Genomic DNA, 55980 nt, shown 5'->3' with positions numbered 1-55980 from the left:
AGTGACGACACGACCGCGGTGTGTGTCGACTGGGACGCGCAGGCCGCCTCCTTCGACGACGAGCCGGACCACGGTCTGCGCGACCCGCAGGTCCGCCACGCCTGGGCCGAGCGGCTGCGCCACTGGCTTCCCGAGCGCCCTTCCGACGTCCTCGACCTCGGCTGCGGTACCGGCAGCCTCTCGCTCCTCGCCGCCGAACAGGGACACCATGTCACCGGTGTCGACCGGTCCCCGGCCATGGTCGACCTCGCGCGCGCCAAGCTCGCCGGCCGTGACGCCGTGTTCCTCGTGGGTGACGCGGCGGAACCGCCCGTGGGCGAGGAGCGCTTCGACGTCGTGCTCGTTCGGCACCTGCTGTGGGCGCTGCCCGACCCCGGCCGCGCCCTGCGGCACTGGCGGGAGCTGCTGCGGCCTGGAGGGCGGCTGGTACTGGTCGAGGGCGTGTGGGGGACGGTGAGCCCGGTGGGAATCCCCGCCGACCGGCTCACCGCCCTCCTCGCCCCGCTCGCCGGGCAGGTGCGCGTCGACCGCCTGTCGGACGACGCGCTGCTGTGGGGGAGGGATGTGGAGGACGAGCGGTATGCGGTGGTGGCGGTGGTCGGCTGAGATCGGTTACGAGGGGTGGTGGCGGTGGTCGGCTGAGGGCGGATACGGGTGGTCGTGGCGGTGGTCGGCTGAGGGCGGTTACGCGAGGAGCGCGTCGAAGCCGCCCGACTGCGCCAGCGCCTCCAGCTCGTCAAGGGCGGCCATGGCGGCGGCCGCCGCCTCCGGATCCCGCTCCGTCAGACCGCTCTCGGCGAACTCGTCCTCGTCCAGGCGGATCACGTCCGTGCCGTCGGCCGAAAGCCACAGGTCCAGGTCGAGATCCTCCACGACGACTTCGGCGCCGGACCGCGTCGCCGGGCGGGTGATGTCGCAGTACCAGCCCTTCAGCGCCCCGGACGCGGCGCGGACCTCCTTCACCGCGTACCAGCGGTCCCGCCAGTAGTACTCGGTGAAGACGTCGCCGGGCTCGAAGCGGACGAAACCGAAGTCGCGCACGCCCTTACCGGCCCAGGGGGCGCGGACGGCGAGCCGCGTACCGTCGTCGCCGAGGAGTCCGGCCTCGTAACGGATCTTCGTGCGGCCGGCCTTGACGAGGACGACCTCCAGGACGGCCGAGGTGTCAGCCGAGTTCGCGGACATACCGCACCTCCGTAGCGCAGATCTCGTACCCGAACCACTTGTTGATCGCGATCATCGGGCTGTTACCGGTGTCGTTGCCCGTGAACGCCTCCGTGAATCCGGCGGCACGGGCGCGGTGCAGGGTGTCGTTCTTGGCGAGCTTGGCCAGGCCACGGCCACGGAAGGCGCGGGCGGTGCCGGTCATGACGGTGCCGTAGCGGGTGCCGCCGTCCGTGCGGGCCATGCTGAAGGCGGCGGGGCGGCCGTCGGCCACGGCGACCGAGGTCAGCTCGGGACTGAAGAGAGGGTGGTACCAGGTCTCCGCCAGCCAGGCCTCGTAGTCGGTGAACTCGTAGGCGATGTCGCTCGGTTCGTCCGACATCGTCTCCGCGTCCAGCTCGAACAGCGGGCGCGGATCGTCCGCGAAGTCGGCACCCGTGCGCAGTTCGACCCCCGGCGGCAGCGGCCGGAGCGGTGGCAGGCTGCCGCCCGCCAGGTCCAGGCGGAGGAAGTGCGCGGATCGGCTTTCGCGGTAGCCGTGCCGCTCGGCGAAGCCGAGGTTGCCCGGCTCGTCCAGGACCCAGGCGAAGAGCTTGGTCGCGCCCCGGTCGGCCAGGTGCTGCTCGGCGGCGCGGACCAGCAGTGAGCCGGCACCGCGGTGCGTCCGCTGAGGGTGCACATAGACGTTGACGTAGCCCAGGCCGGCCTCCGGGCTGTCGTGGACGAGCCCGACCTGCGCCGTGCCGATCACCTCGCCGTCCTCCTCCGCGACCAGCGGCCGGTAGTGGGCCTCGGGCCGGATGTGGGCCAGGTCGTAGGCGAGGGAGTCCGGGGTGACGAGTAAGAACGGAAGCGCGAGGTGGCGGACGCGGGCGAAGCCCTCGATGTCGGCTCGGACCTCGGGCGCGAGGTCGCGCACGATCACAGTCATGTACGCGCACGCTACGGGGGAGATGCACCGCGGTGCCTCTCATTTTCGGGCGGGTGCGGGACAATCACCCCGTGACCTTGAAGATCCACATCGATGAGAGCGCCCCGCCGTACGAGCAGGTGCGGGCCCAGATCTCCGAGCAGGCGCGGTCGGGGGTGCTGCCGGTGGGATACCGGCTGCCGACGGTGCGAGGGCTGACCGAGTCGCTCGGACTCGCCGCGAACACGGTCGCCAAGGCGTACCGGGCGCTGGAGGCGGACGGGGTGATCGAGACCCGGGGGCGCAACGGAACGTACGTCGCCGCCGCGGGCTCGGCGGCGGAACGGGAAGTCGCGCTGGCCGCACAGGCGTACGTCGAGCGTGCCCGACGGCTCGGGTTGGACGAGGAGGCGGCGCTCGTCGCGGTGCGGGATGCCCTGCGGGCGGCTTACGGGTCGGGGTGAGGGGCACCGGGCCGGGGGGTGGGGGGTGAGCTGAGCTGGGCTCGCCTTGCAGGTTGCGCAGGGCTCGGGCAGAGGGCTGAGCGGGTTTCGCGGAAGGCTGAGGGGGGTTCGGCACCGCCGAAATGCGCCGTCGAGGCTGAGTTCCGTCGCGGCGGGGAGGAAGCTGTGTGCTTCGTGGCGGGGAAGAGGTCGAGCGCTGTTCCGGCGAAGAGGAACTGAGCGCCTCCCGGCGGAGGGAAAGCTGAGTGCCGTTCCGGTCGAGGAGACGCGGGGTGCCGTCGGGGCCGAGAACTCGTGAACCTCAGGCCCGCTCCAGGTGCTCCGGTGCGCGAGTGACGTTCCAGCCCTCCGTCCGGGCCGCTTTGGCGAAGGTCATCGCGTCCTCCACCGCCGCGCCCGTCGGGTCGTTGTTGAAGTACGCGAACACGTCCTGGCCCTCGGACCATGTCTCCGTGATCCGCTCGGCCCAGGTCTTCAGGGCCCGTCGGCCGTAGTGCGGCCAGGCGCGGGCGCCGCCGACGTGGAAGCGGACGTAGCCCCAGTCGGTGGTGCGCCACAGCGGGGTCGCCGGGCGGGAGCGGACGTCGGCCCAGCACAGGGCGGCGCCGCGGGATTCCAGCACGTCGCGCACCTCGTCGGTCCACCACGAGTCGTGGCGTGGTTCGACCGCGACCCTCGTCCCGGCCGGGAAGCAGGACAGGCAGGTGTCCAGCAGTCCCGCGTCCGCGCGCAGCGTCGGTGGCAGCTGGAGCAGGACCGGCCCCAGGCGGTCGCCGAGGCCCGCCGCGTGGCTCATCAGGCGGTGCACCGGCTCCTCGGGGTCCCGCAACCGTTTGATGTGGGTCAGATAGCGGCTGGCCTTCACCGCGACGACGAAGTCCGGCGGGGTGCGCTCCCGCCAGGCCTCGAAGGTCTCCCGGGACGGCAGCCGGTAGAAGGCGTTGTTGATCTCGACGGTCGCGAAACGCGCCGCGTACTCCTCCAGCCACAGCCGGGTGGGGCAGCCGGCCGGGTAGAGGACGCCCCTCCAGTCCTTGTACTGCCACCCCGACGTGCCGAGGAACAGGGTCATATCCCCATCAAAGCACGTGCGCTACAGGTACAGCCCCGCGTCCGCCCCCGGCCGGGGCTCCGGCACCGACGTCGGCGAGGTGCCCCGTCGCAGCGCGTACAGCTCCGCCAGCGTCGCGCCCTCGCGGGCCACGCCCTCCTCGGTGCCCAGCCAGCTCACCGCCTCCCGGCGGGTCAGCCGGCCCACCTCGATGCGGGCCAGACAGCGGCCGGGGCGGACCACGGCCGGGTGCAGGCGCTCCAGGTCCTCGTTGGTCGTGACGCCGACCAGGACGTTGCGGCCCTGGCCGAGCAGGCCGTCGGTCAGGTTGAGCAGCCGCGACAGCGCCTGGCCCGCCGTGTGCTTGGCCTCCCCGCGGATCAGCTCGTCGCAGTCCTCCAGGAGGAGCAGCCGCCAGCGGCCCTTCCCCGTGGAGTCGTCCTCGCCGATCGCGATGTCCATCAGGTAGCCGACGTCGGAGAAGAGGCGCTCGGGGTCCAGGACGCAGTCCACCTGGCACCAGTCCCGCCAGGACCGCGCCAGCGTGCGCAGGGCCGACGTCTTGCCGGTGCCCGGCGGGCCGTGCAGGAGCAGCAGACGGCCGGCGATGTCCTCGGGGGTCGTCTTCATCAGGCGGTCCATCGCGTCCGCCACCGGCGCGGTGTAGTTGTCGCGCACCTCGTCCCACGTGCCCGCGGAGATCTGCCGGGTGGTGCGGTGCGGGCCGCGCCGCGGGGAGACGTACCAAAAGCCCATGGTCACGTTCTCCGGCTGCGGTTCGGGCTCGTCCGCCGCGCCGTCGGTGGCCTGGTCGAGGACCTTCTCGGCCAGCTCGGGACTGGTCGCCGTCACCGTGACGTCGGCTCCGCGGTTCCAGCGGGAGATCAGCAGGGTCCAGCCGTCGCCTTCGGCGAGCGTGGCGCTGCGGTCGTCGTCGCGGGCGACGCGCAGCACCCGGGCGCCCGCCGGCAGCAGCGTCGCCGCGGACCGCACGCGGTCGATGTTGGCCGCGTGCGAGTACGGCTGCTCGCCCGTCGCGAAGCGGCCGAGGAACAGCGCGTCGACGACGTCGGACGGCGAGTCGCTGTCGTCGACGTTGAGCCGGATCGGCAGAGCGTCGTGTGGGTTCGCAGACGTGCCGCCCTGATCCGGTGGGTTCGCAGACATGCCGCCATGATCCGGCACGCGGGCGCCGTGTGCACCCGCTTTCCGTAGTGCGCCGCCCGCGCCCCTTCGGCACGGGCGGCGCGAGAGACACGGCGTGTCGCGAGCGTCCCGCGCTCCCGGCGTATCCCCTTCGTCCTGTTACACAGCTGTGCATCCACGACATCTGCCCCACGGGGCGCCGTCCCGGATACCGTTGCCCTCGATGGGACGTCATGGGTGGGATTCGGGGGTGGGGCGGTGGCGGCTCACCGCGCTGCTCGGTGTCGGCGTGGCGGCACTGGCCCTGGTGGTGACCCTCCTCAACACGCTTCCCGGGGGCGGGTCGGGCACCGAGGGCACCTCGCGCGACGGAGACAAGGTGCACGGCACGCCCACCGCCACCCCGGACGCGACGCAGCCGGACGTGGGATGGGGCTTCACCCACACCCAGTTCAGCGCCGACGAGGGCAGTGCGGCCGCGGTCGAGCGTGTCGAGGGGCAGCTGTCGAAGGACGGGGGCCTGCCGCAGATCCAGCACCTGATGGGCTGGGGCGCCGACAACCCCGAGCCGGTGAAGGGGCGTTACGACTTCGAGGCGATGGACCTCCGGGTCGACTTCATGCGCGCGTCCGGCGCCACGCCCGTCATCACGCTGTGCTGCGCGCCGGACTGGATGAAGGGCGGCGAGGCCGGCGTCGACAAGACCGACTGGAGTCAGGGTGCCCTGGAGACCGCCCCCGAGCGTGAGCACTACCAGGACTTCGCCGACCTGGCCGCGACCGTCGCCAAGCGCTATCCGGACGTACGCCACTTCATCGTCTGGAACGAGTTCAAGGGCTTCTGGAACGACGCCGAGGGCCGCTGGGACCACGAGGGATACACCGAGCTGTACAACCTCGTCTACAAGGCCCTGAAGAAGGTCGACAAGGACATCATGGTCGGCGGGCCCTATCTGGTCATGGACAGTCTCGACCCGAGGTCGGACAACGCGTCGGCGACCTTCAAGGGCCCCTGGGGCGCCATGGACCAGCGCACCCTCGACGCCTTCGAGTACTGGAACAAGCACAAGGCGGGCGCCGAGTTCGTGGTCGTGGACGGGTCCAGCTACACCCAGGACGACGAGCTGCTGCCCGACGAGTTCGCGGCCACCGACAAGTTCACCGCGGTGGGCGACTGGGTGCGCGCGCGGACCGGCGATCTGCCCCTGTGGTGGGCCGAGTACTACGTCGAGCCCGCCGACGGCGACGACGAGCGCAAGGGCTGGTCCGAGACCCGCCGGGTCGCCGTCCAGGCCGCCGGGATGATCGCCATGGTCAAGGGCGGGGCATCCTCCGGCTTCTACTGGAACCCGGAGCGGGAGAAGGGCTCGGACTGCCCCGGCTGCCTGTGGACACCGACCCACGGCCGCGGCGGGGGAGAGAAGCTGCCCATGTACGACCTGGTCTCGCGCTTCAGCCGGGCGTTCCCGCCGGGAACCGCCGTGGAGGAGGTGCCGGTCGACGCCGCCGACGGGGCCGAGGTCCGGGTCCTGGCGACCGACAAGGTGGTCCTGGTCGTCAACACCCTCGACCGGTCGATCCGGGCGAAGATCGACGGCAAGGACCTCACGATGCAGGCGTACGAGGTCAGGTGGCTCGAACGCCGAGCCACCTGACCCTCACTTGATCGTCATCATCCGCTGCACCAGCGCGGCCAGCAGTACCGCAAGCAGCGGCAGCGAGAACCAGAAGGTGCTCTGCAGCCAGCGCAGTTGCCGCACGCTCGGCCGCACCGCGACCCGGACGACCTCCCGTGCCGACAGCAGCACGATCAGCGCGAGCGCCGCGAGGGCCCCGACCACCGACCACGGCGTCCAGGTCACCTGGGGCCCGATGGGACCGGGATCCGCGGCCGGGACCTTGCCCTCGGGCTGCTTGCGCAGCGCGTACATCGTCACGTCCTCGTTGACGAAGACCTTCTTCAGTTCCTTCCGGTCGTCAAGGTTCTTGATCAGCCGCGGCTCCCAGCCGGTCGAGTAGCCCACGTCCAGCTGGAGGTAGACGACCTGGCTGCGGTTGACCATCAGATACGAGTTCGGGCCCGCGTCCTTGAGCGCCTTGACCAGGCCGGACACCAGCACCGGGTCGGTCGGGGCCAGCGTGGGCAGGTACTCGACCTTCTCCATGTCCTTCGCGCCCCACGGCAGCGACGGCGTCACCACGTTCACCGGGTCGTTGCTCAGCCACAGCAGCCGTGCCGTCGGATCGTCGTGGGCGTACACGTACTTCATCGCGGCGATCTCACCGGTCCGGGTCCGCTCGAAGGGCTCGTTGCCCCAACGGGCCACCAGGAAGCCGCCGATCAGCAGCAGCCCCGCCATCAGCGCGGCCAGCGGGGCGAGGCTCACCCGGTCCTTGTCGCGTTCCTCGACGGTGACGCCGGTGCGCGGGAACAGGGCGAGCCCGGCGAGCAGGGCGGCGCCCGGCAGGGCGAACATGAAGACCCGCAGGGCCATCTCGCCGCCGTAGGACTGCATGCCGAAGCCCAGGAACGGCACGAAGGTGAGCACCAGCAGTGACCGCTCGCGGTACTTGTGCTCGCGCCTGCGCCACCAGCCGTAGCAGGCGAAGGCCATCACACCGCCGGCGAGCAGCACGCGCGCGTAGAGCACGAGTTTGTGGGTCGAACTGCCGCCCTCGATCCGTCCGGACACGGACGAGGACACATTGCCGCCGACTCCGCCGACCCCGCCGAACATCTCGTCGAAGTGCCCGGACCAGTACGGCTCGGCCATGAAGCCCACCCAGGCGGCCACCAGGACGCCGAACAGTACGGGCAGCCCCCGCAGTTCGCTGCGCCCGGCCAGGACGAGCACCGTCAGCACGCCCAGCATCACGAACGGGGTGAGCTGGTGGGCCGGGACGCTCGCCGCGAACAGGCCGATCACCACCGTCAGCAGCACGGCCCGCTGGCGCCGGTTCGTCGGCTCGACCTCGATCTCGCCGGGGCGCCGCCGGGTCCAGATCACGCCCGGGGCACGGAACCAGACGAGCAGGATCGCCACGAAGACCAGGTAGAGGAGATAGGTGAAGCCCTGCGGGGAGAAGTAGTCCTGGCCGACCCAGCCGCTGAGCACGAAGATCCAGATGCCGGTCCACTTGGCCCGCCAGCCCGCCCGCATCGAGCGCACCAGCAGGAACATCGGCGCGAGGTAGAGCAGTTGGATGGCGAGCGGCCACCAGCGGATGATCTCGGTGAAGTCGTCGACCCCGCACGCCTTCAGGACGAACGCGGCGGCGGCGAAGAAGCCCGGCCAGCTCCAGCGCGCGTCCAGGTCGGGCACCGCGGACCCGGTCCGGTCGATGTAGTCGAGGAAGCCGAGGTGCTGCCAGGCCGTCGCGAACCGGGGCTCGGCCTCGATGACGGCGGGCAGCGCGTGCAGCGAGACCACCGTGGCGAGCAGAGTGACCAGCAGCAGCGCCCGGTGTTCGCGGCCCAGCCACAGCAGCGAGGCGAAGACCACGACCAGGAGCCCGGCTCCGACGAGCGTGGCCGTCGGCAGCACGGAGATCAGCCCGAGCCCGCCCATCCGGTCCAGGTCGGCCTCGCCCAGCCGCAGCGCGGGCACCCAGTACAGCAGGAGCGCGGCCGTCAGCAGACAGCCGAGGACCACACCGAGACGGGTGGGCAGCAGGGACCGTGGCCCGGACAGCACGTCGGGCTCCGGGGCCTCTTCGGGGACGGACGTCTCCCGCGCCTCTTCGCGTACGGGCGTCTCCTCTGCCTCTGCGTCGTGCTCTGCGTCGGTCTCGAACGGCGCGTCCACCTCCGCCTCGGCCGGACCCAGCGACGCCTCCGAGCCCGGTTCCCGGGCCTCGACCGGCAGCCCCAGCTCCGGCTTGCGCGCCCAGGTGGGCCGCCGGTCCTCGGGCACCGCGGGCGTCCCCGTGGGTGGGGTGCCGGGGCCCGGGCGCACGTCGGGCCGGCGTTCCAGGTGGTCGAAGTCGACGTGGATGCCCAGGGCGAGGGTGTCCTGGTCGAGCGCCCAGGCGGTCCCGCGCTTGTGCGGCGCGGCGTGAACCTCGCGGGTACCCAGGTCGGCGAGGTCCCCGTCGGGGGCGGCGCCCTCGGGCAGCTCGGCGTCCGGCGCACGGACGATTCTGTACAGCCTGGGCGCGGCGAGGGTGACGATCACCGCGAGGGCGGCGATCTCCGCGACGCCCGCGCCGGTCAGGCCCATGCGGGGGAGCAGCAGCAGCGTCAGACCGAGCACCAGCAGGCACAGCAGGCCCTGCAGCCAGGCGAGTCCGGCGGTGCGGCTCTGCGCGCGCAGCACGGCGAAGTACGTCTCCATGACGACCCGCAGGAGTCCGCCGACCGCGAACCATCGCAACAGCGGGGTGGCCGCGTCCGCGTAACCCGCGCCGAAGACGCCGAGGATCCACGGCGCCCCGAAGAACAGCACCGCGGCCACCGGCAGCATGATCCGCGCCATCCGCTTCAACGCGGCCCGGGTGTTGGAGGCCAGCCGCCGCGGGTCGTGCGAGCCCTCGACGGTGAGGGAGGCACCCATGTTGATGGCGAGCAGGTTGACCGTGCCGCCGATGGTGGCGGTGATGTAGAAGTACGCGTTGTCCTCGGAGCTGACCTGCGAGGCGATGATCACGGGGACGAGGTAGACCACGGCGAGCGAGAACAGCGAGCCGGTGTAGTCACCGGCCAGGAACCGCCCGACCTCCCGCCACGTCGGCGGATGCGCGTGCTCCTCGGTCGCCCGCACCTGCCGGGGCACCAGACGCCGGAACACCAGCCAGCCCAGCGGCAGCACGGAGAAGGCGATCGCCGCGACCCAGGACACGAACACGCCGGTCGTGGGGATGGCCACCGCGAACGCGACCAGCAGCCCCAGCTTCACCGCGGAGAACACCGTGTTGCCGACCGGCACCCACAGCGCGCTGCGCAGCCCGGTCAGCACCCCGTCCTGGAGCGTGAGCAGGTTCCAGGCGACGACGGCCACGACGAACCCGAGCGCGCTGGCCGGCCCGTTCAGGAAGCGGTACGAGGGCCCCCACACGTCCAGCGTCAGCAGGAAGACCCCCGCGGCCAGCGCCACGACCACCGAACTGCCGGTGTACGTACGGAAGATCAGCCGCCCGGTGGCCCGGCCCGCGACCGGGATGAAGCGGGCCAGTGCCCCGGTCAGGGTCACCGCGGTCAGACCCGCGAGCAGCTTCATCGCGGCGATCGCGGCGGAGCCCTGGCCGACCGCCGCCTCCGAGTAGTAGCGGGCAGCGGCCAGCCAGAACCCGAGGCCGAGCACCGCGGAGATGCCGGTGTTGAGCATCAGGGCGTAGGCGTTGCGGAACAGCTGGCTGCCCCCTGGCGACCGGCCGAGCCCGGGCAGCCGGAGCCTGCGCCCCGACTGCTCGGGCGCCCCGGTCGCGGGCGAGGTGTCCTCGGTCGTGGTCGTGGTCGTGTCAGACACGGGAACGGATGGCCTTTCGGCGGACCTGGCGTGCTCTGCGGACCAGGGCGTACCCCTTGGTGAGGGCACGGTCCCCGGCGAAGTTCCGGGCGATCCCACGGCCCTGAACGAGCCGCGCGAACTCCTCGACGCCCGTGCCGCGGCGCACGGTGACCCGTTGCAGGGCGTACGGCCCCTGGCGGCGCCGCGCGAGGCTGTTGCCGACGGCGAGCGCCTGGCCGTACCCCGTCTCGCGCACCGCCTGCCGCACCCGGCGGCTGGAGTAGCCGTATGGGTAGGCGAAGGAGGCCGGGGCGGTGCCCAGTTCGTCGGTGACGATCTCCCTGCAGTGGATCAGCTCGTGGCGCAGTGCGGCGTCGTCGAGCTGGTCCAGCTGCGGGTGGGTGTGGCTGTGCCCGCCGATCTCGACGTCCGCCGCGGCCAGTTCGCGGACCTGGGCCCAGTCGAGCATGGTGTCGAGGCCGCCGCCGGTGTCGTGCGGACCGCGGATCCAGCCCGTGGAGACGAAGACGGTGGCGGCGAAGCCGTGCCCCGCGAGGACGGGCAGGGCGTGCCGGTGCACGCCCTCGTAGCCGTCGTCGAAGGTGATCAGGACGGGCCGCGCGGGCAGTGGGCGGCCACCGCGCCACCGGGCGGCGAGGTCGGCGGTGGTGACCGGGGTCAGGCCCAGGTCACCGATCAGCGCCATCTGGGCCGCGAAGCCGTCGGGTGTGACCGACAGTTCGCGGGTCGCTTCGTTCGGGTCGGTGCCGATCGCGTGGTACATGAGGATCGGCACGGGTGCCTCAGTCATGTCTTCCCCCCTCGCTGTCCGACAGCCGAGCCACCGTGAAGGTTGCCCCGCCCCGGCGGGCCCGCACACTTCCCACCACGTATCCGCCCGCCGCCGTGAGCACCCCGGCCACGATCGCGCCCGCCCGGCCCGCACCGCCCGGCCGGGCCAGCAGGGCGTCCCGCAGCCCGCGCGCCACCCCGGCCGGCAGGACCCGGGTGGCGTACCGGCGCTCCGACTCCAGCCCCTTGTCGGCGCCGACACTGCGCGCCACCAGGGCCTTGGACAGGCCCTCGGCGTACGCGCGGGTGCGGAAGTACCCGAAGTGCTCGCGCGCTTCGGGCACCCGGTGGTGGATCACCGCCCGGTCGTCGATCAGCAGGACGGCGTCCGGCCGGGCGCGGGTGAGGCGGATGCACAGCTCCGTCTCCTCGCAGCCCAGCGGCCGTTTGTCGCCGTCGCGGCCGATGCCGGTGGCGAAACCGCCCGCCGCGTCGAAGGCGCTGCGCCGGAAGGACGCGTTGCCGCCGAGCACGTTGCGCACCTTCACCAGGCCGGGCGGCAGCCCTTTGTACGTGCAGCCCACCACCCAGTCGAACTCCGCGGGGAACCAGGCCGGCCGGCGGCCCGAGGCCCAGATGGGCTCCGTACGGCCGCCGACGGCCATCACCCGCGGATCCGCGTAGGCCTTGGCGAAGTGCGCGAGCCAGTCCCGCTCGGCGACGGCGTCGTCGTCCAGGAAGGCGACGACCTCACCGCGCGAGGCGGCGATGCCGGTGTTGCGGCCGGCGGACAGCCCGCGCGGGCCCGCGTTGGCGAGCACCCGCACCGGCGTGCCTGCTCCGGACTCCTTGTACTCCTTGGTGAGCCGGTCCAGGAGCGCCGCGTTGTGGTCGACGACCAGCAGGGTCTCCAGGGCCGGCCGTGACTGCGCCCGCACCGAGGAGACCGCCGCGAGGATGTCCTGCCAGCGGTCCTCGGTGTAGACGCAGATCACGACGGAGATGTCGGGACCGCTCAAGACGCCTCTCCCCGGACCGAGTCGAGCATCGGGGAGTGGTGCCTGCGGCTGCGCAGGGCACGCCGGTTGGAGCGCTCCCGCAGGATCACCTTGAGCACCCTGATCCCGTCCCGCACGGCCCGCAGGTTGCTGGTGCCGTGGATGCGGAGGTACTCGTGGCTCGGTATCTCCTGCACCTTGAGCCCTGCCTTCACGACCCGGATGTTCATCAGGGTCTCGACCTCGAAACCGGTGCAGTCGAGGTCGATCTTGTCGAGGCAGTGCCGCCAGAACGCGTTGTAGCCGTAGCAGAGATCCGTGTAGCGGGCGCCGAACTTGCGGTTGACGGTGGTGCACAGCGCCCAGTTGCCGAGCTTGCGGATGAAGGTCATGTCGTCGGTGCCGCCGCCGTTGGCGAAGCGGGACCCCTTGGCGAAGTCCGCGCCCGAGACGAGGGCGGAGACGTAACTGACGATCTCGTTGCCGTCGGCCGAGCCGTCCGCGTCGACCATCACGATGATGTCGCCGGTGCAGGCGTTGAACCCGGTGATCAGGGCGTCGCCCTTGCCCTTGCCGCGCTGTTCGACGACCTTGACGTCGGGCCACAGCTCGCGGGCGACGTCGACGGTGTTGTCGGTGGAGTTGCCGTCCACCAGGACCACTTCGTGGATCCAGTCCGGAAGGGTCTTGAAGACGTAGGGGAGATTCTCCGCCTCGTTCATGGCGGGAATCACCACGCTCACCGGCGGCGCGATGGCCAGGTGAGAGGAGATCGGTCGGTAATGGCTGGTCACGAAGGCGTCCTGGCCCGATGTGGCCGGTCGCAGGTCGAAGCTCATGAGTCTGGTCCCTCTCGTCCGGTGGACCGCCCGCCCCTGGGCGGCCCGGCTATGTGTCCGGTTCGAAAGGGGGGTTTCTCACCCACGGCACCACGGAATGGAACTCCGCACCCACCGGGTGAGCTGGCAAAGCTGGCCGGCCTCCGACAACGGCTGCCGACCGCGCGGCACGACTCGGTCACAAGTACGGTCACCGAGCACGGCACCCCCCTACCGCGCCCCGCGCCGGGCCATCGCGGTCCTTGAGCCCTCCCCTAGAGCCGCTTGATGATGGACCGATGCGGGTGAGATGTACGACGGTATTGACGATTGAACCCGTATGGCAAGACCTGGAACGAGGCCTCACGTTTTTGTTGGTTTGACCGTTACCGACGGGACGAGCGGATCTTTCCCGCCCGCTTGAGCAGTTTGTCGGCCGGTTCGAACAACTCCGGCCGGGACACCACCGCGTTGCGCAGTGCCCGCACCGGAGCGCGGCGGACGCGATGTCCGACCGCCACCGGGTGACGCCTGGTCACCCATCCCTCGGACACCTGCAGCTCACGTGTCTTCAGGGAGTCCTTGTATTCCTTCTGACCCCGCCCCAGGTCGAGATAGGCGATGCCGTCGGCGGCCGCCGCCTCGGCCATCCGCAGATGCAGCACCAGGCCGGGGGAGTACTTGGAGAACGCCGGGTCGTAGGCCGGGAACCAGCACGCGAGCACCCGCTCGGTGCGCAGCCCGAAGTGCGCGGCGATCGGCTTGCCGTCCGCGTACAGCACGGACAGGATCCCCGCGAACGACTCGGAACGCGTGTGGAACAGGTGCTGCACGAGCCGGGTGATCCAGTCGTGCGCGAAGCGGTCGCTGCGCCCCGTCCTGCGGTACTGCGCGGACTTCCAGTTCATCAGGGTGCGCAGGGCCGCCGGATCGCGTTCGTCGTGCACGTACGTCACCTCGCCCGCGTCCCGGCCGAGCCTGCGCTCCTTGGCCAGCGTGGTGCGGGTGAACTTCGGTGACTGTGACCGGAGTTGGGTCAGGTAGGCCTCGTAGCCCTGGTCCACGTCCATCACGGGCGACGGGAAGGTGCCGGTGGCGTCGGCCTCGAACGCCCGCTGGCCCTCCACCAGGTGGTCGAACTCCCACAGGGCGAGCCCGCAGGCCTTCAGCAGCTTCCGGGCGTCCCAGGCGAACCCGGGCCGGTGCACCACGCCCTGGGCGTCGGAGATGCCGAGCCCGATCGCCCGGCCGATGCCGGTGGCGGTCCGCTGGTACGGGAAGAACGCGGCGACCTCGCCGGCCTCCCGCACCACCGCGATCCGTACCCCGCGCCGGTAGCGGCCCACCGCGAGCGCGAACTCCGGGGACAAGAACGGGTTCGCCAGCTCCGGGGAGCCCAGCAGATGGGCCTTGGACTGCATCGCCGTCCACGCCGTCCGGTCGGCCGCGCTCAGCTCGCCGGGGCGGTACACGCTGATGTCCACGTCAGATGCCCTGCCTTGTCGTCGTACGGCCACGCGGCCGGCGGAGCAGAACCAGCAGGAGGAGCACGCAGCTGATCGCGGTCACCGCCACGATCCCGCCGCGCACCGACCAGCTGTGCAGGGCCAGCATGGCCTGGGCCACCAGCATGTTGACGACGACCGAACCGGCGAGCGCGGCGATGGTCCGGCCGAAGGGTTCCAGGCCGCGCAGTGCGGCGCCGATGGCCGCGGCGGGCGCCACGAGCAGGAAGAACAGGGTGAGCGGGCCGCGCAGGGGTGAGTCGGAGCCGGCGAGTGCCAGGACCGCGCCGAACCCCCCGACGGCCGTCGCGGCGCCCGCGAGCAGCGGAGCCAGGTCCCTCCCCGGTCCTGGCCGCGCCCCCTCGGCGCCGTCCGTCGACGCTGTTGAAGATGTCTTGCCACGTATGGACTGCATTGGCGACTTTGCCCCCCGAAGCGCCGGATGCCGGGCTTCAATGTCGCTCAGTCGCGCGGGGGCCGTCAAGATGCCGAAGCCGGACGTACCGGTCGGTGGCCCACTTGGTACCCGCGTTCCCCGGAGACGGCCCGCGTCTCCGGGGAACGGTCGTTCAGATCAAGCGAGTTGGCGCTTCGGTGCTCACGGCACGATCTTCAGCAGGCGGTTCGGGGAACCGGTGCCCGGGCTGGTGACCTTGCCGGTGGTCGAGCCGTTGACGAGGGCCGTGGCGACCTGGGCCGGGGTGGACGAGGTGTGGTTCGCCAGGTAGACCGCGGCGGCGCCCGCGACGTGCGGGGTCGCCATCGAGGTGCCGGAGATGGTGTTCGTCGCGGTGTCGCTGGTGTACCAGCCCGCCGTGATGGAGGAGCCGGGGGCGAAGATGTCCAGGACCGAGCCGTAGTTCGAGTAGCTGGCCCTGGCGTCGGTGCTGGTGGTGGCGCCGACCGTGATCGCCGAGGCGACCCGGGCCGGGGAGTACGAGGAGGCGTTGGCGCTGCTGTTGCCGGCCGCGACGGCGTAGGTCACGCCGCTCGCGATGGAGTTGGCGACCGCCGTGTCCAGGGTGGTGGAGGCGCCGCCGCCGAGCGACATGTTGGCGACCGAGGGGCCCGAGTGGTTGTTGGTCACCCAGTTGATGCCCGCGATCACACCGGCGGTGGTGCCGGAGCCGGCGTTGTCGAGCACCCGGACCGCCACGATCTTCGCCTTCTTGGCGACGCCGTAGGTCGAGCCCGCGATGGTGGTGGCCACATGGGTGCCGTGGCCGTTGCCGTCGGAGGCGGTGGTGTCGCCGTCGACAGCGTCGTAGCCGTACGAGGCACGGCCGCTGATCTGGGAGTGGGTGATGCGCACACCGGTGTCGATGACGTACGCCGTCACACCGCTGCCGCCGGTGTCCGGGTAGGTGTACGTGCCGGACAGCGGCAGCGAGGTCTGGTCGATGCGGTCCAGGCCCCAGGGCGCGCTGGACTGGGTGGTGTCGGTGAGCTGGACGCGCTGGTTCTGCTCGACGACGGCCACCGACGGGTCGGCGGCGAGTCTCTTGGCCTCGGCGGCGGAGAGGGTGGCGGTGTAGCCGTTCAGCGCGGCGCCGAACGTCTTGCCGACCGAGCCGCCGTACTCCTTGATCAGGCTCTTGCCCTCGCTCGAGGAGGCCTTGAAGCCGGCGTCCTTCTTGAGCGTGACGATGTAGCTGTCCTTGATCGCCGTGGGGGAGCCGGCGGCCAGGACCTTGCCTTCGGCCGGGGCGGCCTGGGCGGGGAGGGCGGTGAGCCCGCCCACGAGGGCGGCGGTCGCCAGGCTGGTTATCGCGGCGAGCCGGACCTTCTTGCTACGCAGTTGTGCCATTCGAGGGAGTCCTCCTCATAGGCGACGCGGGCCTGGGTGGGGCGCGCGTCTGTGGGGGGTGCGCGCGTTCGTCGCGCACACGGCCGTGGAGCGTCGCGTTCCGTTCCATGGCTGAGTAAAGAGTCAGTGGTCTACGGGTGTAGATCAAGGGACTTGACGCCCTGTCACGCGTTTGTCATGGACGCGTAATGAAACGTGTCATGAACGCGTCCGAAAAGTCTTGGCATGAACACTTCCCGTCAACACGCGTAGTTGCTACGACGGTTGTGGCAGAGATCCTGCTAAAGGGAGGTTCCATGAGACGTTCCCGATTTGCCGCATACGTCGGCTCGCTCCTCCTGGCCGTCGGCACAGCCCTCACCGGGGCCACGACCGCGCAGGCAGCCCAACTCGCCGCACCCGGCGGGTATGTGGCGCTCGGCGACTCCTACTCCTCCGGAGTGGGAGCGGGCAGCTACCTGTCCGCGAGCGGCGACTGCAAGCGCAGCACGAAGGCCTATCCCTACCTCTGGGCCGCCGCCCATTCACCCTCGTCGTTCGACTTCACCGCCTGCTCGGGCGCCCGAACGGGTGATGTTCTCGCCAATCAACTCACCCCGCTCAGCGCCGCCACCGCCCTCGTCTCGATCAGCGTCGGAGGCAACGACGCAGGCTTCGCCGACGTCATGACGACCTGTGTGCTCCAGTCCGACAGCTCCTGCCTGTCCCGGATCAACACCGCGAAGGCGTACGTCGACTCGACGCTGCCCGGCAAGCTCGACAGCGTCTACTCGGCGATCCGCTCCAAGGCACCGGCCGCCCGCGTGGTCGTGCTCGGCTACCCCCGCTTCTACAAGCTCGGCACCACCTGCGTCGGCCTCTCCGAGACCAAGCGGAAGGCGATCAACGACGCGGCCGACTACCTCGACACCGCCATCGCCAAGCGTGCCGCCAACTTCGGGTACGCCTTCGGTGACGTCCGCACCACCTTCGCCGGCCACGAGATCTGCTCCGGCAGCTCCTGGCTGAACAGCCTCAACTGGCTGAACGTCGGCGACTCGTACCACCCGACGGCGGCCGGACAGTCCGGCGGCTACCTGCCGGTGTTCAACGCCCAGGCCTAACCCCTCAGGGCGACGGCGACGTGGAAGCGGAGGCCCCGTCCGACGGGGTCTCCGTCACACAGGTCACCGAGAACGGCACCGAGTTGGACGTCGTCTCCACCGGCGAGCGCACCTCGACACTGATCTCGTTCTCCAGGCTGCCGCTCTCGTCGTTCGTCGTCACGAACGCGGTGTCCTGCTTGGTCAGGCCGCCGCCCTTCGGGAACGAGAGGGTCTTCCACCCCTGATCCATGATCTGGCCGTCCTTGGACACCCAGCGGTACGTCACCTCCGACGGCAGGCTGCCCACCGTGAGCGTCGCGGTGAAGGCGGGCGCCTCGCCCTGCGGGGGCGGGCAGGTGCCGGTGTACTCCGTGTGCGAACCGGCCAGCGTGACCTTCACCGACGGGGACGGCGCGGCGCTCGTGGGGCTGCTGCTCGGGCTCGGACTCGGGGAGCGGGTCGGCTCCGCCGAGTCACTTCGGTCGGGGTCGCTCACCGACGGCGAACTCAGACCGGACGACTCGTTCTTGGGGCCCCCGGCCTCCTTGCCCTCGTCGTTGTTCAGCAGGGCGTACATCAGTCCGGCGACGGCCAGCGCGAGCACGGCGATGCCCGCGATCAGGACGACGGCGGCGCGGCGGTTGCGATGCGGCCGCCGGTCCGTGGTGGCCGTGCCCCCGGACTGCGTCCAGGGAGGCGGGACCGGACCCGTCGGCGGCGACTGGTCGCGGCTCGGCGGGTGGGTCGGCGGGTACGACGGCTGCTGGTGCGCGGCCGTCGTCGGCGCGTAGGGGGAGGCCTGTATGGCGTCCCCGCGGAGCGTGCCTCCCGCGCCGATCACCCGCAGATCCTGCTCGGCCCGGTCCGCGGGCAGCCGCTCCGACGGCTCCTTGCGCAGCAGCCCCTCGATCACGGGGGCGAGCGGACCGGCCCGGCGCGGCGGCGGCAGCTCCTCGTCGACGATCGCGCGCAGGGTGCTGAGCGGCGTGTTCTGACGGAACGGCGAGCTGCCCTCGACCGCCGCGTACAGCAGCACGCCCAGCGACCACAGATCGGACTCCGGGCCGGGCGTGCGGCCCAGCGCCCGCTCCGGTGCCAGGAACTCGGGCGAGCCGATGACCTCGCCGGTCATCGTCAGCGCGGAACTGCCCTCGACCATGGCGATGCCGAAGTCGGTGAGCACCACGCGTCCGTCGTTCGACAGCAGGACGTTGGCCGGCTTCACGTCCCGGTGCAGCACCCCGGCCTCGTGCGCGGCCCGCAGCGCGGCCAGCACGTCCGCGCCGATATGGGCGGCACGCTGCGGGGCGAGTGGGCCCTCGGCCTCCAGGAGCTCGGCCAGCGAGATGCCGCGGACCAGCTCCATGACGATCCAGGGGCGGTGGTCCTGCGTGGCCACGTCGTAGACCGTCACCACGTTGGGGCTGGAGATCCGGGCCGCCGCCCACGCCTCCCGCTCCAGCCGTGCGTACATCCGCTCGATGTCGGCGCCGGGCAGTCCGGAGGGCGCGCGCACCTCCTTGACGGCGACCTCGCGGTTGAGCAACTCGTCACGGGCCCGCCACACCGTTCCCATGCCGCCCTCGCCGAGCGGGGCAAGGAGACGGTAGCGGCCCGCGATCAGACGTTCACTGCCCGGTTCTTCGGACACGGGCTCCCCCTCTTCGCATCCGCGAGATATCTCCACAAAAGTAGCTCAGCCGAGTGCGGATGCCGCCCCCTTGAGCACCAGTCCGGCCCCAAGGGCCACGACGACGAGCGCCGACCCCAGCGGTGCCGTCCGGCGGACCAGGGCCGTCAGCGGGCTGTTCGTCCAGCGCGGGCGTCCGTCCAGCACCCGGGTCACCCCGGTACCCAGCTTGACGACCGCGAAGCCGGCCGCGGTGAGGGTGAGGGCGAGCCCGACGCCGTACGCCACGACGAGCAGCAGCCCGAACCAGGCCTGGCCGAGCGCCGCCGCGCCGACGAGCACGACGACCGCGGACGGACTGGGCACGAGGCCGCCGGCGAAGCCGAGGAGGATCGTGCCGCGGAGAGTGGGGGCGGTGGCGTGGGTGTGGGTGAAGCCGCCGTGGGTGTGCTCGACGGCGTGGGGGTGGCTGTGGGGGCGGTCGCTTTCGTGGTGGTCGTCGTGGCTGTGGTCGTGGCTGTCATGGGGGTGTGGGTGCGGACGCGGGTGCTCGTGTGCGCGGCCGGAGGGAGTGGCCTGGCCGTGGGCGCCGACCAGGACCGGCGTGCGCTCGGGGGCGTGCTCGCTGTCGTGCGGGTGCGGGTGCGGATGTCCGTGGTCGTGGGGATGCGGATGGTCGTGATCGTGATCGTGGCTGTGGTCGTGCGGGTGGGCGTGTCCGTGGGCATGCTGTCGGTTTCGCCAGGCCCGTCGCACCAGGGTCGCGCCCGCCACCGTCACCAGGACGCCGCTCGCGACGCCCAGCCACGCGATCACCGAGGGCGCCGCCGCCGAGCCGGCCGTGACCAGCAGTCCGAGGGCGACCACACCGAGGGTGTGGGTGACCGTCACCGAGGCGGCGAGGGGCAGGACGTCCTTCATCCGGGCCTTGCCTCCTCGGGCGGCGGCCACGGCGGCCATCAGGGTCTTGCCGTGGCCCGGTGCGAGGGCGTGCATGGCGCCGAGGGCGACGGCGATGAGGAGGGCGAGGGCGGCGAAACCGACGGTGAGGTCGTGGCGGGCGACCAGGGAGTCCAGGGCCCGGGTCCAGCGGTCGGCGCCGCGCGGCAGGACGGAGGCGGCGGGCGCGTCCCCCTGCTCCTCGACGAGGGCCGGGCCGCCGGGCCGTACGCGCAGGGCTGCGGTCGTCGTGTCGGCGGGGGAGGAGAGCAACTCCTCGGGGTACGTGGTCAGCTCGCCGGACAGCGACTTCGTCGGTACGTCCGACTCCGTGAGCGTCGTGCGGTCGCCGCGCGCGGTGATCTCCCGCCAGCCGGGGCCGGCGTCCGTGGCCGCGCTGCGGAAGCCGAGGGTGACGGTGTCGTCCTCGGGGAGCGGTGCGGTGAGGCGGCACTCCACGCGGAGGGTGTCCAGGCCGGCCTGGCCGGGGCGCAAACGCGCGTGACTGCTCTGCGCGGTGAGGACGACCGTACGGCCGTCGACCGTGACCCGGCTGTCGCCGGCGGCCCGCGCACACCGCTGCCGGGCCCACTCGGTCATGCCCAGCTTCTCGATGTCCGGCCCGGCCTGGGTCGCCGGGATCTCGGCGAGGTCCTCGACGTGGTCGACGCGCAGTGCGCCGGGGGTGGTGACGAGGCCGTCGTAGTGGTTGACGGTGAAGTTGCCGAGGGGGTGGGCGCCGGCCGTGCCCGAGGGGACGAGCACGAGCGCGCCGGCCGCCGCGAGGACGGCCGCGGCGGAGGCGAGGACGCGTCGACGGGGCTGGGACCGGGGTCGGGGCTTCACTTGGCGGCCTCCAGCGTGTTACGGGCCTCACGGGCGCCCAGGGGCGAGAAGCCGGGGTTGAGGTCCAGGGCCGCCTTCAGGTGGCTGCGGGCGTCCTTCTCGTTGCCCGTGGCGTGTTCGATCACGCCGCGGTGGTACAGGAAGGCGGCGTTGCGGTAGCCGGTGGCCGTGGCCCGGCGGGCGTACGGCAGGGCCTCCTCGTCGCGGCCGTTGACGTGCAGGGCCCAGGCGAGGGCGTCCGCGGTGTGCACGGTGTGGCGGCGGGCCCATTCGGCGCGGGCGGCGCGCAGGGCCTCGGCCTTGTCGCCGTGGTCGGCGGCGGCGAGCGCGGTGTCGAGGTCGGCGTTGACACCGCCGGCGCGGGCGAGTGCCGTCCAGGCGTCCACGAGGGCGTACTGGTCGCCTGCCTTGGCCCGGTCGCCCTCGGCGCCGCGGGCCTCGTACAGCTCGCCGAGCCCGACGAGCGGGCCGGGCAGCGGGAAACGGGCCACGACGGCCTCCATCCCCTTGATCGCATCGGCCCGGTCGCCGCTCGCGGCCTGGGTGCGGGCGCGGCCCTCCAGGGCGGGCAGGTAGGTGTCGTCGGCGGCGAGGGCACGAGCGTAGTGGGTCAGTGCCGTCTCGTACTCGCCCTGGTTCCAGGCGAGTTGACCGAGGGCGGTGGCCACGTACGCCACGTCTGCGGGGGTGGTGGCGGAGGCGAGCGCCTGCTCCAGCACCCGCCGCGCGGTGGCCACGTCGCCGCGCAGTTCGTGGACGTACGCGTACCGCGTGAAGACCGGGATGCCCGGCCGGCGGGCGTCCGCGAGGTCGGCGGCCTTCGCCGCGTCGTCGTAATGCCCGAGTTCGACCAGTGCGTCGATACGGGAGGACAGGGCGCGCTCGCTGTAGGGGTTCTGCTTCAGCGCCTGGTCCGCGTACGTCAGCGCGTCCTCGAAGTCGTGCCGGGCCGCGGCGAGGGCGGCACGGCCTGCCAGGGCCTGGACATTGTCCGGCTTCAGGCCGAGGGAACGCTTCAGTGCTCGCTCGGCCTGCGGATAGCGGGACGGGTCGCCCTTGGTCCTGGCCTGCTCGACATAGGCGAGACCGAGGGTCGCCCAGCCGCCGAAGTCCCGTGGCTGCGACCGCAGGTGAGCCTGCAGCGCGGTGATGCTCGCGTCGAGATCACCCCCGGTGAGCAGTTCGGGCGACACGGCGGCGGGTGCCGAGGCGACCACCGCCGTCCCGCCGTCCCGCACGGCACCGACGGCCACGGAACCGGCGGTGAACGCGATGGCCAACAGCACCGCGCACCCGGCGAGTTGAGCGCCTCGCCAACGCCGCCCGGCAGCCCCGACCCGCCGCACGGCGGCGACGCGCTCTTCGACGGCGACGATCTCGGACCCCTGGGCGGACCGACTCGCCTCCGGCGCGGCTCGGGTACCAGTCCGAGGGCCCGCTGCGGCTTCCGCCTCCGGCCGGGTTGCGCTGGACGGCTGGGCCGCTTCCGCGTCAGCCCCGGCTTTCGGCTGAGCCGCCTTCGGCGTGCCCTCGGCGTCCGACCGGACCTCGGTCGCCAAGTCGGGTGCCTCCGGGACGGACTGGGCTTCCGGCGCGTCGCGCGTTCCGGCCCAAGGCCCGGCCTTCGACGCGGCGGCGTCCGGCACGGCTTGGCCGGCAGGCCGAAGACCCGTCGACGAGGCGTCTGCCTCCGTCCGGGTCGCGCTCTGCGGCTGGGCTGCTCCCGGTTCGACCTCGGGTTTCGGCGGGGTTGTCTCGAGGGTGCCCTTTGCTTGCGGCGGGGCGGTCTCCGGCGTGCCTTTCGCGTCCGGCTCGGCTGCGTTCGGCGCGGCTTGCTCCGGATCGAGGGCGGTTGGCGCGGTCACAGGATCCGGGCCGGCGCCCGTCCCCGGCACGGTGGCCGCACTCGCCCCGACCACGATCACCGGCACTGCAGCCGCGGCCGCACCGCCTTCGTGTTCCGGCGCCGGGCTGACAGCCGCACCGCCTTCGTGTCCTGGCCCCGCGTTCATCGCCGCACCGTCTTCTCGTTCCGGCCCCGCGCCCATACCCACACCGCCCTCGTGTCCCGGCTCCGCGTCCACGCCCAGCCCGCGCTCCGGCAGCGTCGTCGGTTCTGCGCCCTGGGTGTCGTCCGGTGCGCTGTCGTTCGTACGCCGGGCCATGCCCTCTCCTCGGTCGGCTCGCTGTGCAGGGAAGTGGCGGCGCGGCCCGCGCCGTGGGGGATGGTTGGGTGCGGGCCGCGCCAGTCGGTGGGGAGTACGGATCAGTACGCCCGGCTCCTCATCCGGCGCCACCACATGAGGGCCGTGCCGATCAGGAGGATTCCGCCCGCACCGGCGCCCGCGGAGGCGGCGATGAGGGTGGTGTCGTCGGATCCGCCCGCACCGGCCGGCTGGAGGGCGTCGCCGATCTGGCTGCGGACGTCGGCGCCGTCGGTCGTGCCCTTGGCGAGCGGGCCGCGTGAACCCTCGGTCGGGAGGGCGACGTACGGGAAGGCCTTCTCGAAGTCCTTGTCGTTCTTGTCGACGGCGTCACCCAGGTCGTTCTTGGCGCCGAGCAGTTCACCCTCGACGACCTGGAGCGAGGCGTCGATGACGTCGTCGGTGAGGCGGCGTCCGTTCGGGAAGCCCGCGTTGTCGCCGTCGAGGACGCCGAGGCGCTTGGGCTCGGCGACCGGCTTGATCGAGGTGTTCAGGCGCAGTTCCTCGGCCGCGACCACGTGCGGCGGCTGGTTGAGGCCCTTGACACCCTTGAGGAAGACGTCGACGAGGTCGTTGCGCGGCTCGTCGGGTGCGTCGATCTTGTAGATCGCCTCGATGAGCTTCGGCAGCTCCGGGTTGGTCACGTTCTTGAGGAACTGGGCGTCGTCCCAGGGCGCGGACGCGTTGAACTTGTCCTTGTCCTTGATGGGGTTGACGACCTCGTTGACCAGCGGCATGCCCAGGCGCGAGACCTGGGAGTAGTAGCCCTGGGCGTTCTTGCGCTGGGTGGTCGACCAGATGCCGACGATCGGCTGCTCGGCCGACTCGGTGATCATGTGGGTCGGGACCTGGAGGGCGATGGAGTTGACGTTGTAGCCCTTGAGCGTGTCGTTGCCGACCTCGGTGAGGTTCCCGCCGTACAGCAGGTCGAAGACGCGCAGGTCCAGGAAGAACGGGTCGTCGGCCTGGCCGGCGAACGTCGTCGAGCCGCCGGGCAGTTCGTGCACCGCCTGCTCGCGCAGCTTGGCGTAGTCCGGCATGGACGCCTTGCCGACGTTCGACGGTGCCACCGGCACGTCGTCGGCGACCTTCGTCTTCGACACCAGGTGCTGGTCCTTCAGCTTCACCAGGTCGATGTCGTACGTCTGCGTGATGTTGAGGTCCGGGTCGTCCAGACTCTCGACCGGCCCGGTGTTGTAGAGGAACGTCTTCTTGTTCTTGACGTGCGTCTTGAAGGTGAAGCGGTACAGCAGCTCACCCTGCGCGTCACCGTTGTTGTCGATGTGGATGTCGTACTGCGCGTCCTCCGCGAACGGGAAGAAGTTCGGACCGCCGGCCGGCTCCTCGAAGGGGATCCAGTTCGCCACGATCGTCGTCGTGTCCGGCTTGTCCGGGCTGACGAACGCGTACACGTCCGTGTTGTCGTACTGGGGCTGCCCCGAGATCAGGGGAGCCTCCCGGTGGCTGGAGGCGGCGGCCGCCCCCGGTTCCAGCGCGGCCACGCCGGCGGCTGCGAGCCCGCCGGCGGCCAGCGCACCACATACGAGGGTCGCGAGGTGCTTGCGTCCCGCACCGCTCCTGGAGATAGGTGTCATGCCGTCCGTCCTCAGTCCAACTTGCCTGACGCCGGGTGATTCGGAGCGGGGGTGGGGCCGGATTGGTCGAATCTGAAAAGACTTTTTCTGCCTGCTGACCCGCGCTTTCGGCCCGCTGATCCGTAACCCCATCCGGAGGTGTGTTCGTTGCGAATACCGCGTGGGACGGGGCGGGCAGGGTGCGGTGTGCGGAGAGGGGGAGCCGGGGTGGAGGCGGACGAGCTTCTGGTCCTCGTGGCGAACGGTGACCAGAGGGCGTTCGAGGAGCTGTACGGGCTGGTGTCCGGGCCCGTGTTCGGGCTCGTGAGACGGGTCGTACGGGATCCGGCGCAGTCGGAGGAGGTGTCACAGGAGGTGCTGCTGGAACTCTGGCGGTCCGCGGGGCGGTTCGACCCGGGGCGGGGCAGCGCCCTGTCGTGGGTGCTCACCCTCGCCCACCGCCGGGCCGTCGACCGGGTGCGCAGCGCCCGCGCGGCCGGCGAGCGCGAGCAGCGGGAGGCCCGGCGGGCCCATCACCCCGCCTTCGACCAGGTCACCGAGGAGGTCGAGGCCGGCCTCGAACGCGAGTTGGTGCGCCGCTGCCTGAACCGGCTCACGGCCCTGCAGCGCCAGTCCGTCACCCTCGCTTATTACGAGGGGTATACGTACCGTGAAGTGGCCGAGCGTCTCTCCTTGCCGCTCGGCACGGTGAAGACGCGGATGCGTGACGGACTGACCCGCATGCGCGACTGCCTGGGAGGTGTGGCATGAGTCTTTTTCGCCGAGAGGACGTCCACTCCCTGGCCGCGCCCTACGCCCTGGACGCCCTCGAACCCGACGAGCGACGCCGTTTCGAGAAGCACCTGAAGAAGTGCGACAGCTGCACCGCCGAGGTGCGCGCGATGGCCGAGGACGCCGTCCGGCTCGCCTGGTCGGAGGCCGCGGCGCCGCCGCCCGCGATGCGCGAGCGGGTGCTGGCCGCCGTACGCGCGACTCCGCAGGTGACCGCCCCCCGGCAGGAGGCGGCGGCACGCGCGCGTACGCCCCAGTTGCCGCCGCACGTGTGGGGCGTGCAGCCGCCGCCGCGCGTACGTGAGCGGCGGCGGATCCCCCTGTTCGTGCCCTTGGCGACGGCCACCGCCGCCGCGGCCCTCGTGGTCGCGTCCCTGTTCGCCGTACAGGCGGGGCAGACGGAGGACCGACTGAACGCCGAGCGGGCCCAGGCGCGTGAGATCGCCCACGTTCTCGCGGCCCCCGACGCGCGTGCGACGACGGGGCAGGACGCCGACGGCCGCAGAATCGGAGTGATCGCGTCCGCATCCGAGGGAAGCGCGGTCGTCACCCTGAGCGGGTACGGCGACCTGCCGAGCGATCGCGTGCGCCAACTGTGGCTCATGCGCCCCGACGCGCAACCGCGCTCCCTCGGGCTCTTCGACGACGACACGCCCTTGGTCGCGTCCGGTCTCGACACCGCCGCCACGTCACTCGCTGTGACCGTCGAGCCCGACGGTGGCTCACCGCAACCCACTACTCAGCCGGTTGTCCAACTCGCCCTGAAATCAGTTGGATTCGGAGAGTGATCAAAGAGGAGTCGTCAACCTGCTTACAGGGAAGGTGAATCCTGTGACCGCGATACACGAGTGCCCCGAGGGGGCGATAGGGTTACCCTGCCCGGGCCGGGTGGACTCGTACGGGTGGGGAGTGACATGGAACAGATAACGGTACGCAGCAGGGCACGTGTCCCTGCGATCACCTGCGGGAGCAGCGCGACCAGTTCGCGCCTCGACCGCCATCTCTCGGTACTGGGCGGTCCTGCCGTCCCGCAACGGGAGACGGTTGAGGCGACCTCGTTGATGCGTGAGCTGACCGCACGTGACACCCCGCGCGAGCGCAGCCCCAGGGGTGCGCGAGTGAGCCGCGTCCTGCTCTTCGCGCCACTGCGCCGACTGCGCCGTTCGCTGTTCGGCGACCGCTGAGTCTTCCGCTCAGACGTTCCTGATCCGCGCTCAGGCGACCACACCGCTCCGGGCAGTGCTGCGATCCCGTCGTCCGTCATCCCCACGGCATGCAGCGGCGTCCAGGTGTGGTCGCCGAGCGCGGATACGTTCCTTCCCTTTCCTCCCGTCGCCCCCGCGTTCAACCCCGCAGGTCCGCGAGTTCAGCGCTCGCCGTGCGCGTACCGGTGCACGGCGAGCGGCACGAACGCCGCCAGGAGCACTGCGCACCAGGCCAGCGACCCGGCGACGGGATGCGCCACCGGCCAGGCCGCCCCCTCCGGTATCGGGGCGTTGCCGAAGAGGTCCCGCAGAGCCGTCGTCACCGCGCTGATCGGATTCCACTCGGCGACCGTCCGCAGCCAGCCCGGCAGGCCGTCGGCCGGGATGTACGCGTTGGACAGCAGCGGCAGCAGGAAGGTCGCGCCGCCCAGCTGGCCCGCGGCCTCCTCGCTCCGGGTGAGCAGGCCCAGGAAGATGCCGATCCAGGTGGTGGCGAACCGGAACAGCAGCAGCAGACCGAAGGCGCCCACCGCCTCAAGGGCGCTCCCCTCCACGCGCCAGCCCACCGCGAGGCCGACCAGCAGCAGCGGAACGGTACCGGCCGCCGTGACGACCAGGTCCGCGACCGCCTGCCCGAGCGGTACGGCCGCCCGGCTCATCGGCAGGGTACGGAAGCGGTCCATCACGCCCCGGTGGGTGTCCCCGGCCGCCTGGAACATCCCCGTCATGATCCCGTTCGCGGCCGTCGCCACCAGCAGGCCCGGCAGCAGGAACGCGCGGTACTCCTCGCCCGGCATGGCGAGCGCGCTGCCGAAGACGTAGCCGAAGAACAGCAGCATGCTGATCGGCATGGTCTGGGTCAGGACCAGCAGCCCCGGGTTGTTCCGCATCCGCCGCAGCTGGCGGCCCAGCATCGCCGTCCCGTCGTAGGCCAGTGTGGTCATGCCGCACGCTCCTTGTCGTCGTCGGTCAGCCGGAGGAACACGTCGTCGAGGGTCGGCGGGCGCAGGCTCGCGTCCAGCAACGGCACACCCGCCGCGTCCAGTTCGCGCACCAGGCGGGGGAGCGTGAGTGTCGAGTCGCGGCTGACCGCGCCGACGGCGTTCCGCTCGTGGTCGAACGAGGGCTGGGTCCCGGTGAGTTGGTCCAGCACGGCCGCCGCCTTCGCCAGGACGTCCGGGTCCGCGACGACGACCTCGACATGGGTTCCGATGAGGGACTTGAGCTGGGCCGGCGAGCCCGTGTGGGCGACCCGCCCCTGGTCCACCAGGGCGATGTCGTCGGCGAGTTGGTCGGCCTCCTCGAGGTACTGCGTGGTCAGCAGCACGGTCGTGCCGTGGGCCGTGAGGTCGCGCACGGCGTCCCAGATCAGGTGCCGGCTGGAGGGGTCGAGTCCGGTGGTCGGCTCGTCCAGGAACAGCACCTCGGGGCGGCGTATCAGGCTCGCCGCCAGGTCCAGCCGGCGCCGCATGCCGCCCGAGTAGGTGGACGCGGACCGGTCGGCGGCCTCGGTCAGCCCGAAGCGGTCCAGGAGCTCGCCGGCCCGCTCGGCCGGCCCCCGCACCCGGTGCAACCGGGCGAACAGACGCAGGTTCTCGCGCCCGGTCAGGTCCCCGTCCACCGACGCGTACTGCCCGGTGACGCCGATGCTGCGCCGTACCGCCGCCGCCTCCCGTACGAGGTCGTGCCCGGCGATCCGCGCGGAGCCCGCGTCGGGGCGGAGCAGCGTGGTGAGCAGTCGCACCGCCGTGGTCTTGCCGGCCCCGTTCGGTCCGAGGATCCCGCAGACCGTGCCGGTGGCCACCGCGAGATCCAGGCCGCGCAGGGCGTGGACGCCACCGAACCGCTTCTCCAGACCTTCACTAAGTACAGCGTACGTAGAAGTCATGTCCCGACCATAGCGCACTACGTACGCTGTACGTAACTAGGATGGGGGACGAGGTGATGATCGATGGCGGGCCGAGCGGCCGTACCCGAAGTGATCTGGGCCCGTCCCGAGCGGGCGGGCCGGGGGCCGAAACCGGCGTTCACGCGCTCCGACGTCGCGGCGGCGGCCGTGCGGATCGCCGACGCTCAGGGGCTGGACGGCGTCTCGATGCGCCACGTCGCGGCCGAACTGGGCTGCGGAACGATGTCGCTGTACAACTACGTGCCGCGCAAGGAGGACCTGTACGAGCTGATGCTCGACGCCATCGGCGCCGAGCACGAGATGCGCGAGCCCTCCGGCGACTGGCGCGCCGACATGCTGCGCAACGCCCATGAGACCCGCGCCATCATGCGCCGCCACGCGTGGGTGCCGCGCCTGATGGCGGGGGTCTACGGCTTCAGCCCCAACACCCTGCGCTATCTGGAGCACTGCCTGGCCTGCCTCGAACCGCTCGAGCAGCCGTACAGCGTCAAGATGGAGCTGGTCGCGCTGCTCAACGGCGTCGTGACGACGTACACCGCGAACGAGCTCGCCACCGCCGAGCGCACCCGCTCCATGCCCTGGTCCGAGGAGGAGGAGAACGCGGTCCGGATCGCCTACCTCGGCAGCCAGGTGGCCACCGGCGCCTATCCGCGGCTGGCGGCGGCCTTCATGGAGGACTCGGGGCCGATCGACCTGGAGGCGGTGTTCGAACGGGCGCTCCAGCGGGTCCTGGACGCCTTCGAGCCGAGGGGCTAGGGGCTGGGGAGGCGAGCGGTCAGATCAGGGTGATCTGGCCTTCCGGGCCTTCCTCGTGGTGGTCCAGCACCGACGCGGGCCTGCGTGCCGCCTCCGGCACCGGCAGGACTCCCGCCTCGCGCAGCTCCCGCGCGGTGATCGGCGAGGTCACCGTCAGTTCCTCCTGGCGCGGCCTCAGCTCCGCCAGCAGCGCCAGCACCGTGATCAGCTCCAGCAGCTCCGACGTCCACGCCTGGGGCCAGGTCGCCGGGCGGATCGCCTCCAGCGTGCCCGGCTCGGGGTGGGCGGTGCGGGCCGTGAACCACTGCTCCAGTACGCGCGTTCCGCTCACCTCGAAGTCCCAGGACTGAGGCGGCACGGGGGAGATGCGGCCCTCGTCGAGGTACAGGGCCTCCTCGTCGCGGTCGTAGTGCAGGGTCAGCGGCCGGGAGGGCAGGGGTGCGCGGACGTACGGGCGGCGGCCGCCGGGCAGTTTCGGGCGGTCGCCGTCACGGCGCATCAGCCACAGGGCGCGGTGGCCGAGTTCGACGCCGTGCGCCCAGAGCCCGGGGTCCTCGGTGAGGGGGACGGTGAGGCCGGGGCGTAGCGCCGTCACGGTCCAGGCCAGCAGGTCCGCCGGGGTGGGGGAGAGGCCGAGACGGGTGGCCAGGTGGTCCAGCAGGCCCGGTGCGAGGTTGGGCTCCTCGCCCCCGGGGCGGCGGTAAAGGGGGCGGACGCGGCCGGGACGCAGGAGCGGGAGCAGGGAGGTGGCGTGGACGAGGGGGCCCGGGCCGTCGGGCGTCTCCGTGACGAAGACCTGGTGCTCGTCCGCCACCCGCCACAGCTCGGGCCGGGCCGCGTCGATCAGCCGGTGATCGGGGATCAGCCACTGCTCGTCGAAGGGCGCCTGCAGTACGCGGACCGGTTCCGGGCACGGGCCCGAGGCGCGGGCCAGCCTTTCCGTGCCGCCGGAGCGGCCCGGCAGTCGGCCGACGGCAGAACGCAGGGTGCGTGAGCGGGTCGGCTCGAACAGGGCTTCCCGGTCCGGGCCCTCGGCCTTCATCAGGGCGTCCCAGCGGGCTCTGAGCGATGCCGCGTCGGGGCCCGTCGGCCACGCCCGGCCGAGCCGCGGCGGTGCGACGGACCACGGCATGAGGTCCGCCAGCGGCGGAGCGTCGTCGTGCGTCACGCACGGCATCGTACGACCTGCCGCGGACAGCCGGCTCAGGTGGCGTCCAGCGTCACCGTGAAGGAGAAGCGGTCGCCCCGGTAGTGGATGACCGCGGCGTCGAGGACCCGTCCGTCCGTGTCGTAGGTGACGCCCGTGTAGTGCAGGATCGGGCTGAGCAGCGGGACTTGGAGCAGGCGGGCCGTTTCCGGGTCCGCCAGGCGGGCCTGCACGGTGTCCGTGATGCGGCTGATGTCCGCCCCGACCACGTCCCGGAGCACCTTGGTCATCGGCCAGCGGGCCAGGTCGTCCGGGTCGATGCGCGCCGCGAGTTCGGGACGGACGTAGTTGCGGGCGTGGTTGGTCGGCTCGCCGCTCTTCTCGTCGCCGCGCAGGCGGTGGTACGTCGCCACCTCGGCGAGATCCGGGAAGTACTCGGCGAGTTCGGCCGGCACGGGCGCCTTGCCGTGGTCGAGCAGCCGGGTCGCCATGCCGGACTGCTGGGCCACGATGGCGTCCACCGAGCCGAGCAGTCGCACCGGAGCGCCCCTGAGGGCGTCCGGCTCGATGAACGTGCCGCGCCTGCGATGGCGCGTGATCAGGCCCTCGTCCTCCAGTTCCTTCAGTGCCTGCCGCATGGTCAGCACGCTCACCCCGTAGTGCCCCGCCAGCTGCTCCTCGGTGGGCAGCCGCAGCGGGTCCAGCGGTGAGCGGCCCAGTATCGAGGCACGCAGCGACTGCGACACCTGGTACCAGAGCGGCAGCTTGCGGTTCAGGACGATCGAGTCCGGGGCGAAGGAGGTCACGGGCCATCCGTACCGGTAGGCAATCTTCAGTGCAAGGGGCGAAAGTGCCGCTCCAGGCCCTGCCACACGTCGTCGTAGCCCTGTTGCAGATGGTCCGCCCGAGCCGCGTGCGGTGTCAGGGTGAGCGGCCAGCGCGTCTCGAACATGAACGCCAGCCCGTCGTCGACCTTCTGCGGCCCGAGCTCGGCGGAGCTCGCCCGGTCGAAGGTGTCCCGGTCCGGCCCGTGCGCCGACATCATGTTGTGCAGCGAGCCGCCGCCGGCCACGAAGCCCCCCGGACCGGAGGTCTTCGCGTCGTAGGCGCCCTCGATGAGCCCCATGTACTCGCTCATCACGTTCCGGTGGAAGTACGGCGGCCGGAAGGTGTCCTCGCCCACCAGCCAGCGCGGCGCGAAGACGACGAAGTCGACGCCGGCCAGGCCGGGGGTGTCGGACGGCGACGTCAGCACCGTGAAGATCGACGGGTCGGGATGGTCGTACGAGATGGTCCCCAGCACATTGAAACGGCGCAGGTCGTAGACGTACGGCACATGGTTGCCGTGCCAGGCGACCACGTCGAGGGGTGAGTGGTCGTACGTGGCCGTCCAGAGGTTGCCGCAGAACTTGTTGACCACCTCCACCGGGCCCTCGACGTCCTCGTAGGCGGCGACCGGCGCCCGGAAGTCACGGGCGTTGGCGAGGCCGTTGGCGCCGATGGGGCCGAGGTCGGGGAGCTGGAAGGGGGCGCCGTAGTTCTCGCACACATAGCCGCGGGCCGTCGCGCCCTGCGCGCCATCGGACCCGGCGTCCAGCAACTCCACACGGAAGCGGACCCCACGCGGAACCAGCGCCACATGTCCCGGCTCCACATGCAGCAGCCCGAACTCCGTGCGCAGCAGCAGTCCGCCCTGCTCCGGCACGATCAGCAGCTCGCCGTCGGCGTCGCTGAAGACGCGGTCCATCGAGGCGTTCGCGTGGTACAGGTGCACGGCCATGCCGGTGCGCTGGGTCGCGTCGCCGTTGCCGCCGAGGGTCCACAGGCCGGCCAGGAAGTCGGTGCCCTGCGCCGGTTCGGGCAGGGGGTCCCAGCGCAGTCGGTTCGGGTCCGGCACGGACTCCGTGAAGGGCGCCGTACGGATCCTGCCGGGGTGCGTGCGCGTGAACGCCGGGTGCGCGGCCGACGGGCGGATGCGGTACAGCCACGAGCGGCGGTTGTGCGCCCGGGGCTCGGTGAACGCCGTACCGCTGAGCTGCTCCGCGTAGAGCCCGAGGGGGGCGCGCTGCGGCGAGTTGCGGCCTTCGGGCAGTGCGCCCGGGACGGCCTGCGAGCTGTGCTCGTTGCCGAAACCGGAGAGGTAGGTGAGTCCCTCGGCGGTCTTCCGCGCGTCCCCGTGCATGATCGCTCCCTTGCGGTCTGATTCCTATGCATCACCGTAGGATTGCGGTTTCCCCCGCGCAAGAGGGCCGCGCGACCTCCTCACGGAGGACGTCGGACGCCCGGAACCCAGACTCCAGGGGGATACGAGGTGTCGTACCGGTGTTCTACGCTCCCCGGCATGGCGTGGACGCGGGCCCTTCTTGCTGCGCTCGCGGTCTGTGTCCTGCTGCTGACAGGATCCGCGGGCTGTGGCACCAGCGGTGCGGACGAGCGGCAGAACCAGAGGAACGAGGCCTCACCCTCCCCGGTGGGCGAGGTCATCGACGAAACGGACAAGGAGGGGCACCGCTACCGTGAGGTGGACGAGACGGACGCACCCGACGTCGGCATCGAGGTGCAGCCCGCCGCCGACGACGGCTGGAACGTCCGGCTGACCCTCCGGGACTTCCGCCTCTCGCCCGCGGACGCGAAGGCGGAGGCGGTGGCCGGCCGCGGAATCGCCCGCCTCTTCGTGGACGGTCACCCCGTCGCCCGCCTGCGCACCACGGAGTACCGCCTCTCCGCCCGCTACGTCCCGCACGGCACCCACCACGTCACCGCGCGCCTGTACGCCGACGACGGCACGGTGTGGGCCGTGAACGGCGAACCGGTCGAGAGCACGGCGGACATCACGGCGTCAGGACCCTCTGGCTCCTCGGCCTCCGGGGCCTCCGGGGCCTCCGGGGAGGCCGAGCAGTCGTCCACGCACCCGCGGCCGGAACCCGCCGGTACCGCGAACGGTGTGCTGAGCGCGCCGTGCCCCGTGCTCCGTACTGAGGAGCGAGCTTCCCCGGACCGCGGCGGAAAGGCATCATGAAGCCCGTGCCCCCAGCGACATCGCTCCGCCGAGCGCCCGTACAGCGGCGCAGCGCCGAACGGCTGACCAGGATCCTCGACGCCTGCGCGGACCTCCTCGACGAGGTCGGCTACGACGCCCTGAGCACCCGCGCCGTCGCCCTGCGCGCCGGTGTCCCCATCGGCTCGGTCTACCGCTTCTTCGGCAACAAGCGCGCGATGGCCGACGCCCTCGCCCAGCGCAACCTGGAGCGCTACACCGAGCGCGTCACCGAGCGCCTCGCGGAGACCGGCGGTGAGGAGGGCTGGCGTGCGGCGATGGACGCCGTGCTCGACGAGTACCTCGCCATGAAGCGCACCGCCCCCGGGTTCTCCCTCGTCGACTTCGGCAACCAGATCCCGGTCGGCTCCCGCTACGCCGAGCCCAACCACCGCGTCGCCGACCGCCTCACCGACCTCCTCTCCGGCTATCTCGACCGTGCCCCGGACGAGGATCTGCGGCGTACCTTCCTCGTCGCCGTGGAAACCGCCGACACCCTCGTCCACCTGGCCTTCCGGGTGACCCCGGAGGGCGACGGCAAGATCATCGAGGAGACGCGGGAGCTGCTGCGGGCGTACCTGGCGCGGGTCCTGGACTGACGCCCGGGTCGCTCCGGGATCCCCTGCCGCCGCCTTCGCCGGTCAGGTCTGTCTCCGCACCCCTCCCCACACGGCATACCGCTCGGTATGCTCGGTCCTGATCCCGCGCGTCATCGTCGCCGCCGTCCTCTGGGAGGACCCGTGTCCCGCACCGCCCTGCGCATCTGCCCCCTCTGTGAGGCCACCTGCGGCCTCACCCTCACCATCGAGGGCACCCGGGTGACCGGCGCCCGTGGTGACCGCGACGACGTGTTCAGTCGCGGGTTCATCTGCCCCAAGGGGGCCTCCTTCGGGGCCGTCGACGCGGATCCCGACCGGCTGCGCACCCCGCTCGTCCGCAAGGACGGCGAACTGCGCGAGGCCACCTGGGAGGAGGCCTTCGACGCGGTCGCCGCCGGCATCCGGACCGTCGTCGAGCGGTACGGACCGAACTCCGTCGGCGTCGTCCTCGGCAATCCCAACGTGCACACCATGGCTGGCGCCCTCTACCCGCCGGTGCTCCTCGCGGGCCTCGGCACCCGCAGCATCTTCACCGCCTCCACGGTCGACCAGATGCCCAAGCACGTCTCCAGCGGGCTGCTGTTCGGCGACGCCAACGCGATCCCCGTACCGGACCTGGACCACACCGACCACCTGCTGCTGCTCGGCGCCAACCCCCTGGAGTCCAACGGGAGTCTGTGCACCGCCCCCGACTTCCCCGGCAAGCTCAAGGCGCTCAAGGCCCGCGGCGGCACCCTCACCGTCGTCGACCCCCGCCGCACCCGCACCGCCAAGCTCGCCGACCGGCACATCCCGATCCGGCCCGGCACCGACGCCCTGCTGCTCGCGGCGATGGCCCACGTCCTCTTCGAGGAAACCCTCGTGGACCTCGGTGAGCCGGCCCCCCATGTGCAAGGGCTCGACGAACTCGCCGCAGCCGTACAGGACTTCACCCCCGAAGCCGTGGCCGAGGCCTGCGACGTGGACGCCGTCACGATCCGCGCCCTCGCCCGCGAACTCGCCGCCGCCCCCACCGCCGCCGTATACGGCCGCATCGGCAGCTGCACGGTCCCCCACGGCACCCTCGCCAGCTGGCTCGTCGACGTCCTCAACATCCTCACCGGCAATCTCGACCGTCCCGGCGGAGCCCTCTTCCCGCAGGCGGCCACCGACAGGACACCGCGCCCCGCCGGTCCCGGCCACGGTTTCGCGCTCGGACGCTGGCGCTCCCGGGTGAGCGGGCACCCCGAGGCGAAGGGGGAGCTGCCGCTCTCCGCGCTCGCCGAGGAGATCGACACGGCCACCGAGCAGGGCGAGCCGGTCCGGGCGCTCGTCGCCGTCGCCGCCAACCCGGTGCTGTCCGCCCCCGACGGGGACCGGCTGGACAAGGCCCTCGACTCGCTCGACTTCATGGTCAGCGTCGACCCGTACCTGAACGAGACCTCGCGCCACGCCCACGTCGTGCTGCCGCCGCCCCCGCCCTCCCGGAGCCCGCACCACGACTTCGCCTTCAACACCCTCGCCGTCCGCAACCAGGTCCGCTACACCCGCCCCGCCGTGCCCCTGGAGCCCGGCCGGATGGCGGAGACCGAGATCCTGGCCCGGCTGATCCTGGCCGCGACCGGCATGCACGGCGCCGACCCGGCCGCCGTCGACGCGATGGTCATCGACCAGACCCTCGGCAAGGCGGTCAAGGAGCCGCACTCCCCGGTCCACGGCCGGGACCCGCGCGAACTCGCCGCACAGCTCACCGGGGAGAGTGGCCCAGAGCGGCGGCTCGACCTGATGCTGCGCCTCGGCCCCTACGGCGACGGCTTCGGCGTACGCCCGGACGGGCTGAGCCTGCAGAAGCTGCTCGCGCATCCGCACGGCATCGACCTGGGGCCGCTGAGCCCGCGCCTGCCACAGCCGCTGAAGACCCGCAGCGGGAAGGTGGAACTGCTGCCGCAGCCGATCGCCGACGACCTGCCCCGCCTCCGGCAGGCCCTGCACGAGCGGCCCGCCGGGCTCGTCCTCGTCGGCCGCCGCCACCTGCGCTCCAACAACAGCTGGATGCACAACGTCCCCGCCCTCACCGGCGGCACCAACCGCTGCACCCTGCACATCCACCCCGAGGACGCCGAACGCCTGGGCGTCCGGGACGGGGCGCCCGTGCGGGTCAAGGGCGCCGGGGGAGAGGTGACCGCCCCCGCCGAGGTCACCGACGGCGTGCGCCGGGGGGTGGTGAGCCTGCCGCACGGCTGGGGTCACGACCGGCCCGGCACCCGCCTCAGCCACGCCTCCGCCGACCCCGGAGTCAACGTCAACCAGATCCTCGACGGCAGCCTGCTCGACCCGCTCTCGGGCAACGCGGTCCTCAACGGAGTGCCCGTCGAAGTCGCCGCCGTGACCGAAAAGTTCCCTACTCTGACCTGAGCAAAGCCGTGACCAGGAGTTTTGCGCTTATTGCTCGCGTGTCAACGTCTTGTTAACGCCACTTGACGAGTCCTAACGTCGTCGCACCGCCGGCCCTGGTGGGAGTTCAAGGGCGAACGTTAGGTATCCACTCATGCTGACCATCCTCGGCTTCGCCATGATCGCGACCTTCCTGGTCCTGATCATGATGAAGAAGATGTCGCCGATCGCGGCGCTCGTACTGATCCCTGCACTCTTCTGCGTGTTCGTGGGAAAGGGCGCCAAGCTCGGTGACTACGTCATCGACGGCGTCACCAGCCTCGCCCCCACCGCGGCGATGCTCATGTTCGCGATCGTCTACTTCGGTGTGATGATCGACGTCGGCCTCTTCGACCCGGTCGTTCGCGGGATCCTGAAGTTCGCGAAGGCCGACCCGATGCGGATCGTCGTCGGCACCGCGGTACTCGCCGCGATCGTCTCGCTCGACGGCGACGGCTCGACCACCTTCATGATCACGGTCTCGGCGATGTACCCGCTGTACAAGCGCCTCAAGATGAGCCTGGTCGTGATGACCGGTGTCGCCGCCATGGCCAACGGCGTGATGAACACGTTGCCGTGGGGCGGCCCCACCGCCCGCGCCGCCACCGCCCTCAAGCTGGACGCCAGCGACATCTTCGTCCCGATGATCCCGTCCCTGCTGGTCGGCCTCCTCGGCGTCTTCATCCTGTCGTACGTCCTCGGTGTGCGGGAGCGCAGGCGGCTGGGCGTGCTGACGCTGGGCGAGGTCCTGGTGGAGGAGAAGGTCGAGGAGAAGGAGACCGAGACGGTCCTGGTCGGCGCGGGCGGTTCCGGCGACGCCAAGACCCCGGCCCCCACCGGCGGCGCCGGCTACGGCACCGACGCCGAGGACGACGACGACTTCCAGGGCCTCGACCAGAACCGGGCCACCCTGCGCCCCAAGCTCCTCTGGTTCAACGCCCTGCTCACGGTCGTGCTGCTCACCGCCATGATCATGGAGTACCTGCCGATCCCGGTGCTGTTCCTGATCGGCGCCGCGCTCGCGCTCACCGTGAACTTCCCGCACATCCCCGACCAGAAGGCCCGCCTGGCCGCCCACGCGGACAACGTCCTCAACGTCTCCGGCATGGTCTTCGCCGCCGCCGTCTTCACCGGCGTCCTGCAGGGCACCGGCATGGTCGACAGCATGGCCAAGTGGATGGTGGACGTCATCCCGGAGGGCATGGGCCCGCACATGGCCCTCGTCACCGGTGTCCTGAGTCTCCCGCTCACCTACTTCATGTCCAACGACGGCTTCTACTTCGGCGTCCTCCCGGTCCTCGCCGAAGCCGGCGCGGCGCACGGCGTCTCGCCGCTGGAGATGGCCCGCGCCTCGCTGGTCGGCCAGCCGCTGCACATGTCGAGCCCGCTCGTCCCGGCCGTGTACGTCCTGGTCGGCATGGCCAAGGTCGAGTTCGGCGACCACACCAGGTTCGTGGTCAAGTGGGCCGCGCTGACATCCCTGATCATCCTCGGGGCAGGGATCCTCTTCGGGATCATCTGACGGATCCGTCGACAACTCTCCATGGAGGAAACGACCTTGAGGCCCGGTGGGAACCGCGGCTGGCTGCTCCGCCTCGTCATCGCCTTCAGCTTCGCGCAGGGGGCGGTGTCGATGGCACGGCCCGCCGTGTCCTACCGGGCCCTCGCGCTGGGCGCGGACGAGCGGGCGATCGGCGTGATCGCGGGCGTGTACGCCCTGTTGCCGCTGTTCGCCGCCGTCCCACTGGGCCGCCGCACCGACCACGGCCGCTGCGCGCCCCTGCTGCCGGTCGGCGTCGTCCTGATATCCGGCGGCTGCGCACTGAGCGGCATCGCCAACTCCCTGTGGACGATGGCGGTGTGGAGCGGAGTCATGGGCCTCGGCCATCTCTGCTTCGTGATCGGCGCCCAGTCGCTCGTGGCCCGCCAGTCCGCCCCGCACGAACAGGACCGCAACTTCGGCCACTTCACCATCGGCGCCTCCCTCGGCCAGCTGGTGGGCCCCATCGCGGCGGGCGCCCTGATCGGCGGCCGGGACATGGCGGGCACCAGCGCACTGGCCCTGCTCGTCGCGGGTGCGGGAGCCGCGGTCGCGTTCACGTCGCTGTGGCGCATCGAGGACCGTACGACGGTCAAGTCCCGAACGGGACCAGGCGACCGCGTCCCCGTCCAGCGCATCCTGCGCGCCCGGGGCGTACCCGCGGGCATCTTCATCAGCCTCGCCGTGCTGTCCGCGACCGACATCCTCACCGCCTACCTCCCGGTGGTCGGCGAACACCGGGGCATCTCCCCGACCGTGATCGGCCTGCTGCTCAGCCTGCGCGCCGCGGCCACGATCGCCTGCCGCCTGGTGCTGACGCCGCTGCTGCGGCTGCTGGGCCGGACGGTGCTGCTCACCGTCACCTGTCTGCTGGCGGCCGTGCTGTGCGCCGGCATCGCGCTGCCGGTGCCGGTGTGGGGGCTGGCCCTGATCCTCGCCGCGCTCGGCTTCTGCCTCGGCGTCGGACAGCCGCTGTCCATGACGACGGTCGTCCAGGCGGCGCCCGACGGCGCCCGCTCCACCGCCCTCGCCCTGCGCCTGACCGGCAACCGGCTCGGCCAGGTGGCAGCGCCCGCCGTGGCCGGCCTGATCGCGGGCATGGCGGGCGTGGCCGCGCCGTTCGTGATGCTCGGCGCGCTGCTCCTGCTGTCCTCGGGGGTCGCACTGCGGTCGCCGGGCAGGCCGCCCGGGGGACGGGTGCCGGACGCCGAGCCCCGCAGGGCGGAGGCCGCACTGGACCGGAAGAGGGATGTCTGACGGGACGCGGGGCGCTGCTCCGACGATCCACGGGGCAGATGTGAAAGAGAGTCAGATCAATGCGATTTGTATGAAAATCGTCTGACTCGGAGGAGCCTGCATGCCCTCCGCCTCGACCGTGAGCGGCGCCTGCCCGCGCCCCCGGACGACGACCCGAACCTGGTGGGCTGGTACGACGGCGGGCCGTCACCCGGTGAACAGGGGACCGCCGTCGCCGTGGGCCACCTCGACGCGGACACCGGCCGTGCCGTCTTCGCGGGCCTCACCGAACTGAAGACCGGCCGCCTGATCGAGGCCCGGCGTGCCGACGGGCGGACCGCCGTCTACACCGTCGACGCCATCAAGAAGTACGAGAAGGCGCACTTCCCCGACCGGGAGGTGTACGGCGCCCGGGGCCGCCCCGAGCTGCGGCTGATCACCTGCGGCGGCACCTACGACCGCAGGTCCGGCTACCCGGGCAACGTCGTCGTCTTCGCCCACCTCGTCAAGATCCGCGAACCGGACAGGCCCGCTCGCCCCCGCTGAATCCGGCCGTCCGCTTTCTCACCAGATGGACCACGCGTCTCGATCCCGCCAAGTATCTTCCCCGGGCGCACACAATCCGTTAGCTTCCGTGACCCACACGCCCCGTACGACCCGCACGTGGCGTCCGACCGCGGAGCACCAGCGTTCGCTCAGTGAGCCCCCGGGGGCACCTGCCATGACACGCGCCATCTCTCTGCACGACGTGAGCAAGACCTACACGCGAGACGTCCGCGTGGTGGACCGGCTGTCGCTGGACATCACGCCCGGTGAGTTCCTCGTGCTGCTCGGTCCGTCCGGCTGCGGCAAGTCCACCGTGCTCAGAATGATCGCCGGCCTGGAGGAGATCACCGAGGGGCAGCTGCTGCTCGACGGCGAGTACGCCAACGACCTGATCCCCTCCGAGCGGGACATGGCGATGGTGTTCCAGAACTTCGCCCTCTACCCGAACATGACGAGCCGCGGCAACATCGGCTTCCCCCTGCGCATCGAGGCACCGGGCGAGGACCCGAACCCGCGGGTGGACGCCACCGCCCGCATGCTGGGCATCGAGGACCTCCTCGACCGCCTGCCCGGCCAGCTCTCCGGCGGCGAACGCCAGCGCGTCGCCATGGGCCGGGCGATCGCCCGGCACCCCTCCGCCTTCCTGATGGACGAACCGCTGTCCAACCTGGACGCCAAGCTCCGCAACCATCTGCGCGCCGAGATCGCCGCACTCACCCGGCAGCTGGGTGTCACCACGGTGTACGTCACCCACGACCAGGCCGAGGCCATGTCGCTCGGCGACCGGGTCGCCGTCCTGCGCGGCGGGGTGCTCCAGCAACTGGACACCCCGCGCACGGTCTACGCACTGCCCCGCAACGTCTTCGTCGCCGCCTTCATCGGCACCCCCCGCATCAACCTCCTGCGCGGCCTGGTCCGCGCCCCGCTGGACGGCGCGATGACCATCAGCCTCGGCAAGCAGTACCTGCGGCTGCCCGAACCCCTCTCCCTCGACCACCAGTTGCTCCGCGTCCAGCAGGGCCGTGAGGTCATCGTGGGCCTGCGTTCGGAGGCGGTGCGCATCGCCAAACCGGCCGCCGCCCGACCCGGCGAGGTGGCGATCAGCGGGCTCGTGGAGCACGTGGAGTTCCAGGGCCACGAGATCCTCGTCCACTTCAACACCGGCTCCCGCCCCGCCGTCGTACCGGAACTGGAGGCCCCGCGCCTCTCCAGCCGCCCGACCAGGCGCCGCCGCCGCGAGGGCACGGTCCTGGACCGCCTCCGGGACCGGACGGGTGCGCTGCGCGCCGGCCCGGTGGTGGTCCTGGACGACCCGGCCGACCCGACCCCCGAAACCGCCCCCGCCGAAGCCCGTCTCCCCGGCGACCTCGTCGTCCGCACCACCCCCGACATCGACCTCCGCCGCGGCATGCACATCCCCCTCCTCGTCGACATCGCCCACCTGTTCGTCTTCGACCAACACGGCGAACGCATCTGCCCGGCCCCGGCGCGACTGCCGGACCTGGACGAGTGACGCCCTCGGCTCCCGGGTTTGTTTCGCCCCCGCCGCCCCTTCCCGTCCCGTCCCTGGGGGCTGCGCCCCCAGACCCCCATGTCGCGCTTCGCGCTCGTCCTCAAACGCCGGACGGGCTGAAATTCAGCCCCTCCGGCGTTTGAGGAGCGGGGGTTTGGGGGCGGAGCCCCCGAGGTCGGGAACGGGAAGGGGCGGCGGGGGCGAGAGAGCCGCTCTCGGCTCACACTGACCCTGTGACGTCCCCGCCGATCCCCCGAGATGTCTGGCGCACAAAAACTAACGCCGCTAGTTTATGTGGTGGACGACGCAGCCCCGCCCGGGAGGACGCACGATGAAGGCACACGACGGCATGTACATCGACGGGGCGTGGCGCCCCGCCGCCGGCCCGGAGTCGATCGAGGTCGTGAACCCGGTCGACGAGCAGGTCGTCGGCCGGGTCCCGGCCGGCACCGCGGAGGACGTCGACGCCGCCGTGGGGGCCGCCCGCGCCGCCCTGGCGGCCTGGGCCGCGACCGCCCCCGCCGAGCGGGCCGCGCGCCTGGCCGCCCTCCGGGACGTCCTCGCCGCCCGCAAGGAGGAGATCGCCGAGACGATCACCGCCGAGCTGGGCTCGCCCCTGAAGTTCTCGCAGAACGTGCACGCGGCCGTCCCGATCGCCGTCGCCGGCTCCTACGCCGAGCTGGCGGCGACGCACGTCTTCGAGGAGAAGGTCGGCAACTCGACCGTCCACCACGAGCCCGTCGGCGTGGTCGGCGCGATCACGCCCTGGAACTACCCCCTGCACCAGATCGTCGCCAAGGTCGCCCCGGCGCTGGCCGCGGGCTGCACGGTGGTCCTCAAGCCCGCCGAGGACACCCCGCTCGTCGCCCAGCTCTTCGCCGAGGCGGTCCATGAGGCGGGTGTCCCGGCGGGTGTGTTCAACCTGGTCACCGGCCTCGGTCCGGTCGCCGGACAGGCCCTGGCCGAACATCCGGACGTCGACCTGGTCTCCTTCACCGGCTCCACGGCCGTCGGCCGGCGGATCGGTGCGACCGCCGGTGCCGCCATCAAGAAGGTCGCCCTCGAACTGGGCGGCAAGTCCGCCAACGTCATCCTGCCGAGCGCGGACCTGGCCAAGGCGGTCAACGTCGGCGTCGCCAACGTCATGTCCAACTCCGGACAGACCTGCAGCGCCTGGACGCGGATGCTCGTCCACCGGGAGCGGTACGACGAGGCCGTCGAGCTGGCTGCCACCGCCGCCGCGAAGTACGGCGACCGCATCGGCCCGGTCGTCAACGCCAAGCAGCAGGCGAGGGTGCGCGGTTACATCGAGAAGGGTGTGGCCGAGGGCGCCCGCCTGGTCGCGGGCGGACCCGAATCCCCGCGCGAGCGGGGCTACTTCGTCAGCCCGACCGTCTTCGCGGACGTCACCCCGGACATGACCGTCGCCCAGGAGGAGATCTTCGGCCCGGTCCTGTCGATCCTGCGCTACGAGGACGAGGAGGACGCCCTGCGCATCGCCAACGGCACGGTCTACGGCCTCGCGGGCGCCGTCTGGGCCGGTGACGAGGAGGAGGCGGTGGCCTTCGCGCGCCGCCTGGAGACCGGACAGGTCGACATCAACGGCGGGCGCTTCAACCCCCTTGCTCCCTTCGGTGGTTACAAGCAGTCGGGCGTCGGCCGCGAACTCGGCACGCACGGTCTCGCCGAGTACCTCCAGACCAAGTCCCTGCAGTTCTGAGGAGCGTTCCCGTGGTTCGTGCCGCCGTACTTCCCGCTGTCGGCGCTCCTCTGGAGATCGCCGAGATCGACCTGCCGGACCCCGGCCCCGGCCAGGTCCGCGTCCGGCTCGCCGCCGCCGGGGTCTGCCATTCCGACCTGTCCCTGTCCGACGGCACCATGCGCGTCCCCGTCCCCGCCGTCCTCGGTCACGAGGGCGCCGGCACGGTCGTCGCCGTCGGCGAAGGGGTCACGCACCTCACGCCCGGCGCCGACGTGGTCCTCAACTGGGCCCCTTCCTGCGGCGACTGCCACGCCTGCTCGCTCGGCGAGGTCTGGCTGTGCGCCAACGCCCTGAACGGCGCCGCCGACGTGTACGCCCGTCGGGCGTCCGACGGCACCGACCTCCATCCCGGCCTGAACGTCGCCGCGTTCGCCGAGGAGACGGTCGTCCCCGCGAACTGCGTCCTGCCGGTCCCGGACGGCGTCCCCCTCACCGACGCGGCTCTCCTCGGCTGCGCGGTCCTCACCGGCTACGGCGCCGTCCACCACTCGGCCCGGGTCCACGAGGGGGAGACGGTCGCGGTGTACGGCGTCGGGGGAGTGGGCCTCGCCGCGCTCCAGGCGGCCCGGATCGCCGGCGCGTCCAGGATCGTCGCGGTCGACGTCTCCCCGGCGAAGGAGGAGCTGGCGCGCGGCGCGGGCGCCACGGACTACGTGGTGGCCTCCGACACCACCGCCCGCGAGATCCGCGCCCTCACCGGCAAGCAGGGCGTCGACGTGGCCATCGAGTGCGTGGGCCGCGCGTCCACCATCCGCACGGCCTGGGACTCCACCCGCCGCGGCGGCCGTACGACGGTCGTCGGCATCGGTGGCAAGGACCAGCAGGTCACCTTCAACGCCCTGGAGCTCTTCCACTGGGGCCGGACCCTGGCGGGCTGCGTCTACGGCAACTCCGACCCGGCCCGGGACCTGCCCGTCCTCGCCGAACACGTCCGCGCGGGCCGCCTGGACCTGGGCGCGCTGGTGACGGAACGGATCGGCCTGGAGGGCATTCCGGCGGCCTTCGAGAACATGCTGGCCGGGAAGGGCGGCAGGGCGCTGGTGGTCTTCTAGCGCCTCCCCTTCGCGCGCCCCGGTCTCCGTTCGGGACCGGGGCCCGCGGCATGCCCGCGCCCGTTCTCCGTGCCACGTACAGGTAAAACTCCTGGTGTGCGACCCGTTGACGCCCATACCGTCCGGTCAGTACGTTCCCGGAACCCGAGCCACCCCCTGTTCCGCTCGTTCGTTCCGTCCCCCTGTTCCGTCCCCGCACCCATCGGAGTGTGCACGCATGGACACGGCACCTTCCGCCCAGCCGCTCACCCCCACCGCGACCGCCGTCGGCAACCGGCGCCGCGTGGCCACCGCGGCGGCGCTCGCCTCCGCCGTCGAGTGGTACGACTACTTCGTCTTCGGCATCGCCGCCGCCCTCGTCCTCGGCGATCTCTACTTCCCGGCCGGCAGCTCCAGCGCCGGAGTACTCGCCGCCTTCGCCACCTTCGCCGTCGGCTTCCTCGCCCGGCCGCTCGGCGGCATCGTCGCCGGACACATCGGCGACAAACGCGGCCGCAAGCCGATGCTGGTCCTGGCCCTCACGCTGATGGGCCTGGCCACCACCGGCATCGGCCTCCTCCCGACCTACGACACGATCGGCGTCGCCGCCCCGATCCTGCTGGTCGCCCTGCGCGTCCTCCAGGGCGTCGCGGTCGGCGCGCAGTGGGGCGGCGCCATGCTGCTGGCCACCGAGTACGCCCCCGAGGGCAAGCGCGGTGTCTACGGCAGCGTCGTCCAGCTCGGCGTCCCCATCGGCGTGGTGACGGCCAACTCGGTCTTCCTGCTGGCCGGCTCGTTCACCACGGACGGCGAGTTCGCCGCGTGGGCCTGGCGGGTCCCGTTCCTCATCGGTCTGTTCGTGCTCGTCCTCGCCTGGTACATCCACACCAAGGTCGAGGAGACCCCCGAGTTCCGGGAGGCCGAGAAGGCACTCGCACAGAAGGAGAAGGCCGAGCAGAGCTCCCCGCTGCGCACGATCCTGCGCGGCCACCTCGGCACGGTGCTCCTGGCCGGCGGCTCCTTCGCCGTGAACACCGCGACCTTCTACATCCTCATCACCGGTGTCCTCGACTACACGACCCGCGAGCTCGACATGAACCGCGGCGCGGTGCTCACCGTCTCGCTCTGCGTCAGCCTCACCCAGCTCGTGCTGATCCCGGCCTCCGCCGCGCTCTCCGACCGCGTCGGCCGCATCCGGATCTACGCCTTCGGCGCGGCCGGCATCGCGTTGTGGGCCGTACCGATGTTCCTGCTGATCGACACCGGTTCGCTGCTGTGGCTCGCGGTCGGCACCTTCGTCGCCAGCTGCTTCCTGAGCATCATGTACGGCCCCCAGGCCGCCCTGTTCGCCGAACTGTTCACCCCCGAGATGCGCTACACCGGCGCCTCTCTCGGATACCAGATCGCGGCCGTGTTCGGCGGCGGGCTCGCGCCCTTCCTGATGGTGCTGCTCCTGGAGGCCACGGGCACCTCGATGGCGGTCTCCGGCTACATCATCGGGCTCGCCGTGATCTCCCTGCTCTCCATCAAGGTCCTCGCGGACCGGGCGCGTTCACGCTGACCCGGACGCCTTCTCCGACCGCGGCTCCGGCTCCAACTCCGGCTCCATCTCCGGCTCCGGGACCGGTCCCGGAGCCGCGACCGCGGTCCCCGAGGCGCGCGAGCGCGACACCGCGACCCCGGCCAGGCACAGCAGACCGCCGCCGAGCGTGAGCAGCCCCGGCACCTCGCCGAGCGCCACCCACGACATCAACACGACCAGGGCGGGCACCGCGTACGTCGTCGCGCCCATCCGGCTGGCGGTCGTACGGGCCAGGGCGTAGGCCCACGTGGTGAAGGCCAGCGCGGTCGGGAACACGCCCAGGTAGACGATGTTGAGGGTCGCCGAGACCGGCGCGTCGGCGGCCTCGTGGACGAGCTGACCGGCGAACGGCAGACACACCACGGCTCCGACCAGACATCCGAACGTCGTCACCTGCAGCACGCTCGCCCGGCCGAGGGCGGGCTTCTGCGCTACGACACCGCTCGCGTAGCCGACCGCGGCGAGCAGGCACAGCACCACGCCGAGCACCGACGACCCGCCCTCACCCGCCATCGACAGCCCGACCGTCACCGCACCCGCGAACGACACCGCCATCCCCGCCAGGAGCCGTGGCGGCATGACGTCCCCCAGCAGCCGCGCGCCGAGCAGGGCGACGAGGATCGGCCCGATGTTCACGACCAGGGCGGCCGTACCGGCGTCCACCTGCTGCTCGCCCCAGTTCAGGGCCACCATGTAGAAGCCGAACCACAGCACCCCGGATATCGCGATCCCTCGCCACGCCGCCCGCGGCGGCCACCCCTCCCGCCGCAGGAGACAGATCACCCCCAGCGCCAGCGCTCCGGTCAACAGCCGCCCGAGCGCCAGCGCACCCGGCGAGTACGCGGCCCCCGCACTGCGGATCGACACGAAGGCGGAGGCCCACAGCACCACGGTGACCGTGGCGGCGCCGGCGGCGAGCAGCTCCGCGCGGCGGCCCGGGCGGGAGGGCGAGGGGGAGTGGTTCATCATGCTCCAGAGGTTAGGAGGGGGAAGGGTCAGGAGTCTCGCGGATTTCGGGCATGACGTTGAGCGGGCGTACGGCCGCGGACCGGGGCGGGCCGAAGTGCCGGCCCGACGCCACCGCCGAGACGGGCGCCGTACGGACAACGTACGAGGTCAGCGCAGCGCCCCGGCCTCGATCCCGAGCAGCTTCGACAGGGCCCGCTCACCCGTCGCCGTCACCTTCACCGCCCGTTCGGAGCCGATGCGCACGCACCAGCCGGCGTCCAGGGCGTGCCGGCACAGGGCCGCGCCCGCGACGCCCGCGAGGTGGGGACGGCGTTCGGTCCAGTCGAGGCAGGCGCGGGCGAGGGGGCGGCGGCTCGTCCGGTCGAGGCGGATCCCGGCGGCGTCGAACCAGCCGACTCCCGTGTCCGTGAGCGCGAACCCGGTGTCCTGGGACAGCAGTTCACGCGCGGTCAGAGCGTCGGTGATCGCGATGCCGAGCCGCCCGGCGAGGTGGTCGTAGCAGGTGCGGCCCCGGGCCATCGCCGACTTCGCACCGGCCTCGCCCAGGTTGCGTGGCCGTACGGCGGCACCGCCCGGGGCCACCTGCGCGGCGAGGTCCTCCACCAGCTGGGCGATCCGCGCGTCGGCCAGCCGTACGTACCGGTGCCGACCCTGGCGTTCCTCGGCGAGCAGCCCGCCCGCGACGAGCTTGCCCAGGTGTTCGCTCAGGGTCGACGCGGCCACGCCCGCGTGCCGTGCCAGCTCACCGGCGGTCCATGCCCGCCCGTCCAGCAGTGCGAGCAGACACGTGGCCCGGGTCTCGTCGGCGACGAGACCGGCGAGACGGGCCAGCCGGGACGCCCGTGGGTCCTTCGAGGTCATGTGCCCCAGCATGGGACACGGACGGTTCGGCGCCCACCGAAGTGTCCTAGGACGTCCGCCTGACCTGCTCGTACTGCTGCGCCAGCCCGTCCAGCAGTGCCGTCAGGCCCGTCTCGAAGGCCCGCTCGTCGATCTTCTCCTGCTGCTCGGCGAGGAGGTGGGCCTGTCCGAGGTGGGGATAGTCGGCGGGGTCGTACGCGCTCGCGTCGTCCACGAAGCCGCCGGCGAAGGAACCGAGCGCCGAGCCCATGACGAAGTACCGCATCAGCGCGCCGATGGAGGTGGCCTGCGCCGGCGGCCAGTCGGCCGCGACCATCGCGCCGTAGACGGCGTCGGCGAGGCGGAGTCCGGCCGGGCGGCGGCCGGGGCCGCGGGCCAGCACCGGGACGATGTTCGGGTGGTCGCGCAGGGCCGCCCGGTAGGAGAGCGCCCAGTCGTGCAGCGCGGTCCGCCAGTCCCGGCCGTCCTCGAACATCGACAGGTCGACCTGCGCGCTCACCGAGTCGGCGACCGCCTCCAGGATCTCGTCCTTGGTGCGGAAGTGGTTGTACAGCGAGGGGCCGCTGACCCCCAGTTCGGCGGCGAGCCGACGCGTCGAGACGGCCGCCAGGCCTTCCGCGTCCACGAGCACCCGCGCGGTCTCGACGATCCGGTCGGTGCTCAGCAAGGGCTTGCGCGGTCGGGCCATGGCGCACATAGTAGGGCTGCGAGAAGAAACTAGCAGTGCTAATTTAAAGGTGCGGTCTTCAAAGGCCGTCATCCGTGGTCTTCAGTGGGGTGACTCGGCATGAACCTGGAGCTCAGCGAGGAGCAGACCGCCGTACGGCGGCTCGCCAAGGACTTCGTGGACCGCGAGATCGTCCCCCACGTCATCGACTGGGACCGCGCCGAGGAGGTCGACCGGTCGATCGTCAAGAAGCTCGGCGAGGTCGGCTTCCTGGGCCTGACCATCGACGAGGAGTACGGCGGCTCGGGTGGCGACCACCTCGCGTACTGCCTGGTCACGGAGGAGCTCGGCCGCGGTGACTCGTCCGTGCGCGGCATCGTCTCCGTCTCGCTCGGACTGGTCGCCAAGACCATCGCCGCCTGGGGGAGCGAGGAGCACAAGCGGCGCTGGCTGCCGGGCCTCACCTCCGGCGCGTACGTCGGCTGCTTCGGCCTGACCGAGCCGGGCACCGGCTCCGACGCCGGCAACCTCACCACGCGCGCGGTGCGTGACGGCGACGAGTACGTCATCAACGGCACCAAGATGTTCATCACGAACGGCACCTGGGCCGACGTCGTGCTCCTGTTCGCCCGTTCCACCGACGCCCCCGGCCACCAGGGCGTCTCCGCCTTCCTCGTCCCGGCCGACACCCCCGGCCTGTCCCGCCGCACCATCCACGGCAAGCTCGGCCTGCGCGGCCAGGCGACCGCGGAGCTGGTCCTCGAGGACGTGCGCATCCCGGCTTCCGCGCTGCTGGCTCCCGAGGGCAAGGGTTTCTCGGTGGCCATGTCGGCCCTGGCCAAGGGGCGGATGTCGGTGGCCGCGGGCTGCGTCGGCATCGCCCAGGCCGCGCTGGACGTGGCCGTCCGGTACGCGGGGGAGCGCGAGCAGTTCGGCAAGACCATCGCCCACCACCAGCTCGTCCAGGAACTGATCAGCGACATCGCCGTCGACGTGGACGCCGCCCGCCTGCTGACCTGGCGGGTCGCCGACCTGATCGACCGCGGCCTGCCCTTCGCCACCGAGTCCTCCAAGGCCAAGCTCTTCGCCTCGGAAGCGGCCGTCCGCGCCGCGAACAACGCCCTGCAGGTCTTCGGCGGCTACGGCTACATCGACGAGTACCCGGCGGGCAAACTCCTGCGCGACGCCCGCGTGATGACCCTCTACGAGGGCACCAGCCAGATCCAGAAACTGGTCATCGGGCGGGCGCTGACGGGGGTTTCGGCGTTCTGAGGGCTTGCCGGTTCTGAGTACGTCCCTGAGTACCTCGGCGGATGTGGCACGGGCCGCGTCCGCCGATCCTTGTCCCCATGAGTGACACATCGGTCAAGCAGCAGAGTACGGCGGCCTTCTACGGGCAGGCCGTCGCGTCCTTCGGGGTCGCCATGGCGGCCACGGCCGTCGGCATCTACAACCTTCACGGCGACGCCTGGGTGCGTGGCTTCCTGGCGATCGCCGTCCTGTACCTGGTGACCTCCGCCTTCACCCTGGCGAAGGTGGTCCGGGACCGCCAGGAGGCCGGCCAGATCGTCAGCCGGGTCGACCAGGCCCGGCTGGAGAAGCTGCTCGCCGAGCACGACCCCTTCGAGAAGCTCTGAGCGGCCACACTAAGCGCTCGCTCACCTTCGGCGGTATGGTGAGGGTCGTGCCAGTGGAGAGGGGCCAGTGATGAGTACGGCGGAGGAGACGGCCGGCGGCGAGACGTCGGCGTGGGGCGAGGTCACGCCCGACGCGGCCCGGAGGCTGCTCGTCGCCGCGGTGGAGGCCTTCGCCGAGCGCGGCTACCACGCCACGACGACCCGCGACATCGCGGGCCGCGCCGGCATGAGCCCGGCCGCGCTCTACATCCACTACAAGACCAAGGAGGAACTCCTCCACCGCATCAGCAGGATCGGCCACGAGAAGGCCGTGGACATCCTGCGCGTGGCGGCCCGCGGCGAGGGCAGCGCGACCGAGCGGCTGGCCGACGCGGTCAGCTCCTTCGTCCGCTGGCACGCGGGCGGCCGTACCACCGCGCGCGTCGTGCAGTACGAACTCGACTCCCTCGGCCCGGACGCCCGCGCCGAGATCCTCGACCTGCGCCGCCAGGTCGACGCCGAGGTGCGCTCGATCATCGAGGACGGCGTGGCGACGGGCGAGTTCGACGTCCTGGACGTCCACGGGACCACGCTCGCCGTGCTGTCCCTGTGCATCGACGTGGCCCGCTGGTTCAACGTCGACGGCCCCCGGACGCCGGACGAGGTCGGCGAGCTCTATGCCGACCTCGTGCTGCGCATGGTGGGGGCGAAGTAGCCGTCCGCCGGACGGGCACCGGACGTACGGGACGTGGTACCGCCTGGGCGGCGGGACGCGGTACCGCCTAGACGTAGTACCGCGAGACGGACTCCGCGACGCACACCGGCTTGTCGCCGCCCTCGCGCTCCACCGTGAAGGCGACGCTCACCTGGACGCCGCCGGGGACGTCGTCGACGCCGGTGATCGTGGCGGTGGCCCGCAGCCGGGAGCCGACCGGGACCGGGGCGGGGAAACGGACCTTGTTCGACCCGTAGTTGACGCCCATCTTCACGCCCTCGACCTTGATCAGCTGCGGTGCGAAGAGGGGCAGGAGCGACAGCGTGAGGTAGCCGTGCGCGATGGTCGTGCCGAACGGCCCCGCGGCCGCCTTCTCGGGATCGACGTGGATCCACTGGTGGTCGCCGGTCGCCTCCGCGAACAGGTCGATCCGCTTCTGGTCGACCTCCAGCCACTCGGTGTACCCCAGCTGCTCGCCCACCGCCGCCTTCAGGTCGTCGACGGACGTGAAGATCCTCGGCTCTGTCATGGCCCGGCCTCTCATGTGATGTCTAAGCGACTGCTTAGCATGGTCGGCCGCGCACCCCATGTCAACGGACGGGCGCGATGACGGGGTGGGTAGGCTTCGAGGGGTGCCCCAGATTCCCGAGAAGATCCATGAGCTCACGGTGGGCCAGCTCGCCGCGCGCAGCGGCGCCGCCGTCTCCGCCCTGCACTTCTACGAGTCCAAGGGCCTGATCAGCAGCCGCCGCACCACGGGCAACCAACGCCGCTACTCCCGGGACGCCCTGCGCAGGGTCGCCTTCGTCCGTGCCGCCCAGCGCGTGGGCATCCCGCTGGCCACGATCCGCGAGGCCCTCGCCGAGCTGCCCGAGGAACGTACCCCCACCCGCGAGGACTGGGCCCGCCTCTCCGAGGCCTGGCGCTCCGAACTCGACGAACGCATCAAACAACTCAACCGCCTGCGCGACCACCTCACCGACTGCATCGGCTGCGGCTGCCTCTCCCTGGACACCTGCGTCCTGTCCAACCCGGACGACGTCTTCGGCGAACGGCTGACGGGATCGAGGCTGATGGCGGAGCAGAGGAGCGACCGGTCGGCGTAGTCGCCGGCCCCCGCCCTCGTTCTACGCGGAGCGCCGGCCCCCGCCCTCGTTCTACGCGGAGGGTCGGCCCTCACCCTCGTCCTACGCGGGGCGCCGGCCCCCGCCCTCGTCCTACGCGGAGCGCCGGCCCCACCCGTACTGGACCAGCCCCTCCGTCACCAACTGGGCGTTGGACAGGGCCCGTTGCCCGTCGGGGAGAGTCAGGGTGTCCTCCAGGCCCACTCGGGTCGCCAGCCCCAGCCGCCCGGCCAGTCGCAGCACCGGCCACGCGCTCGCGTCCTCACCGTGCAGCAGCACCGGGCGGCCGTGCGCGGAGCCCAGGTCGGCCAGCAGCGCACGTGCGGTGTCCTCGACCGTCTCGGGTTCCGGGTCCGTCACCTCCGCGAGGACCCGCAGCACCTTCGGGCCGAGCGGTGAGACGGCGAACCTCGCCGCCGCGTCCGTACCCGACCAGATCCCCGCCTCCACGCCCACCCCGAGGTCGATCAGGGCGGCGGCGACCTCCTCGGCGCCCGGCTCGTGCCAGTTGACCGAGGCGTGGTCGGGCAGCACGGTCCAGGCGCGGACGCGGTCCACGCGGGCCGCCGGATCCGGTTCGGCCCAGGCACCCGTGGTCACACCGACCGGCACCGGCACCCGCGCCCGTATCGCCTCGAGCGTCGCCGCGACCACGCGCGGCGACAGGCTGTCCTGACCGCAGGGTGTCTTGGGATGGACATGGACGTCCGTGGCCCCGGCCGCGACGGCTTCGGCCGCGGACTCGGCCGACGCCTGCGGCGTGAGCGGCACCATCGCACCGTCGGCGGCCCCTCGGGGCCCGTTCAGACATACCTGCACCATGTGTCGATGGTGCCAGGCACCTCTGACAAAACAGGGGGTGCGGCATCCCCGGCGCACCCCCGCACGCACGGTTCCTGGGTTCTCTTCGGTCAGTTCGGTCAGGCCGACACGAGCAACCGTCCGCGCCTGGCGTCCGCCAGGGCCTCGGGCGTGAGAACGGGCCGCGGTACGAGAATCCCGCAGTCCGTGCAGACCGGACCGGTGGAGGGTTCGTGGTCCAGTTCGTACTTCCAGACGAGGCGCTCCCCGCCGCACACCGGGCACTCGGCGCCCGGCTCCCGCTCCAGGGCGGAGATCAGCCGGCGCAGTACCTCCGCCAGCGGTTCGTGCGGGTGGACCCGTGGGTCGTCGCACCAGGCGACTCCGAAGCCGCCCCAGGTCAGCCGGTGCCAGTCGTCCACGGTGCCGGGCCTGCGCAGCCCGTCGTGCTTCTCCTTCTTGCGTCGCTCGGCGAACTCGACCTCGTAGGCCAGCCAGACCGAACGCGCCTCTTCCAACTCCTCCAGTGCGGCCACGAGCCGCGCTGGGTCGGGGGACCGGTCCTCGGGACCGAACCCGGCCCGGGAGCACAAATGGTCCCAGGTCGCCCTGTGTCCGTAAGGAGCGAACCGTTCAAGGCACTTGCGCAGCGAATAACGCCGGAGCGCCAGATCGCACCGCGGATCGCGCACCTGTCTCGCCAGACTCCGGAAACCGGCCATCGCCCTGCACCTCCGTCACACCTGCAGCTGTACTTCGGTCACTTCGGCGTCGTCGCTCGGACGTCGCCGAATAGACGTATCGACAAGCGATTTGGCTCCATCCGATTTCCGATGACTCCCATAAGCGATGCCACCGACTCTGAAAAGTGACGCATGTTCATCTTCAATCCCGGGGATACCGGCGGTAACGTCCGGCCCACCCCCGTCGGTAGGAGCTGCCATGTCACGGCGCACCTCACGCACCGCCCTCGACAGACTGAGAACTCCCGGCAGATTCCCCGGGTTCCTGAAGTCCGCAACCGTATGCATCCTGATCGCCGGTCTTTTGTCGCCGCTTTCCCAGACGGCCGCGGCTGCGGACACCGGGGCGGTGAGTGCGGCCGCGGCCAACGACCACTGCGGCGGCCGGTGTTCCGACATCCTGCCGCCGGGCCAGAACGGCAACGCCACCCTCGCGCAGATCCTGCTCAACCAGGCATTCGGCTCCCAGCCCGACCACGCCGAGGACCAGCTCGGCCCGTACGCCAACCTGGCGAAGGGCTATCCCGCGCTCACCAACGCCAGCATCAACAACTTCTTCAACGACGCGTCTTTCGGGGTCTCTGCCGATCAAGTCGCCTCCACGGTCAAGCCCGCCGGTCGCGGCGACGTGACGATCGTCCGCGACAAGAAGACGGGCGTACCGCACATCACCGGTACCACCAGATACGGCACGGAGTTCGGAGCGGGCTATGCCGCGGCTGAGGACCGGCTGTGGCTCATGGATGTCTTCCGTCACGTCGGACGCGGTCAGCTGACTCCCTTCGCCGGCGGCGACCCCTCCAACCAGGGCCTGGAACAGCAGTTCTGGCGCACCGCCCCGTACACCGAGGCCGATCTCCAGGCCCAGATCGACAACGCGGTCGCCACGAACGGAGCCCGCGGCAGGCAGGCCCTGGACGACGTCAACGCCTACGTCGCCGGCATCAACGCCTACATCGACGCCGCCGACAGCGGCCGCTCCTTCCCGGGCGAGTACGTCCTGACCGGCCACAAGGACTCCGTCACCAACGCCGGCACGATCGACCGCTTCAAGCCCACCGACCTGGTCGCGCTGGCCGCCGTCATCGGCGCGCTCTTCGGCTCCGGGGGCGGCGGCGAGGTGAACAACGCGCTGTCGCTGCTCGCCGCGCAACAGAAGTACGGGGTGAGCGAGGGCACCAAGGTCTGGGAGTCCTTCCGCGAGCGCAACGACCCCGAGGCGGTCCTCACCGTCCACGACGGCAGCTTCCCCTACGCGTCCGCGCCCGCCGACCCGCAGGGCGAGGCCCTGCCCGACGCCGGTTCGGTGGCCGAGGAACAGCTGGTCCACGACCGTACGGGCAGCGCGGCCGCGTCCAGCGCCACCGGCGCCTCCGTCACGGCCGCGAAGACTGCCCTCACCTCGGCCAAGCGGGGCATGTCCAACGCCCTCGTGGTGAGCGGCGAGCACACCGCGAGCGGCAACCCGGTCGCCGTGTTCGGCCCGCAGACCGGCTACTTCGCCCCGCAGCTGCTCATGCTCCAGGAGATCCAGGGCCCAGGCCTCAGCGCCCGCGGCGCCTCCTTCGCGGGTCTGAGCATGTACGTCGAGCTCGGCCGCGGCCAGGACTACGCGTGGAGCGCCACCACCTCCGGCCAGGACATCATCGACTCGTACGCCGTCGAGCTGTGCCAGGACGACTACCACTACCTCTACCGCGGCACCTGCACGGCGATGGAGAAGATCGAGCAGAAGAACGCCTGGACCCCGACCACGGCCGACGGCACCGCGGCCGGCTCGTACACGATGCGGGTGTGGCGTACGAAGTACGGCCCTGTGGAGTACCGCGCCACGGTCGGCGGCAAGAAGGTCGCCTACACCACCCTGCGCTCCTCCTTCATGCACGAGGCCGACTCGATCATCGGCTTCCAGATGCTGAACGACCCGGACTACGTGAACAGCCCGCAGACCTTCCAGAGCGCGGTGCAGCACATCAACTACACCTTCAACTGGTTCTACGCCGACTCCGCACACACCGCCTACTACAACAGCGGCGACAACCCGGTGCGCGCGGCCGGCGTCGACGCGGAGTTCCCGGTGTGGGCGCGGCCGGGGTACGAGTGGCGGAACTGGGACCCGTCGACGAACACGGCGCAGTACACGCCGCCCTCGGCGCACCCCAACTCGATCGACCAGGACTACTACGTCAGCTGGAACAACAAGCAGGCCAAGGACTACACGACCGCCTCCTGGGGCGACGGCTCGGTCCACCGCGGCAATCTCCTCGACGACCGGGTGAAGAAGCTGGTCGCCGCCGGCGGGGTCACCCGGGCCTCGCTGGTGAAGGCCATGGCCGACGCCGCACTGGCCGACCTCAGGGCACAGGACGTGCTGCCCGACCTCCTGAAGGTGGTCAACAGTTCGCCGGTGACCGACTCGACGGCCGCGGCGGCGGTGAGCAAGCTCCAGGCGTGGGTGACGGCAGGCACCAAGCGCACGGAGACGACGGCCGGTTCGAAGAAGTACGCCGACGCCGACGCGATCCGCATCCTGGACGCGTGGTGGCCGCTGCTGGTGAAGGCGGAGTTCGAACCGGGCCTCGGCAGCGACCTGTACACGGCGTTCACCCACAACCTGCCCGTCGACGAGACCCCGTCGGCCGCCCACGGCCCCACCGGCGCGCACGCCGGAAGTTCCTTCCAGTACGGCTGGTGGAGCTACGTGGACAAGGACATCCGGGCCGTGCTCGGCGAGTCGGTCCAGGGCCCGCTCGCGCGGAAGTACTGCGGCGGCGGCAGCCTCACCGCCTGCCGGGACGTCCTCGTCAGCACCCTGAAGGCGGCCTCCGGCAGGACCGCCGCCCAGGTCTACCCCGGTGACGGCCTGTGCGCGGCGGGCGACCAGTGGTGCGCCGACTCGATCGTCCAGCGCACGCTGGGCGGCATCAAGCACGGCAACATCAGCTGGCAGAACCGGCCGACGTTCCAGCAGGTCGTGGAGTTCACGTCACACCGGTAGGTCACCGGTGGCGGCGGGCCGGCGGATGCGGCCCGCCGCC

The 55980-nt window shown here is 71.6% G+C and carries 49 protein-coding genes (1 of these 49 cut by a window edge); 23 read left to right on the top strand and 26 right to left on the bottom strand.

Annotated elements, in window-relative coordinates:
* Window positions 1-606: the 3' portion of a class I SAM-dependent methyltransferase gene (locus ACWBNA_RS33860; RefSeq protein WP_482708336.1), read on the top strand. Its footprint begins 12 nt before the window's first position; the window shows 606 of its 618 coding nt (coding positions 13-618); its start codon lies beyond the left edge, outside the window; its stop codon occupies window positions 604-606.
* A 78-nt stretch (window positions 607-684) separates the two neighbouring features.
* Here the strand turns inward: ACWBNA_RS33860 and ACWBNA_RS33855 are convergent, their stop codons facing one another.
* Entirely contained in the window at window positions 685-1185 is a 501-nt protein-coding gene (locus ACWBNA_RS33855) for a ribonuclease FAU-1 family protein (RefSeq protein WP_482708335.1), read from the bottom strand.
* Window positions 1166-2095, bottom strand: coding sequence for a GNAT family N-acetyltransferase (locus ACWBNA_RS33850; protein WP_482708334.1), 930 nt, complete (start codon window positions 2093-2095; stop codon window positions 1166-1168). Before ACWBNA_RS33850 ends, ACWBNA_RS33855 begins: the two co-directional genes overlap by 20 nt.
* Before the next feature lie 71 nt (window positions 2096-2166).
* Between ACWBNA_RS33850 and ACWBNA_RS33845 the strand changes: the two genes are divergently transcribed.
* Window positions 2167-2538 carry a GntR family transcriptional regulator gene (locus ACWBNA_RS33845; protein ID WP_482708333.1) on the top strand — a complete coding sequence of 124 codons (372 nt, stop codon included), beginning with the start codon at window positions 2167-2169 and terminating at the stop codon, window positions 2536-2538.
* A gap of 301 nt (window positions 2539-2839) precedes the next feature.
* On the opposite strand, the gene ACWBNA_RS33840 is transcribed toward ACWBNA_RS33845, so the two are convergent.
* Both ACWBNA_RS33840 and ACWBNA_RS33835 read right to left on the bottom strand, forming a co-directional pair.
* A complete protein-coding gene (locus tag ACWBNA_RS33840; RefSeq protein ID WP_482708332.1) occupies window positions 2840-3610 on the bottom strand; it encodes a DUF72 domain-containing protein in 771 nt (256 codons plus the stop codon).
* A 21-nt stretch (window positions 3611-3631) separates the two neighbouring features.
* The gene (locus ACWBNA_RS33835; protein WP_482708331.1) at window positions 3632-4756 is read right to left on the bottom strand and encodes a DUF5925 domain-containing protein; all 1125 of its coding nucleotides are present in this window, start codon (window positions 4754-4756) and stop codon (window positions 3632-3634) included.
* A gap of 202 nt (window positions 4757-4958) precedes the next feature.
* Between ACWBNA_RS33835 and ACWBNA_RS33830 the strand changes: the two genes are divergently transcribed.
* Window positions 4959-6389: a GH39 family glycosyl hydrolase gene (locus ACWBNA_RS33830; RefSeq protein ID WP_482708330.1), complete on the top strand. Its 1431-nt coding sequence runs from the start codon at window positions 4959-4961 to the stop codon at window positions 6387-6389.
* 3 nt (window positions 6390-6392) lie between these two features.
* Here ACWBNA_RS33830 and ACWBNA_RS33825 read toward each other — a convergent pair whose 3' ends face one another.
* The 7 genes from ACWBNA_RS33825 to ACWBNA_RS33795 all read right to left on the bottom strand — a co-directional run bounded on the left by ACWBNA_RS33825 (window position 6393) and on the right by ACWBNA_RS33795 (window position 16101).
* Complete coding sequence (locus ACWBNA_RS33825; RefSeq protein WP_482708329.1) at window positions 6393-10199, bottom strand: lipopolysaccharide biosynthesis protein; 3807 nt, start codon at window positions 10197-10199, stop codon at window positions 6393-6395.
* Window positions 10192-10992 (bottom strand): polysaccharide deacetylase family protein, encoded by an 801-nt coding sequence (locus ACWBNA_RS33820; RefSeq protein ID WP_482708327.1) that lies wholly within the window; start codon window positions 10990-10992, stop codon window positions 10192-10194. Before ACWBNA_RS33820 ends, ACWBNA_RS33825 begins: the two co-directional genes overlap by 8 nt.
* The gene (locus ACWBNA_RS33815; protein ID WP_482708326.1) at window positions 10985-11992 is read right to left on the bottom strand and encodes a glycosyltransferase family 2 protein; all 1008 of its coding nucleotides are present in this window, start codon (window positions 11990-11992) and stop codon (window positions 10985-10987) included. The genes ACWBNA_RS33820 and ACWBNA_RS33815 overlap by 8 nt, the downstream gene beginning before the upstream one ends.
* Window positions 11989-12810 carry a glycosyltransferase family 2 protein gene (locus ACWBNA_RS33810; protein WP_482708325.1) on the bottom strand — a complete coding sequence of 274 codons (822 nt, stop codon included), beginning with the start codon at window positions 12808-12810 and terminating at the stop codon, window positions 11989-11991. Before ACWBNA_RS33810 ends, ACWBNA_RS33815 begins: the two co-directional genes overlap by 4 nt.
* 365 nt (window positions 12811-13175) lie before the next feature.
* Window positions 13176-14273, bottom strand: a complete 1098-nt coding sequence (locus ACWBNA_RS33805) for a GNAT family N-acetyltransferase (RefSeq protein WP_482708324.1) — start codon at window positions 14271-14273, stop codon at window positions 13176-13178.
* A gap of 1 nt (window position 14274) precedes the next feature.
* Window positions 14275-14709: a hypothetical protein gene (locus ACWBNA_RS33800; protein ID WP_482708323.1), complete on the bottom strand. Its 435-nt coding sequence runs from the start codon at window positions 14707-14709 to the stop codon at window positions 14275-14277.
* 183 nt (window positions 14710-14892) lie between these two features.
* Complete coding sequence (locus ACWBNA_RS33795; RefSeq protein ID WP_482708322.1) at window positions 14893-16101, bottom strand: S8 family peptidase; 1209 nt, start codon at window positions 16099-16101, stop codon at window positions 14893-14895.
* Between the two features lie 296 nt (window positions 16102-16397).
* Here ACWBNA_RS33795 and ACWBNA_RS33790 point away from each other — a divergent pair, with 296 nt between their 5' ends.
* Window positions 16398-17204 (top strand): SGNH/GDSL hydrolase family protein, encoded by an 807-nt coding sequence (locus tag ACWBNA_RS33790; protein ID WP_482708321.1) that lies wholly within the window; start codon window positions 16398-16400, stop codon window positions 17202-17204.
* Window positions 17205-17208: 4 nt separating this feature from the next.
* On the opposite strand, the gene ACWBNA_RS33785 is transcribed toward ACWBNA_RS33790, so the two are convergent.
* From ACWBNA_RS33785 to ACWBNA_RS33770, 4 genes are all read right to left on the bottom strand, one after another.
* The gene (locus tag ACWBNA_RS33785) at window positions 17209-18837 is read right to left on the bottom strand and encodes a serine/threonine-protein kinase (protein ID WP_482708320.1); all 1629 of its coding nucleotides are present in this window, start codon (window positions 18835-18837) and stop codon (window positions 17209-17211) included.
* 45 nt (window positions 18838-18882) lie between these two features.
* Window positions 18883-20601: a HoxN/HupN/NixA family nickel/cobalt transporter gene (locus ACWBNA_RS33780; protein WP_482708319.1), complete on the bottom strand. Its 1719-nt coding sequence runs from the start codon at window positions 20599-20601 to the stop codon at window positions 18883-18885.
* Window positions 20598-22496: a tetratricopeptide repeat protein gene (locus ACWBNA_RS33775; protein WP_482708354.1), complete on the bottom strand. Its 1899-nt coding sequence runs from the start codon at window positions 22494-22496 to the stop codon at window positions 20598-20600. The genes ACWBNA_RS33780 and ACWBNA_RS33775 overlap by 4 nt, the downstream gene beginning before the upstream one ends.
* Before the next feature lie 371 nt (window positions 22497-22867).
* The gene (locus ACWBNA_RS33770) at window positions 22868-24400 is read right to left on the bottom strand and encodes a DUF4331 domain-containing protein (RefSeq protein WP_482708318.1); all 1533 of its coding nucleotides are present in this window, start codon (window positions 24398-24400) and stop codon (window positions 22868-22870) included.
* A 207-nt stretch (window positions 24401-24607) separates the two neighbouring features.
* On the opposite strand from ACWBNA_RS33770, the gene ACWBNA_RS33765 reads away from it, so the two are divergent.
* From ACWBNA_RS33765 to ACWBNA_RS33755, 3 genes are all read left to right on the top strand, one after another.
* Window positions 24608-25150 (top strand): sigma-70 family RNA polymerase sigma factor, encoded by a 543-nt coding sequence (locus ACWBNA_RS33765; RefSeq protein WP_482708317.1) that lies wholly within the window; start codon window positions 24608-24610, stop codon window positions 25148-25150.
* Window positions 25147-25959, top strand: coding sequence for an anti-sigma factor (locus tag ACWBNA_RS33760; RefSeq protein WP_482708316.1), 813 nt, complete (start codon window positions 25147-25149; stop codon window positions 25957-25959). Before ACWBNA_RS33765 ends, ACWBNA_RS33760 begins: the two co-directional genes overlap by 4 nt.
* 126 nt (window positions 25960-26085) lie before the next feature.
* A complete protein-coding gene (locus tag ACWBNA_RS33755) occupies window positions 26086-26355 on the top strand; it encodes a hypothetical protein (RefSeq protein ID WP_482708315.1) in 270 nt (89 codons plus the stop codon).
* A gap of 182 nt (window positions 26356-26537) precedes the next feature.
* Here the strand turns inward: ACWBNA_RS33755 and ACWBNA_RS33750 are convergent, their stop codons facing one another.
* Window positions 26538-27320, bottom strand: a complete 783-nt coding sequence (locus ACWBNA_RS33750) for an ABC transporter permease (RefSeq protein WP_482708314.1) — start codon at window positions 27318-27320, stop codon at window positions 26538-26540.
* Window positions 27317-28264: an ATP-binding cassette domain-containing protein gene (locus ACWBNA_RS33745; RefSeq protein WP_482708313.1), complete on the bottom strand. Its 948-nt coding sequence runs from the start codon at window positions 28262-28264 to the stop codon at window positions 27317-27319. Before ACWBNA_RS33745 ends, ACWBNA_RS33750 begins: the two co-directional genes overlap by 4 nt.
* Window positions 28265-28327: 63 nt before the next feature.
* On the opposite strand from ACWBNA_RS33745, the gene ACWBNA_RS33740 reads away from it, so the two are divergent.
* Window positions 28328-29041: a TetR/AcrR family transcriptional regulator C-terminal domain-containing protein gene (locus ACWBNA_RS33740; protein WP_482708312.1), complete on the top strand. Its 714-nt coding sequence runs from the start codon at window positions 28328-28330 to the stop codon at window positions 29039-29041.
* Window positions 29042-29060: 19 nt separating this feature from the next.
* Here ACWBNA_RS33740 and ACWBNA_RS33735 read toward each other — a convergent pair whose 3' ends face one another.
* The 3 genes from ACWBNA_RS33735 to hmgA are packed head-to-tail and all read right to left on the bottom strand — an operon-like array spanning window position 29061 to window position 32370.
* A complete protein-coding gene (locus ACWBNA_RS33735) occupies window positions 29061-30218 on the bottom strand; it encodes a type ISP restriction/modification enzyme (RefSeq protein ID WP_482708311.1) in 1158 nt (385 codons plus the stop codon).
* Between the two features lie 26 nt (window positions 30219-30244).
* The gene (locus ACWBNA_RS33730; RefSeq protein ID WP_482708310.1) at window positions 30245-30994 is read right to left on the bottom strand and encodes a GntR family transcriptional regulator; all 750 of its coding nucleotides are present in this window, start codon (window positions 30992-30994) and stop codon (window positions 30245-30247) included.
* A gap of 26 nt (window positions 30995-31020) precedes the next feature.
* Complete coding sequence (gene hmgA / locus ACWBNA_RS33725) at window positions 31021-32370, bottom strand: homogentisate 1,2-dioxygenase (protein ID WP_482708309.1); 1350 nt, start codon at window positions 32368-32370, stop codon at window positions 31021-31023.
* A 159-nt stretch (window positions 32371-32529) separates the two neighbouring features.
* On the opposite strand from hmgA, the gene ACWBNA_RS33720 reads away from it, so the two are divergent.
* The 10 genes from ACWBNA_RS33720 to ACWBNA_RS33675 all read left to right on the top strand — a co-directional run bounded on the left by ACWBNA_RS33720 (window position 32530) and on the right by ACWBNA_RS33675 (window position 45425).
* Window positions 32530-33207 (top strand): hypothetical protein, encoded by a 678-nt coding sequence (locus ACWBNA_RS33720; protein WP_482708308.1) that lies wholly within the window; start codon window positions 32530-32532, stop codon window positions 33205-33207.
* Window positions 33204-33824 carry a TetR/AcrR family transcriptional regulator gene (locus tag ACWBNA_RS33715; RefSeq protein ID WP_482708307.1) on the top strand — a complete coding sequence of 207 codons (621 nt, stop codon included), beginning with the start codon at window positions 33204-33206 and terminating at the stop codon, window positions 33822-33824. Before ACWBNA_RS33720 ends, ACWBNA_RS33715 begins: the two co-directional genes overlap by 4 nt.
* A gap of 141 nt (window positions 33825-33965) precedes the next feature.
* A complete protein-coding gene (locus ACWBNA_RS33710; RefSeq protein WP_482708306.1) occupies window positions 33966-36218 on the top strand; it encodes a molybdopterin oxidoreductase family protein in 2253 nt (750 codons plus the stop codon).
* A 133-nt stretch (window positions 36219-36351) separates the two neighbouring features.
* Window positions 36352-37758: a CitMHS family transporter gene (locus tag ACWBNA_RS33705; RefSeq protein WP_482708305.1), complete on the top strand. Its 1407-nt coding sequence runs from the start codon at window positions 36352-36354 to the stop codon at window positions 37756-37758.
* Between the two features lie 36 nt (window positions 37759-37794).
* Window positions 37795-39033 (top strand): MFS transporter, encoded by a 1239-nt coding sequence (locus tag ACWBNA_RS33700; protein WP_482708304.1) that lies wholly within the window; start codon window positions 37795-37797, stop codon window positions 39031-39033.
* A gap of 66 nt (window positions 39034-39099) precedes the next feature.
* Entirely contained in the window at window positions 39100-39558 is a 459-nt protein-coding gene (locus ACWBNA_RS33695) for a class F sortase (RefSeq protein WP_482708303.1), read from the top strand.
* Between the two features lie 175 nt (window positions 39559-39733).
* Window positions 39734-41071 (top strand): ABC transporter ATP-binding protein, encoded by a 1338-nt coding sequence (locus ACWBNA_RS33690; RefSeq protein ID WP_482708302.1) that lies wholly within the window; start codon window positions 39734-39736, stop codon window positions 41069-41071.
* Window positions 41072-41402: 331 nt separating this feature from the next.
* Entirely contained in the window at window positions 41403-42791 is a 1389-nt protein-coding gene (locus ACWBNA_RS33685) for an aldehyde dehydrogenase family protein (protein WP_482708301.1), read from the top strand.
* Between the two features lie 11 nt (window positions 42792-42802).
* Window positions 42803-43885: a Zn-dependent alcohol dehydrogenase gene (locus ACWBNA_RS33680; protein ID WP_482708299.1), complete on the top strand. Its 1083-nt coding sequence runs from the start codon at window positions 42803-42805 to the stop codon at window positions 43883-43885.
* A gap of 217 nt (window positions 43886-44102) precedes the next feature.
* On the top strand, window positions 44103-45425 hold the full coding sequence (locus ACWBNA_RS33675) for an MFS transporter (RefSeq protein WP_482708298.1): 1323 nt from the start codon (window positions 44103-44105) through the stop codon (window positions 45423-45425).
* On the opposite strand, the gene ACWBNA_RS33670 is transcribed toward ACWBNA_RS33675, so the two are convergent.
* From ACWBNA_RS33670 to ACWBNA_RS33660, 3 genes are all read right to left on the bottom strand, one after another.
* On the bottom strand, window positions 45417-46412 hold the full coding sequence (locus ACWBNA_RS33670) for a DMT family transporter (RefSeq protein ID WP_482708353.1): 996 nt from the start codon (window positions 46410-46412) through the stop codon (window positions 45417-45419). The two genes, ACWBNA_RS33675 and ACWBNA_RS33670, sit on opposite strands and share 9 nt — an antisense overlap.
* A gap of 150 nt (window positions 46413-46562) precedes the next feature.
* Window positions 46563-47276 (bottom strand): ArsR/SmtB family transcription factor, encoded by a 714-nt coding sequence (locus ACWBNA_RS33665; protein WP_482708297.1) that lies wholly within the window; start codon window positions 47274-47276, stop codon window positions 46563-46565.
* A gap of 46 nt (window positions 47277-47322) precedes the next feature.
* Window positions 47323-47964, bottom strand: coding sequence for a TetR/AcrR family transcriptional regulator (locus ACWBNA_RS33660; protein ID WP_482708296.1), 642 nt, complete (start codon window positions 47962-47964; stop codon window positions 47323-47325).
* A 99-nt stretch (window positions 47965-48063) separates the two neighbouring features.
* Here ACWBNA_RS33660 and ACWBNA_RS33655 point away from each other — a divergent pair, with 99 nt between their 5' ends.
* The 3 genes from ACWBNA_RS33655 to ACWBNA_RS33645 all read left to right on the top strand — a co-directional run bounded on the left by ACWBNA_RS33655 (window position 48064) and on the right by ACWBNA_RS33645 (window position 50274).
* Complete coding sequence (locus ACWBNA_RS33655) at window positions 48064-49215, top strand: acyl-CoA dehydrogenase family protein (protein ID WP_482708295.1); 1152 nt, start codon at window positions 48064-48066, stop codon at window positions 49213-49215.
* Between the two features lie 77 nt (window positions 49216-49292).
* Complete coding sequence (locus ACWBNA_RS33650) at window positions 49293-49580, top strand: YiaA/YiaB family inner membrane protein (protein ID WP_383877036.1); 288 nt, start codon at window positions 49293-49295, stop codon at window positions 49578-49580.
* A gap of 70 nt (window positions 49581-49650) precedes the next feature.
* Complete coding sequence (locus tag ACWBNA_RS33645; protein WP_482708294.1) at window positions 49651-50274, top strand: TetR/AcrR family transcriptional regulator; 624 nt, start codon at window positions 49651-49653, stop codon at window positions 50272-50274.
* A 67-nt stretch (window positions 50275-50341) separates the two neighbouring features.
* On the opposite strand, the gene ACWBNA_RS33640 is transcribed toward ACWBNA_RS33645, so the two are convergent.
* Window positions 50342-50803: a MaoC family dehydratase gene (locus ACWBNA_RS33640; RefSeq protein WP_482708293.1), complete on the bottom strand. Its 462-nt coding sequence runs from the start codon at window positions 50801-50803 to the stop codon at window positions 50342-50344.
* A 103-nt stretch (window positions 50804-50906) separates the two neighbouring features.
* Here ACWBNA_RS33640 and soxR point away from each other — a divergent pair, with 103 nt between their 5' ends.
* Window positions 50907-51380, top strand: a complete 474-nt coding sequence (soxR, locus tag ACWBNA_RS33635; RefSeq protein WP_482708292.1) for a redox-sensitive transcriptional activator SoxR — start codon at window positions 50907-50909, stop codon at window positions 51378-51380.
* 111 nt (window positions 51381-51491) lie between these two features.
* Here soxR and ACWBNA_RS33630 read toward each other — a convergent pair whose 3' ends face one another.
* Both ACWBNA_RS33630 and ACWBNA_RS33625 read right to left on the bottom strand, forming a co-directional pair.
* The gene (locus ACWBNA_RS33630; RefSeq protein ID WP_482708291.1) at window positions 51492-52220 is read right to left on the bottom strand and encodes a 3-keto-5-aminohexanoate cleavage protein; all 729 of its coding nucleotides are present in this window, start codon (window positions 52218-52220) and stop codon (window positions 51492-51494) included.
* A gap of 98 nt (window positions 52221-52318) precedes the next feature.
* Complete coding sequence (locus ACWBNA_RS33625; protein ID WP_482708290.1) at window positions 52319-52921, bottom strand: hypothetical protein; 603 nt, start codon at window positions 52919-52921, stop codon at window positions 52319-52321.
* A gap of 220 nt (window positions 52922-53141) precedes the next feature.
* Here ACWBNA_RS33625 and ACWBNA_RS33620 point away from each other — a divergent pair, with 220 nt between their 5' ends.
* Window positions 53142-55940, top strand: coding sequence for a penicillin acylase family protein (locus tag ACWBNA_RS33620; RefSeq protein ID WP_482708289.1), 2799 nt, complete (start codon window positions 53142-53144; stop codon window positions 55938-55940).
* The last annotated feature ends 40 nt before the right edge of the window (window positions 55941-55980 follow it).

The organism is Streptomyces sp. Q2 (assembly GCF_056820935.1).
Note: the sequence above shows the minus strand (reverse complement) of the source record. Positions and strands in the feature narration are given on the sequence as shown.

What these genes read in the sequence shown, in the direction of transcription:
- ACWBNA_RS33855 (WP_482708335.1), bottom strand. Translation starts at nt 1,185, where the DNA reads ATGTCCGCGAACTCGGCTGACACCTCGGCCGTCCTGGAGGTCGTCCTC.
- ACWBNA_RS33850 (WP_482708334.1), bottom strand. Translation starts at nt 2,095, where the DNA reads ATGACTGTGATCGTGCGCGACCTCGCGCCCGAGGTCCGAGCCGACATC.
- ACWBNA_RS33840 (WP_482708332.1), bottom strand. Translation starts at nt 3,610, where the DNA reads ATGACCCTGTTCCTCGGCACGTCGGGGTGGCAGTACAAGGACTGGAGG.
- ACWBNA_RS33835 (WP_482708331.1), bottom strand. Translation starts at nt 4,756, where the DNA reads ATGTCTGCGAACCCACCGGATCAGGGCGGCACGTCTGCGAACCCACAC.
- ACWBNA_RS33830 (WP_482708330.1), top strand. Translation starts at nt 4,959, where the DNA reads ATGGGACGTCATGGGTGGGATTCGGGGGTGGGGCGGTGGCGGCTCACC.
- ACWBNA_RS33820 (WP_482708327.1), bottom strand. Translation starts at nt 10,992, where the DNA reads ATGACTGAGGCACCCGTGCCGATCCTCATGTACCACGCGATCGGCACC.
- ACWBNA_RS33810 (WP_482708325.1), bottom strand. Translation starts at nt 12,810, where the DNA reads ATGAGCTTCGACCTGCGACCGGCCACATCGGGCCAGGACGCCTTCGTG.
- ACWBNA_RS33800 (WP_482708323.1), bottom strand. Translation starts at nt 14,709, where the DNA reads ATGCAGTCCATACGTGGCAAGACATCTTCAACAGCGTCGACGGACGGC.
- ACWBNA_RS33795 (WP_482708322.1), bottom strand. Translation starts at nt 16,101, where the DNA reads ATGGCACAACTGCGTAGCAAGAAGGTCCGGCTCGCCGCGATAACCAGC.
- ACWBNA_RS33790 (WP_482708321.1), top strand. Translation starts at nt 16,398, where the DNA reads ATGAGACGTTCCCGATTTGCCGCATACGTCGGCTCGCTCCTCCTGGCC.
- ACWBNA_RS33770 (WP_482708318.1), bottom strand. Translation starts at nt 24,400, where the DNA reads ATGACACCTATCTCCAGGAGCGGTGCGGGACGCAAGCACCTCGCGACC.
- ACWBNA_RS33760 (WP_482708316.1), top strand. Translation starts at nt 25,147, where the DNA reads ATGAGTCTTTTTCGCCGAGAGGACGTCCACTCCCTGGCCGCGCCCTAC.
- ACWBNA_RS33755 (WP_482708315.1), top strand. Translation starts at nt 26,086, where the DNA reads ATGGAACAGATAACGGTACGCAGCAGGGCACGTGTCCCTGCGATCACC.
- ACWBNA_RS33750 (WP_482708314.1), bottom strand. Translation starts at nt 27,320, where the DNA reads ATGACCACACTGGCCTACGACGGGACGGCGATGCTGGGCCGCCAGCTG.
- ACWBNA_RS33745 (WP_482708313.1), bottom strand. Translation starts at nt 28,264, where the DNA reads ATGACTTCTACGTACGCTGTACTTAGTGAAGGTCTGGAGAAGCGGTTC.
- ACWBNA_RS33740 (WP_482708312.1), top strand. Translation starts at nt 28,328, where the DNA reads ATGGCGGGCCGAGCGGCCGTACCCGAAGTGATCTGGGCCCGTCCCGAG.
- ACWBNA_RS33735 (WP_482708311.1), bottom strand. Translation starts at nt 30,218, where the DNA reads ATGCCGTGCGTGACGCACGACGACGCTCCGCCGCTGGCGGACCTCATG.
- hmgA (WP_482708309.1), bottom strand. Translation starts at nt 32,370, where the DNA reads ATGCACGGGGACGCGCGGAAGACCGCCGAGGGACTCACCTACCTCTCC.
- ACWBNA_RS33720 (WP_482708308.1), top strand. Translation starts at nt 32,530, where the DNA reads ATGGCGTGGACGCGGGCCCTTCTTGCTGCGCTCGCGGTCTGTGTCCTG.
- ACWBNA_RS33715 (WP_482708307.1), top strand. Translation starts at nt 33,204, where the DNA reads ATGAAGCCCGTGCCCCCAGCGACATCGCTCCGCCGAGCGCCCGTACAG.
- ACWBNA_RS33705 (WP_482708305.1), top strand. Translation starts at nt 36,352, where the DNA reads ATGCTGACCATCCTCGGCTTCGCCATGATCGCGACCTTCCTGGTCCTG.
- ACWBNA_RS33690 (WP_482708302.1), top strand. Translation starts at nt 39,734, where the DNA reads ATGACACGCGCCATCTCTCTGCACGACGTGAGCAAGACCTACACGCGA.
- ACWBNA_RS33685 (WP_482708301.1), top strand. Translation starts at nt 41,403, where the DNA reads ATGAAGGCACACGACGGCATGTACATCGACGGGGCGTGGCGCCCCGCC.
- ACWBNA_RS33675 (WP_482708298.1), top strand. Translation starts at nt 44,103, where the DNA reads ATGGACACGGCACCTTCCGCCCAGCCGCTCACCCCCACCGCGACCGCC.
- ACWBNA_RS33670 (WP_482708353.1), bottom strand. Translation starts at nt 46,412, where the DNA reads ATGAACCACTCCCCCTCGCCCTCCCGCCCGGGCCGCCGCGCGGAGCTG.
- ACWBNA_RS33665 (WP_482708297.1), bottom strand. Translation starts at nt 47,276, where the DNA reads ATGACCTCGAAGGACCCACGGGCGTCCCGGCTGGCCCGTCTCGCCGGT.
- ACWBNA_RS33660 (WP_482708296.1), bottom strand. Translation starts at nt 47,964, where the DNA reads ATGGCCCGACCGCGCAAGCCCTTGCTGAGCACCGACCGGATCGTCGAG.
- ACWBNA_RS33655 (WP_482708295.1), top strand. Translation starts at nt 48,064, where the DNA reads ATGAACCTGGAGCTCAGCGAGGAGCAGACCGCCGTACGGCGGCTCGCC.
- ACWBNA_RS33650 (WP_383877036.1), top strand. Translation starts at nt 49,293, where the DNA reads ATGAGTGACACATCGGTCAAGCAGCAGAGTACGGCGGCCTTCTACGGG.
- ACWBNA_RS33645 (WP_482708294.1), top strand. Translation starts at nt 49,651, where the DNA reads ATGAGTACGGCGGAGGAGACGGCCGGCGGCGAGACGTCGGCGTGGGGC.
- ACWBNA_RS33640 (WP_482708293.1), bottom strand. Translation starts at nt 50,803, where the DNA reads ATGACAGAGCCGAGGATCTTCACGTCCGTCGACGACCTGAAGGCGGCG.
- ACWBNA_RS33630 (WP_482708291.1), bottom strand. Translation starts at nt 52,220, where the DNA reads ATGGTGCAGGTATGTCTGAACGGGCCCCGAGGGGCCGCCGACGGTGCG.
- ACWBNA_RS33625 (WP_482708290.1), bottom strand. Translation starts at nt 52,921, where the DNA reads ATGGCCGGTTTCCGGAGTCTGGCGAGACAGGTGCGCGATCCGCGGTGC.
- ACWBNA_RS33620 (WP_482708289.1), top strand. Translation starts at nt 53,142, where the DNA reads ATGTCACGGCGCACCTCACGCACCGCCCTCGACAGACTGAGAACTCCC.